At 44.0% G+C, this 57,671-nt stretch carries 51 protein-coding genes and 3 tRNA genes (1 of these 54 running past the window's edge); 27 read left to right on the top strand and 27 right to left on the bottom strand.

Annotated features, from left to right (window positions below; translation table 11 throughout):
• The 8 genes from tal to L4D09_RS04605 form a co-directional block, all read right to left on the bottom strand.
• Positions 1–786, bottom strand: partial view of a transaldolase gene (tal, locus tag L4D09_RS04640; RefSeq protein ID WP_428456325.1) — the 5' portion only. The gene continues 165 nt to the left of window position 1, outside the view; 786 of the gene's 951 nt are visible here — the first part of the coding sequence; it begins with the start codon at positions 784–786; its stop codon lies off the left edge, out of view.
• Between the two features lie 412 nt (positions 787–1,198).
• The gene (locus L4D09_RS04635; protein ID WP_428456324.1) at positions 1,199–1,699 is read right to left on the bottom strand and encodes a DUF3016 domain-containing protein; all 501 of its coding nucleotides are present in this window, start codon (positions 1,697–1,699) and stop codon (positions 1,199–1,201) included.
• Positions 1,700–1,822: 123 nt separating this feature from the next.
• Complete coding sequence (locus L4D09_RS04630) at positions 1,823–2,920, bottom strand: NAD(P)/FAD-dependent oxidoreductase (protein ID WP_428456323.1); 1,098 nt, start codon at positions 2,918–2,920, stop codon at positions 1,823–1,825.
• Positions 2,921–2,925: 5 nt separating this feature from the next.
• A complete protein-coding gene (locus L4D09_RS04625) occupies positions 2,926–4,944 on the bottom strand; it encodes a LodA/GoxA family CTQ-dependent oxidase (protein ID WP_428456322.1) in 2,019 nt (672 codons plus the stop codon).
• Positions 4,945–5,269: 325 nt separating this feature from the next.
• Positions 5,270–8,161, bottom strand: coding sequence for an ATP-binding protein (locus L4D09_RS04620; RefSeq protein ID WP_428456321.1), 2,892 nt, complete (start codon positions 8,159–8,161; stop codon positions 5,270–5,272).
• A gap of 244 nt (positions 8,162–8,405) precedes the next feature.
• The gene (locus L4D09_RS04615; RefSeq protein WP_428456320.1) at positions 8,406–9,896 is read right to left on the bottom strand and encodes a transposase; all 1,491 of its coding nucleotides are present in this window, start codon (positions 9,894–9,896) and stop codon (positions 8,406–8,408) included.
• A gap of 378 nt (positions 9,897–10,274) precedes the next feature.
• The gene (gene deoD / locus L4D09_RS04610) at positions 10,275–10,985 is read right to left on the bottom strand and encodes a purine-nucleoside phosphorylase (protein ID WP_428456319.1); all 711 of its coding nucleotides are present in this window, start codon (positions 10,983–10,985) and stop codon (positions 10,275–10,277) included.
• Between the two features lie 418 nt (positions 10,986–11,403).
• Positions 11,404–12,699, bottom strand: a complete 1,296-nt coding sequence (locus L4D09_RS04605) for an amidohydrolase (protein ID WP_428456318.1) — start codon at positions 12,697–12,699, stop codon at positions 11,404–11,406.
• A gap of 205 nt (positions 12,700–12,904) precedes the next feature.
• Here L4D09_RS04605 and L4D09_RS04600 point away from each other — a divergent pair, with 205 nt between their 5' ends.
• Positions 12,905–13,417: a porin family protein gene (locus tag L4D09_RS04600; RefSeq protein ID WP_428456317.1), complete on the top strand. Its 513-nt coding sequence runs from the start codon at positions 12,905–12,907 to the stop codon at positions 13,415–13,417.
• A 90-nt stretch (positions 13,418–13,507) separates the two neighbouring features.
• Here L4D09_RS04600 and L4D09_RS04595 read toward each other — a convergent pair whose 3' ends face one another.
• Positions 13,508–13,966 (bottom strand): GNAT family N-acetyltransferase, encoded by a 459-nt coding sequence (locus L4D09_RS04595; RefSeq protein ID WP_428456316.1) that lies wholly within the window; start codon positions 13,964–13,966, stop codon positions 13,508–13,510.
• Between the two features lie 186 nt (positions 13,967–14,152).
• Between L4D09_RS04595 and L4D09_RS04590 the strand changes: the two genes are divergently transcribed.
• The 8 genes from L4D09_RS04590 to L4D09_RS04555 all read left to right on the top strand — a co-directional run bounded on the left by L4D09_RS04590 (position 14,153) and on the right by L4D09_RS04555 (position 20,028).
• Positions 14,153–14,938, top strand: a complete 786-nt coding sequence (locus tag L4D09_RS04590; RefSeq protein ID WP_428456315.1) for a hypothetical protein — start codon at positions 14,153–14,155, stop codon at positions 14,936–14,938.
• Between the two features lie 176 nt (positions 14,939–15,114).
• Positions 15,115–15,321 (top strand): DUF3283 family protein, encoded by a 207-nt coding sequence (locus L4D09_RS04585; RefSeq protein ID WP_428456314.1) that lies wholly within the window; start codon positions 15,115–15,117, stop codon positions 15,319–15,321.
• Positions 15,322–15,462: 141 nt separating this feature from the next.
• Positions 15,463–16,188 carry a response regulator gene (locus L4D09_RS04580; protein ID WP_428456313.1) on the top strand — a complete coding sequence of 242 codons (726 nt, stop codon included), beginning with the start codon at positions 15,463–15,465 and terminating at the stop codon, positions 16,186–16,188.
• A 128-nt stretch (positions 16,189–16,316) separates the two neighbouring features.
• Positions 16,317–17,762: an ATP-binding protein gene (locus tag L4D09_RS04575; RefSeq protein ID WP_428456312.1), complete on the top strand. Its 1,446-nt coding sequence runs from the start codon at positions 16,317–16,319 to the stop codon at positions 17,760–17,762.
• Positions 17,763–17,773: 11 nt separating this feature from the next.
• A complete protein-coding gene (locus tag L4D09_RS04570; protein ID WP_428456311.1) occupies positions 17,774–19,030 on the top strand; it encodes an ABC transporter substrate-binding protein in 1,257 nt (418 codons plus the stop codon).
• A gap of 177 nt (positions 19,031–19,207) precedes the next feature.
• Complete coding sequence (locus L4D09_RS04565) at positions 19,208–19,696, top strand: SixA phosphatase family protein (protein ID WP_428456310.1); 489 nt, start codon at positions 19,208–19,210, stop codon at positions 19,694–19,696.
• A gap of 125 nt (positions 19,697–19,821) precedes the next feature.
• Positions 19,822–19,909 (top strand) — tRNA-Ser (locus tag L4D09_RS04560).
• 42 nt (positions 19,910–19,951) lie between these two features.
• Positions 19,952–20,028, top strand: a tRNA-Asp gene (locus L4D09_RS04555).
• Between the two features lie 221 nt (positions 20,029–20,249).
• On the opposite strand, the gene L4D09_RS04550 is transcribed toward L4D09_RS04555, so the two are convergent.
• The gene (locus L4D09_RS04550; protein ID WP_428456309.1) at positions 20,250–21,143 is read right to left on the bottom strand and encodes a LysR family transcriptional regulator; all 894 of its coding nucleotides are present in this window, start codon (positions 21,141–21,143) and stop codon (positions 20,250–20,252) included.
• Positions 21,144–21,257: 114 nt separating this feature from the next.
• Between L4D09_RS04550 and L4D09_RS04545 the strand changes: the two genes are divergently transcribed.
• Together L4D09_RS04545 and L4D09_RS04540 are read left to right on the top strand one after the other, a co-directional pair.
• On the top strand, positions 21,258–21,662 hold the full coding sequence (locus L4D09_RS04545; protein ID WP_428456308.1) for a nuclear transport factor 2 family protein: 405 nt from the start codon (positions 21,258–21,260) through the stop codon (positions 21,660–21,662).
• Between the two features lie 29 nt (positions 21,663–21,691).
• The gene (locus L4D09_RS04540) at positions 21,692–22,429 is read left to right on the top strand and encodes an SDR family NAD(P)-dependent oxidoreductase (RefSeq protein ID WP_428456307.1); all 738 of its coding nucleotides are present in this window, start codon (positions 21,692–21,694) and stop codon (positions 22,427–22,429) included.
• A gap of 353 nt (positions 22,430–22,782) precedes the next feature.
• Here the strand turns inward: L4D09_RS04540 and pobA are convergent, their stop codons facing one another.
• A complete protein-coding gene (pobA, locus tag L4D09_RS04535) occupies positions 22,783–23,994 on the bottom strand; it encodes a 4-hydroxybenzoate 3-monooxygenase (protein ID WP_428456306.1) in 1,212 nt (403 codons plus the stop codon).
• Positions 23,995–24,116: 122 nt separating this feature from the next.
• Here pobA and L4D09_RS04530 point away from each other — a divergent pair, with 122 nt between their 5' ends.
• Entirely contained in the window at positions 24,117–25,016 is a 900-nt protein-coding gene (locus L4D09_RS04530; RefSeq protein WP_428456305.1) for a helix-turn-helix domain-containing protein, read from the top strand.
• Here L4D09_RS04530 and L4D09_RS04525 read toward each other — a convergent pair.
• From L4D09_RS04525 to L4D09_RS04490, 8 genes are all read right to left on the bottom strand, one after another.
• Positions 25,013–25,930, bottom strand: coding sequence for an MBL fold metallo-hydrolase (locus L4D09_RS04525; RefSeq protein WP_428456304.1), 918 nt, complete (start codon positions 25,928–25,930; stop codon positions 25,013–25,015). The two genes, L4D09_RS04530 and L4D09_RS04525, sit on opposite strands and share 4 nt — an antisense overlap.
• Positions 25,931–26,005: 75 nt before the next feature.
• Positions 26,006–27,292 carry a TRAP transporter large permease gene (locus L4D09_RS04520; RefSeq protein ID WP_428456303.1) on the bottom strand — a complete coding sequence of 429 codons (1,287 nt, stop codon included), beginning with the start codon at positions 27,290–27,292 and terminating at the stop codon, positions 26,006–26,008.
• Positions 27,292–27,885, bottom strand: coding sequence for a TRAP transporter small permease (locus L4D09_RS04515; protein ID WP_428456302.1), 594 nt, complete (start codon positions 27,883–27,885; stop codon positions 27,292–27,294). Before L4D09_RS04515 ends, L4D09_RS04520 begins: the two co-directional genes overlap by 1 nt.
• Before the next feature lie 34 nt (positions 27,886–27,919).
• The gene (locus L4D09_RS04510) at positions 27,920–28,942 is read right to left on the bottom strand and encodes a TRAP transporter substrate-binding protein (RefSeq protein WP_428456301.1); all 1,023 of its coding nucleotides are present in this window, start codon (positions 28,940–28,942) and stop codon (positions 27,920–27,922) included.
• A 27-nt stretch (positions 28,943–28,969) separates the two neighbouring features.
• On the bottom strand, positions 28,970–29,977 hold the full coding sequence (locus tag L4D09_RS04505) for an aldo/keto reductase (RefSeq protein WP_428456300.1): 1,008 nt from the start codon (positions 29,975–29,977) through the stop codon (positions 28,970–28,972).
• An 8-nt stretch (positions 29,978–29,985) separates the two neighbouring features.
• A complete protein-coding gene (locus L4D09_RS04500; RefSeq protein WP_428456299.1) occupies positions 29,986–30,939 on the bottom strand; it encodes a Gfo/Idh/MocA family oxidoreductase in 954 nt (317 codons plus the stop codon).
• A 30-nt stretch (positions 30,940–30,969) separates the two neighbouring features.
• Positions 30,970–31,866: an NAD(P)-dependent oxidoreductase gene (locus L4D09_RS04495; protein WP_428456298.1), complete on the bottom strand. Its 897-nt coding sequence runs from the start codon at positions 31,864–31,866 to the stop codon at positions 30,970–30,972.
• Between the two features lie 136 nt (positions 31,867–32,002).
• Positions 32,003–33,226: a LysR family transcriptional regulator gene (locus L4D09_RS04490; RefSeq protein ID WP_428456297.1), complete on the bottom strand. Its 1,224-nt coding sequence runs from the start codon at positions 33,224–33,226 to the stop codon at positions 32,003–32,005.
• 594 nt (positions 33,227–33,820) lie between these two features.
• Here L4D09_RS04490 and L4D09_RS04485 point away from each other — a divergent pair.
• The 7 genes from L4D09_RS04485 to L4D09_RS04455 all read left to right on the top strand — a co-directional run bounded on the left by L4D09_RS04485 (position 33,821) and on the right by L4D09_RS04455 (position 41,944).
• Positions 33,821–34,831, top strand: a complete 1,011-nt coding sequence (locus L4D09_RS04485; protein WP_428456296.1) for a DctP family TRAP transporter solute-binding subunit — start codon at positions 33,821–33,823, stop codon at positions 34,829–34,831.
• 98 nt (positions 34,832–34,929) lie between these two features.
• A complete protein-coding gene (locus tag L4D09_RS04480) occupies positions 34,930–35,412 on the top strand; it encodes a TRAP transporter small permease (RefSeq protein WP_428456295.1) in 483 nt (160 codons plus the stop codon).
• Between the two features lie 20 nt (positions 35,413–35,432).
• Positions 35,433–36,710 carry a TRAP transporter large permease gene (locus L4D09_RS04475; protein WP_428456294.1) on the top strand — a complete coding sequence of 426 codons (1,278 nt, stop codon included), beginning with the start codon at positions 35,433–35,435 and terminating at the stop codon, positions 36,708–36,710.
• 71 nt (positions 36,711–36,781) lie between these two features.
• Positions 36,782–37,732 (top strand): AEC family transporter, encoded by a 951-nt coding sequence (locus L4D09_RS04470; protein WP_428456293.1) that lies wholly within the window; start codon positions 36,782–36,784, stop codon positions 37,730–37,732.
• A 78-nt stretch (positions 37,733–37,810) separates the two neighbouring features.
• The gene (locus tag L4D09_RS04465) at positions 37,811–38,863 is read left to right on the top strand and encodes a Gfo/Idh/MocA family protein (protein ID WP_428456292.1); all 1,053 of its coding nucleotides are present in this window, start codon (positions 37,811–37,813) and stop codon (positions 38,861–38,863) included.
• A 48-nt stretch (positions 38,864–38,911) separates the two neighbouring features.
• On the top strand, positions 38,912–40,750 hold the full coding sequence (locus tag L4D09_RS04460) for a bifunctional sugar phosphate isomerase/epimerase/4-hydroxyphenylpyruvate dioxygenase family protein (protein WP_428456291.1): 1,839 nt from the start codon (positions 38,912–38,914) through the stop codon (positions 40,748–40,750).
• A 411-nt stretch (positions 40,751–41,161) separates the two neighbouring features.
• Positions 41,162–41,944, top strand: coding sequence for a carbon-nitrogen hydrolase family protein (locus L4D09_RS04455; RefSeq protein WP_428456290.1), 783 nt, complete (start codon positions 41,162–41,164; stop codon positions 41,942–41,944).
• 61 nt (positions 41,945–42,005) lie between these two features.
• Here L4D09_RS04455 and aroQ read toward each other — a convergent pair whose 3' ends face one another.
• From aroQ to L4D09_RS04440, 3 genes are read right to left on the bottom strand one after another with little or no spacing between them, the layout of a single operon-like run.
• On the bottom strand, positions 42,006–42,449 hold the full coding sequence (gene aroQ / locus L4D09_RS04450) for a type II 3-dehydroquinate dehydratase (protein ID WP_428456289.1): 444 nt from the start codon (positions 42,447–42,449) through the stop codon (positions 42,006–42,008).
• Positions 42,450–42,462: 13 nt separating this feature from the next.
• Positions 42,463–43,314 carry a shikimate dehydrogenase family protein gene (locus tag L4D09_RS04445; protein ID WP_428456288.1) on the bottom strand — a complete coding sequence of 284 codons (852 nt, stop codon included), beginning with the start codon at positions 43,312–43,314 and terminating at the stop codon, positions 42,463–42,465.
• Positions 43,315–43,346: 32 nt separating this feature from the next.
• Positions 43,347–44,294, bottom strand: coding sequence for a Gfo/Idh/MocA family oxidoreductase (locus L4D09_RS04440; RefSeq protein ID WP_428456287.1), 948 nt, complete (start codon positions 44,292–44,294; stop codon positions 43,347–43,349).
• A 431-nt stretch (positions 44,295–44,725) separates the two neighbouring features.
• On the opposite strand from L4D09_RS04440, the gene L4D09_RS04435 reads away from it, so the two are divergent.
• The 7 genes from L4D09_RS04435 (at position 44,726) to L4D09_RS04405 (ending at position 49,846) form a co-directional block, all read left to right on the top strand.
• On the top strand, positions 44,726–45,739 hold the full coding sequence (locus L4D09_RS04435; protein ID WP_428456286.1) for an amidohydrolase family protein: 1,014 nt from the start codon (positions 44,726–44,728) through the stop codon (positions 45,737–45,739).
• A 29-nt stretch (positions 45,740–45,768) separates the two neighbouring features.
• The gene (locus tag L4D09_RS04430) at positions 45,769–46,446 is read left to right on the top strand and encodes a 4-carboxy-4-hydroxy-2-oxoadipate aldolase/oxaloacetate decarboxylase (RefSeq protein ID WP_428456285.1); all 678 of its coding nucleotides are present in this window, start codon (positions 45,769–45,771) and stop codon (positions 46,444–46,446) included.
• The gene (locus L4D09_RS04425; RefSeq protein ID WP_428456284.1) at positions 46,439–47,509 is read left to right on the top strand and encodes a 4-oxalomesaconate tautomerase; all 1,071 of its coding nucleotides are present in this window, start codon (positions 46,439–46,441) and stop codon (positions 47,507–47,509) included. Before L4D09_RS04430 ends, L4D09_RS04425 begins: the two co-directional genes overlap by 8 nt.
• Before the next feature lie 26 nt (positions 47,510–47,535).
• Positions 47,536–48,408, top strand: a complete 873-nt coding sequence (locus L4D09_RS04420) for an amidohydrolase family protein (RefSeq protein WP_428456283.1) — start codon at positions 47,536–47,538, stop codon at positions 48,406–48,408.
• A 10-nt stretch (positions 48,409–48,418) separates the two neighbouring features.
• The gene (locus L4D09_RS04415) at positions 48,419–48,772 is read left to right on the top strand and encodes a protocatechuate 4,5-dioxygenase subunit alpha (protein ID WP_428456282.1); all 354 of its coding nucleotides are present in this window, start codon (positions 48,419–48,421) and stop codon (positions 48,770–48,772) included.
• Positions 48,773–48,776: 4 nt separating this feature from the next.
• Entirely contained in the window at positions 48,777–49,619 is an 843-nt protein-coding gene (locus tag L4D09_RS04410; RefSeq protein WP_428456281.1) for a class III extradiol dioxygenase family protein, read from the top strand.
• Positions 49,620–49,758: 139 nt separating this feature from the next.
• A tRNA-Ser gene (locus L4D09_RS04405) sits at positions 49,759–49,846 on the top strand.
• 228 nt (positions 49,847–50,074) lie between these two features.
• On the opposite strand, the gene L4D09_RS04400 is transcribed toward L4D09_RS04405, so the two are convergent.
• Positions 50,075–51,004 (bottom strand): lipoprotein, encoded by a 930-nt coding sequence (locus tag L4D09_RS04400; RefSeq protein ID WP_428456280.1) that lies wholly within the window; start codon positions 51,002–51,004, stop codon positions 50,075–50,077.
• A gap of 239 nt (positions 51,005–51,243) precedes the next feature.
• The gene (locus L4D09_RS04395; RefSeq protein ID WP_428456279.1) at positions 51,244–52,140 is read right to left on the bottom strand and encodes a LysR family transcriptional regulator; all 897 of its coding nucleotides are present in this window, start codon (positions 52,138–52,140) and stop codon (positions 51,244–51,246) included.
• Positions 52,141–52,327: 187 nt separating this feature from the next.
• On the opposite strand from L4D09_RS04395, the gene L4D09_RS04390 reads away from it, so the two are divergent.
• Positions 52,328–53,584, top strand: coding sequence for an adenylosuccinate synthase (locus L4D09_RS04390; protein ID WP_428456278.1), 1,257 nt, complete (start codon positions 52,328–52,330; stop codon positions 53,582–53,584).
• Positions 53,585–53,662: 78 nt separating this feature from the next.
• Here the strand turns inward: L4D09_RS04390 and L4D09_RS04385 are convergent, their stop codons facing one another.
• From L4D09_RS04385 to L4D09_RS04375, 3 genes are all read right to left on the bottom strand, one after another.
• Positions 53,663–54,505: a universal stress protein gene (locus L4D09_RS04385; protein ID WP_428456277.1), complete on the bottom strand. Its 843-nt coding sequence runs from the start codon at positions 54,503–54,505 to the stop codon at positions 53,663–53,665.
• 10 nt (positions 54,506–54,515) lie between these two features.
• Entirely contained in the window at positions 54,516–56,009 is a 1,494-nt protein-coding gene (locus L4D09_RS04380; protein WP_428456276.1) for a SulP family inorganic anion transporter, read from the bottom strand.
• Positions 56,010–56,365: 356 nt separating this feature from the next.
• Complete coding sequence (locus tag L4D09_RS04375; RefSeq protein ID WP_428456275.1) at positions 56,366–57,490, bottom strand: M14 family metallopeptidase; 1,125 nt, start codon at positions 57,488–57,490, stop codon at positions 56,366–56,368.
• Positions 57,491–57,671 lie beyond the last annotated feature (181 nt).

The raw sequence follows: 57,671 nt of genomic DNA, 5'->3' as shown, positions 1-57,671 counted from the left end.
TAGCTTTTCTACGACTTCGCCTTCTGCTGCTTCAAGTTCAGCTAGAAGTTGAGGTGCGATAGTTAGGCGGTCACAACCAGCAAGTTCAAGGATCTCACCGATGTTACGGAAGCTTGCGCCCATAACAACAGTCTTGTAACCGTACTCTTTGTAGTAGTTGTAGATGCTTGCTACAGAGATAACGCCTGGGTCTTCAGATGCTTCGAAGTCGCGGCCTTCTTTCGCTTTGTACCAGTCCATGATGCGACCAACAAAAGGAGAGATAAGGAAGACACCTGCTTCAGCACAAGCACGCGCTTGAGCGAATGAGAATAGAAGCGTTAGGTTACAGTTGATACCTTCTTTTTCTAGGATTTCAGCTGCGCGGATACCTTCCCAAGTAGACGCTAGTTTGATCAGAATGCGGTCGTTAGTAATGCCAGCGTCGTTGTACATTTTGATTAGTTGACGAGCTTTAGCAACACTGCCTTCCATGTCGTAAGAAAGACGAGCATCAACTTCCGTTGAGATACGACCAGGAACGACTTTAAGGATTTCTTTACCGATGCTGACGTTAAGCATGTCGCAAGTATCTTGTACTTGTTGTGCTTTGTCATTGCTCTGTGCTTTAGCGTATGCAATAGACTGATCGATAAGTGGAGCATACTCAGCAATTTGTGCTGCTTTTAGAATTAGCGATGGGTTAGTTGTCGCATCTTCAGGCTTGTATTTGCTGATTGCTTCAATGTCACCCGTGTCAGCAACAACAGTTGTTAGCGCGCGCAATTGTTCCAGTTTTGTGCTCATATCTATCGACCTTTTTACATGTTGGGCATTGTTTCAATGCTAGCCTAATGTGAAGCTAGTAAAGTCATTATTACTTGCTCTTAACTAATACGCTGCAAACCAAAAACATCATTATTGAGCAATTGGGATGCTTAAGAACAATTGATGATTCGATAATTAGCGTTTTTGGGGATTTTGTCAATTAGAAATGGAATCAAAACGTGTATTGATCCCACTTTTTATCTGGTTATTAGCTGTTTAGAGTTGGAGCACTAAATGCTGGCGGTTTTTGTTGTGATTTACAAAGGGTTTTAGTGTGAACATATGATCAGGCTTGTGATCTTATGTTCGCGTTTGAGGGGGGCTGGTGATGTGTGCTCGTGCTAAATTATTGTCAGTGAAATGCATTTTTCTGGCCCAAGCTTTAAGAGCGCTACAGTGCGTGCTTCGCCCATTTATCAATAAGCGCTTTTTCATAAGCCAGAGGTTTTTCTTTTGCGCGTCCGATAACGCTGGCCTGATAGTTAAGATCTCTAAGTTGCTCGGTACCTTCTTTTACTATTTCATCCCCTTGCTTAACTTGATAGTTGAAACTCAGCTTAGGTGGTGTTGCGCTATCCAATATACGGATTTCTTGTGACAGTTCTGCTCTATATCTCACCATGCCTGCTAAGTCGAGATCTGTCACAGTGATAATAAGTGTTTGGTCTTTTGTTAGGTATTTATTTGCTTCTTTTCCAAACTGTTTTGACAGTTGCGAAAATACGTTCTGTTCATAACGTGACTGGCTGCCAGAAGTACTTTTTACATCTTTGTATTGGTCACTGTTGAGCCAAGTAACGCTGGCTGGCGGGTTGTTGAAAACGTTGTCGGCGAAACAGGCGTTGCTAAAGCCGAGAAGCAGTAATGGGACGATCAGTGGCTTAGTACGCATGTGGACTCCGGATACTCTTGAGGCAAAGTGCCTATACCTAAGTATATAGACCGGATAAGCGTAAAGTTGTTCGAAATGGTTTACTCATGCTCATTATTTGGTTTTGTAAACTAAACCAAGCTGTCAGCTCATCATGTTATAAAACAATTCTTTATGTGCTAAATACTGTTGCCAAACGCTGTCCATCTGCTGTTGATAGAGGTGTTGGTTTTCCATATGGTGTAGGCCGTTTGTTATTAACAGTTCACTTAATTGCATAGCACTCGCCATTGCATTAAACATGCCTTGTGATGAAATCGGATCAAAACTCATCGCAGCATCACCAATAGCAAACCATTGTTGACCACTACAGGTGCTTAGCTTTGACGAGTTTGCGGCAACAATTCCTTGAAGTTTGACTGATGAAAGGTCTATTTGCTCAATCAAGGGCTTAAAGCCTGGGGCTTTGCAGGCTGCTGTTAAAAAAGCTTGCGGTGATTTAGACAACGTTTTGTCAATAATGGCTGATTCTGCCTGCCATGAGAAAACACGTGCTTGTGCAGAGCTGCTCTTACTTTCTGGCGCGTGATTTGTTGGCAAGGTTGGAATTGGTGCGCTATACCACCAGCTTTTATCTGTACTGCTGATCAGCCCAAATTTTTTATTCACATGTACATTAGCCGTTAGCCATACAGACGTTAGCTTATCAAATTGCTGTCTTGCCACGCCCAGCTGGCGAGTGAAAACACAATGCCGGCCTGTTGCATCTATAACAACATCCGCATTTAGTGATCTAATCTCGCTGCCTTGCTGTAGTTTTAATTCCCAATGTTTAGCCATCTTAGTATTGGTAATTAAATGGCTTGGCCAAAGGCAGGTTACTCCTCGTTCTTGCGCTGCTTGGCGTAGTTGTTGCTCAAATAGAGGTCTATCGATGTGCCAACCAAAGCCATCAGGGTTACTCAAGTTGTCAACGATAGTTGGCTGTTCACTGCCCCAATAAGACAGCATTCCTTGGCTTTTCAGGTGATGCTGTTCATTAAGTAGGTGCTCTAGCTTGAGTGCTCTTAATATTCGTAAGGTAGCGGGTGGCAGGCATTCTCCAACTCTTGGAGGCAAAGCTACCTGCTTATCAATGAGTGTGACTGAATAGTGCGGCGCTAGCGCAAGGGCTGCAATACAGCCGCCAACGCCAGCGCCAATAATCGCAATATTCGTGTCAGCGGTTGGCTTAACACTCATACGGCCTAGCCTTTTGTTACAAAGCGGTTGGCTTTGTCTGTCAGACTTAAATTAGGGCGGCACTTGAGGGTATTCTTCGATTTAACTTCCATGAATGTTTCAGAATCAAAAAGTACCGTACTTTCAGGTTCGATATGCGTTAAGCCAACCTGCATGGTTTTTGGAAAACCAGTAATGCCCGCCTTAGACTGAGGTAATACGATGGCTAATTTGTCAAAATTTGTCACCATGCTATTAATTTGTGCTTGATATATATCAGCGGGCTCTAGGCCTTGGCTGATCGGAAGATCATCTAACCAAAATTCACGCTCATTAAATGCCTGTTGCCTATCTTCCATCGAGTGGCGTTCATCAATCACTTTTCGGTAATTTTCACGATTTAGCATGTTATTTGGCACACGAGCAGGCCAGAATGTAGGTAAATATGGGTCATAAGCTTCGTTGTAGCCATCTCGACAACTGGCGGTGTCAGTTTGCCACGGGATAGCCATCCAGCGGGTAAGCCCGCCAGCGATTTGACCACTTAATAGTGGGCCATTTGGTTGTTGGGTAATTTGTGGCGTCATCACAGGGCCATAATTAATGTTATGAGTTGGAGAGGTATTATCAGCATGCTGTAAACGGAATGCCTCTGAATACATGCCCGGCGTGCGCATTGGCCATGTCAGTTCACAACCAGGGTGGAAAGCATCAGCAAGGCAAAACTCCATTGCCGCTTTGGTTAACATTTCGGGTTGTTCAGCTAAAGGAACATCTTCAATACTTGTCACTGCGGGGGAGCAAGGGATGTAATCATCTTTGAAATCTCCCTCTACCCACCGTGATAAGGCGCTTAATTGGATTCGCGTTAAACTGGCAAATTGGCGTGGGGAGTCTGTTGCATGTTTATCCATTGCATCACCATATATCCACGGCCATTGTTGTGGTGATAGCGCACTATATTCAGGATTCCAGCTAGATACAGAACTTGGATTGTCAGTTGTCAGCTTAAAATCTGTGTCTAAGCGACGAAAATTATTATAGAGCGTACGACGGAGTTCTTGCCATGTATCGGACTCATTTGTTGGGTCAAAGCGTTTACTGAGGCGAGATAGCCACTTTTCAGATGTAAAATCAAAGGGACTATCCCAGCCAAATCCTGCGGCAAACCCTGCATTGACCCATTGTAAGTCTGTCATTCGTTGAAAAATGGGCAATATGTCATGAGTGAAAGAAGGCTCCTTAGGCTCGGGAAGCATTCGGGCAGAGACGGCCACATCACGCATTAAGTCCCACATAGTTCTGACAGACTTTTGCATCGGTGCATAATCTGGTGGCGCACAAATAACCCAAGCAGGTTTAACATAGATTGGTTTGCCATCGACTGTTACTTCGGCTGTTATTGGCCCATCAGAGGTGTCATCATACCAACCCTCATTGTTACCAAAGGACACGGCTGGATCGTCGTTGAGGTTTTCAGATTTACCGTGCCCACCTAGCATAACTAAGCGACCTTTTTCATCTGTGCGCATCTCACCTAAATAGACAGATGTCTGTTTTAACTCTCCTGACTTATTAACTAAGCCAAAGCTTCCAATGAACTGGCTCGATTGACCATCGATGTTACATCCGCTTACTTGCTGCTGGCCGCCATCAATAAGCAGCTTGCTGCGGTCGGGTTCACTTTTATTACGCAGCGTTGATGGTGTTGCGTCCACTGCCTCGGGAATATCTAAGGCTAATTCAAATTTATACCAAGAGGCTTTTTGGTTCGCGAGTTGAGCTGTCCAGTTAATTACTGCGTTATCCGTTGTTAGTTCTTTAACAATGTTTCCATGTGCATTTAACCCATAGATCCGAAACCGTGCTGCTTGACGTTTTAGTGCCCCACTAGAATCCCGATAATAATTGGCGTCTTGGGCCTGCGGCTGATTAACCTCTGGCCCGATGAAAAATTCATTAACGCTATTGCCGACACGCGTTACTCCAATCGGTGGGTAAATTGCTGCAGAAACGATCGTGGATTCACTTACGTTGGTGGTCATGGTTAGTATCCCTTCATGTATGAAAAGCTTAGCCAGTACGTACTACGCGCGTTGATGTATAGCGTGAAAAGAACACTCACAACATCAGTTTCGACAACCCATGATATCGACTAAGAATATGCTGTTGAGTGTATATTAAAGGCCAAGGTTAGTTATTACACAATATTACATGGTGTTGTTTATCGTAGGCGAAGGAGCCATTGTGCAGGTGCTAGCACAGATATGAGCGAGAGCGCTGAGTGGAGTTAGTTATTACGGACGGCATAAATTACGGCACCCTCAGATGAAGGTGCATTCATATGAGGGTGCCTTTACAACCTGCGGGTTAAGACAGCTTTTCTTTAATTTGGCTACAAGCAGCAATGAGGCTTGCTTCAAGGTGGTTGATATCTTGTTCTGATGGGAGCTGTTGTTGCTTTACTTGCTGCTCAACAACGATTGCGGCTTGGTGAACTTTATATGCACAAACACTGCTAGAGACTCCTTTTAATGAATGGCTGATCAATACTGCATTATCAAAATCTCTTTGCTCTAATGTGCGCTTTAAGCGCGACACATCGCCTCCGTGTTCATCGCAGAACATATGAAGGAATTGAACAGAAATATCGTGGTCGTTATCCATCACTTCTAATAATGTATTAATGTCTATTTCTGTAAAAGCATCAGGATCGAGTGTAAAGCCAGAGGGTGCATCATCCACGTCAAAGTCATCAAAGTCTTCGTTAACCATATCACTCATGCTTTCTATATGGCTTTCTTCGTTAATGGTTCGATTTGATGTGGCAGCTGAATGATGTTCAGTGATGATGGTGTGAGGAGCCTCTTGATCGTCATCCTCAGAGAAAGCGAGCGTTAGTTCTTGAACGTTTTCATCGATGGTATTGAGTGAACGGTGTGAAGCCATCGCAGTAATTTTGCTTTTAAAACGTTGTAGGGCATCAATAAGCTTCCGTTCATCAAGCGGTTTGGTGATCACACACTCGACGCCAGCATTAAGCATGTTTTGCTGAGTTTCTGCAAAAACATCGGCGGTACAGGCGAAAATTGGCGTTTGGCTGGCAATAGTGGGTAGGGCGCGAATACGGCTGGTTGCTTCGATCCCATCCATAATGGGCATATGGTTGTCCATCAAAATAAGATCGAAGATATTATTTTCTAGCATCGCCAGGGCTTCAGCCCCGTTTTCTGCTACATCTGTTTTGAAACCTCTGTGCTTTAGAAAGGTATCAATGATCATGACGTTCAAGTGATTGTCTTCGACAATAAGGACTTTTAAGTTAGAGAAAGCACTTTGGTCAAAAGCGACATCATGCTTTTCTTCTTCAATGTATTGCCCTTTTTCGACGGTTAAATTTACGGTAAAGGTGGACCCTTGCCCTGTTTGGCTTTCAACCTTGATGTCGCCTTTCATCAGCGTTGCAAGCTGGCTAACAATGCTTAATCCTAACCCTGTACCACCGAAACGCCGGCTGGTCGAAGCTTCTGCTTGGGCGAATGGGTTAAAGATTTGGTTGATGCGATCGGCTGGAATACCAATGCCCGTATCTTTGGTAATAATGGTTAAAACTTGGTGATTTTTTTCACGGCTATCACAAAGGCGAAGCGTAATATCCACATGGCCTTTTTCGGTGAACTTGACGGCATTACTGCTTAAGTTAAACAAAATCTGGCGGATTCTCGCTTTATCTGCATAAAACCAACCTGTTTGGTCAAACTCGCAGTGGATATTAAATCCGATACCTTTTTCTTTGGCTAGTGAGTAATAGGTACTTTCAATGGTGCCAATGAGATCGGTAAAGCAAAAATGAGTGGGATCGAGCTTGAGTTGACCTTGCTCTATTTTAGAAAAATCGAGGATGTCATTAAGCAGTGACATCATGTGTTTACCTGAATCAAGCAAGGTATATAAGTGTTGCTCTTGCGCTTTATTCAAATCCGTTTTGAGCAGTAGCTGTGCAAGGCCGAGCATGCCGTTCATCGGGGTACGTATCTCGTGCGAGAGGTTCGCTAAAAAGGCCGATTTAGCACTATCTGCAGATTCCGCTTTATGTAACGCTTGATTTAACCGTCCGGTATCGTAGGCAATTTTATCAGCCCCTTGGTTTAAGGCATCGTGTAATACTTTAAATTCATGTGGACCATGAAAATTTTCATTGCGAGTATAATTACCCAGTCTAAATTGTGCCGCAAACCGAGACAGTTTGGCTATCGGCACTGTGATTCGTCGTGACAGCATCAACGATAAAGTTAATACGACGCCAGCTGTTGCGAGTAGCGCCAGCATAAAATAATGATGAAGGTACTCAATAGTCGCAGTAACACTGTGTTTAGGGGTGATGGAAACGAGTGACCAGTGTGGTACGCCAGCTAAGCGGAACGTTAATGGCGACAGGGTCGCAACCATGGTTTCGCCAAGCTGATTGTTGTAGGTTATGAGCTCATTAGCCGCTGTTGGTTGCTGATCCAGTGACTGTTGGAAAAAACGTTTAAAATCGATAAAGGCCGCTGTTGTTTTATCTTGGTCACGGCCTGTTAGTACTGCATTACCTTGCGGATCAATCAGCATAATGTAGTCACTATTGCTAATACGTTCGCCCAAATAAGTCAGTTGGCGATTTAGTTCTTCAAGCTTATATTTGATGATTAAAAAACGCTCTTTAGCGTCAGTAGGCTGGTGTGAGTGACGCACTGTCGAGACGATATAAATATATGGGTTACTGTTTTGGTTTTGTGTTGATGAGAAAAATATCGGTGACGGAGTGCTAGGCAAGGTTTCAATGCGTACAGATTGTAAATTAATACCAGCTTGCTTGAGCGCCGAATCTAACTCTGGCAGTGATTGTTCGGCAGAGCCAGCCAATAGTGAAAGTTGCTGTTGTTGATTTTCAAGCAGATATATCTCGCCAAAGCCAGCATCCACAGTCACGAGTTCTTTCAGGTAGCTGGTTATAAAATCATCGGTGATAATGCTGTTATTTGAGGCTAAATCGAAAACGGGAGAACTCGCCAGTTTCTGAATACTGAGTACCCGTTGAGCGAGAATATCATCGAGGTTGTGAGCCGCTAGTTCGTTACGGCTACTAAGCCCTTTGGCTATTTGGCCGATAGCAACCGTTGATAATTTATCGCTACTAAACCAGCTATAAAAAAAAGCTGGAACGATGCCAATAAAAAGCATACTGCCGAGCAAAATTGGTTTTATTCGATTTGAAAACATATATAGCAAACTACACCTCGAAATCCATTTCGATATTACATTCTTGTTTTATCAATACGCCAGTGGGATTCATTAACAGCGTTTTTTTATTGGTATTCACATGAGTGTCGTATAGAAGGGAGGTAGGAATCAATCTATTGTCTAGATTGAGAGGAAGAAATACGATCCCATCGATCATATTAGCGCTCACAATATTAGCGTTGTTGCGTATTGTGAGCGACAAAATAAAGTATAAATATGCGCGCTAGCTTAGCAGTTGCTCTAGCGTTAACGGACTTGTAATTAGACCAACTTTTTGTGCTGGTGTTTGCCCATTACGATCTTGGTGGCATAGATTATTCCAGGCTCGGTAAATATCGAGCAGTGGTAGTAATCCACCCGGACGAAGCTTTCTACGTGGCTCATTAACTAACTGGCTAAATTGGTCGTGAAAGCGCTGTTGGTATTCGGTAATGGCATCATGCGATGCATGTTCAAGCCAATAGCCTTCATTGTCTTTTTCTCCGCCAAGGTGGCAAATACCTTTACTTATACTGTTGTGGCGGGTAAAGGCCCACCGATCTCGCCACCAACCCATTAAGACAATGTCGATACGCCCTACAGGTTGGTTATGTTGCCAGTGAGGATCGTATTCAACATAAATAGGGTGGATGGTTTTGTCTTTTATATGGTCGACAAAAATTGAGATACAGGCTGAACGCAACAAGGTTTCTTGCTGCATGTAAATTGACAATGAGCGATTATTTTCGAGCATGCCACGCAGGTGAAGGTAGTGGGCATATACGGTGTATTGTGGCCGGATCAAACAACCTTTGGCTGGGTAGTTAATCCTTGGCATACTAGTTAATGGGTCTTCAAGGTTGGGTCTTGACATCATATCACGGTATTTCGTGTCAATTTGTGCCAATAAGCCTTGCAGGGGAGCGGTGTTTGTTTCAACCTGCTTTTCGATGGGAACAGACATAAACCGTGTCCCATTCACGTATGGGTCATGTTGTTCTGTGCCTTGTGTTTCTGCTGTTTGTTGGTAATTAATATCTTGTGCAACAACATAGCCCGTTTGGGCTTCACAGCTGGCCATCCACAGTACACCATTATCACTTTTTGGCTGTAGTGGGCGAATGTTTGACGCTAACTCGAGTGATTCTGCTTGTTTGAATAAGCGGGCATCAAAGATGGTTAATTGGCGTCGGCAGCGACTCGCGATATGGGACAAGTGATCATAAAACGATTTTGGGTTCATGTTCAAACGTCGGCAAATATCGCGCACGGAATAGCCCGTAAATAACATAGCCAGTAGCTTCTGTTGTAATTGGTTTTTATTATTAAACCCAGACCAGCGATCGACGAAAGTTGCCTGACAACATTTGCATCGATAGCGTTGACGATCACCACTATAACCAAAGGCATGATACAAATGACGGTGAGTGAGAACGGGCAGTCCAAGGTTTTCACATTCGGCATTATTACAAGCGGGTAGACCACAGCGCTGCTGCTGTTGAAGTCGTGTGACTTCAGCACCGACATCATGGTTATTCACCAATGGTGGGAAAGCGCCACACTCACGGCACACAAGAATAGGTTTTTTCGGATTGCTTCTTTGTAGAACATAATGGCTGGTATCGGTTGACCCAAAATGTTTGCAACTTACGGTTTTACAGTGATTAAGCTGGGTACCGTGACTTGCTTCTGGAAGCAAAAGGGTGTGATTATCGCTGTCGGGTGTTTTCATCATGCCAGCCTAACGTTATACCATGGGCTTGAGTAATAGTTGCGTTATCCGTTTCGCTTGTCTTTATAAATAATGAAGAGGGAAGGGAAGTACAGGGTCGGTAATTCTTAACCCTGCACATAATTAGTACCTGCAATTTGTTGTCGCCATTATCTACCGCTTGAATTGAGACCTGAAGGGCTTCATTCGTCAAATTGTGTAAGACGCCACATTTTACAAAATATTGAGCAGCGGTTCAGCAGGCTAAAGCATTTTGTTGACACTAACATCCCTATTTTCGGCAATACCTATAACATCTAGCGATGATGGTAGAGGTATTGCTTGAAAATAATACAGAGAAAAAGTGGCCAGTACATCGGGGCGTACTGACCACGAAAGTGGTTACAGTTTAATGGCTGTTTCTAGTGCGACATTCATCATTTGAGCAAACGATTTTTGGCGGTCTTCTGCGCTAAGGTTTTCACCACGCTTGATGTGATCCGAAACCGTCAAGATAGTCAGTGCTTTTGCACCAAGCTCTGCAGCGACACCGTAAATGCCCGCAGCTTCCATATCTACCCCTAAAATGCCAAGTTTTTCCATCTTATCGAATAGATCTGCTTCTGGGCTGTAGAATAGATCGGCTGAGAATACGTTACCAACGCGAACCGGTACATTTTGAGCGCGAGCTTCGTTAACTGCGGTCTCTAGCATGCCGTAATCCGCGATAGCTGCGAAATCATGATCGTTAAAGCGAATACGGTTAACTTTAGAGTCAGTAGAAGCACCTAAGCCAATGATAACGTCCATTAGTTTTACGTCGTCATGTACAGCACCACAGCTACCGATACGGATGATGTTCTTCACACCGAAGTCTTTGATCAATTCGTGTACATAGATTGAGCATGAAGGAATACCCATACCATGACCCATCACTGAAACAGATTGGCCTTTGTATGTGCCGGTGTAACCAAACATGTTACGTACATCACATACAAGTTTTACGTCATCTAGATAGTTTTCAGCGATGAACTTGGCACGAAGTGGGTCTCCTGGCATCAGTACGGTTTCAGCGAAATCACCACGTTCTGCGTTAATGTGTGGGGTAGCCATAGATAACTCCTAGAATGACGAATAATTATGAGAAAGCGTTCACAGTGGCTTCTACCGAAGAGGCCGGATTGTTGCTTTACTTGATGGAGAAAGTGTAAGTAAGTGCAACGCAGAATCTCGCGATCCGGATCACACTTCGGTTCTCTACCATTCTAAAATAGCACCTTGATTACCAAATGTGTTGAAAGAGCGAGGGATATCGTTTGCGTGAATGTCGCTATTCACTCTGATTACATGGTGATAAATTTGTTTTAACTTATTAAATATCAATTGTTTGTGGTTGTTTTTATTGTTGTATTAGTTGTAGGTGAATCCATGTAATAACGAGGGTATAGCAGTGATCTTGTAATGGATTTCATTGGGCTACTGATGACGAAAGGGGAGAAATGATGAGAAAAAAGGGTGCGATGTTCATTATTTAATCGGTATTGGCTTGGCTAAAAAGTGTTTTTCCTTCTTTTATGGTTTCGATAATTTGGACATCACGCAGTAAGCCTGGCGCGAGCTTTACGGGGTTCTGCGACAAGATCACTAAGTCAGCCAGTTTTCCGGGTTCAAGGGAGCCCTTATTGTCCTCTTCGAAAAACTGATAGGCGGCATAGATGGTAATGGCTTTGAGTGCATCGAGTATGTCGACCCGCTCATCTGCACCAGCAATGCTGCCTTCTTTTGTGAGTCGGCTTACGGCACTCCAAATACTGTTCAAGCCATGTATTCCATGTGCTGCACTGCTGGTGTGGTTGGTAAATCGAATATCTAAATTATTTGCTGAAAGTGCGGGGCTTTGAAAGTAAGCCCGCTGCTTACCCAGTATTAATGCATCGTTATCACCATAGAAATAAATATGCCCCGTAGCGAAGCTTGGGATAAAACCCAATTTTACGTAATGAGTTAGTTGGTTGACCCGCATAAAGCGTGACTTGATGACAACGTGGCGCTTATCTTGCGAGGCATTAATTTTTAAATCATATGCAGCTTGAATAAGAGCATCGATAGCAGCGTCGCCAACAGCATGGACAAAAACTTGTAAATCTTGGTTTATGGCAGCGCTGTATCGCTGTTTGAATTGGCTAAAGGGCTTCTTGGGTTCACCTCGCCATCCGGGATCTTGTGCCTGAGTCGTGAGGTAAGGCATAGCAAACCATGCCGTTTCTTTTTCGACTGTGCCATCTAAAATGAGTTTTATACCGCCGAATTTCAAACGGTTATGATACTGACCAAATATTTCGGGTGAGCTCGATAGTAGCAATGTTGCAGCGTTATAGAGCGGAAGGGCGATAATATCTTGGGTGAGCAATTCATCTTTAGCTGCTTGTTGCAAAACGGCAACGGTCTCTTTTGTGGCTGAACCCTCAGAGAGGGTAGTAAAGCCTTGCTTTGCAAATGCTAATTGCGCTTCCTGTATCGAGCCTAATTGTTCGATATTTGCCATCAGGGCACCGTGTGGGTCAATAAAACCGGGAAGCATCGTTTTACCATCCAAATCGACAATTTCTGTCCTGTCTCCTTTATGCCGCATTACCCCAATTTGTGTGCCTATCGCTTGTATCCGCCCATCTTTTATCGCGAGGGCACTGACTATCTCGGGCTTGGCCATGGTAACAATATCACCGTTGATATAGATGACATCGGCCGTAGGAGACGTTTCTTTTTCACAGGCACTCAGTAAAAGTACTAACACAGAGAGCAGTAATAACCGATTTAGTCGGATCATTGTTGAAGCCACCTCCGCTGTCATAATTTTATAAGCATATACCATTGCCGTTAGAGTGCGTTAAATGCTTATTTTAGAAATGGAATCCAGACAGTGACTTGATGCACGGAAAAGGTGAATGCCATTGGTAATTTTTAGGCTCATCAACTACTCGTTAAAGATTAAAACTAAAATTTTACGGCAATTAATTCGAGGGATAGAGCAAATGAAAAAGTTAGGAGTGGCTGCCATCGTATTCGCATTATCAGCACCAGTACACGCTGATATTTTAGGGTTATCTGTTGGAGCACATGCAGGGAGTGCGAAAGTAGAATACGACGGTAATAGTGAGTATGGTTTTGAATATGGTATTAATGGGTCGTATCAAATCAACGATATATTTTCACTCAATGCCGGAGTGGTGCAAGGCAGTGCAGATGTTGATTCGAACCTCGGCGCCTCGAATGACATCGACTATACCGCTTTCCCTTTAACGGTACGGGGCGATATCCCATTATTAATTGGTAGTGTGTATGCGAAAATTGGTACCAATTACTATGACTACGATATCGAGCGACCAGGCAGCAAAATAGAAGACGACGGTTGGGGCTTTACTGGTGGGGCTGGTGTTGTTTTTTCGATGCTACCATTTATTGACCTTTCTTTGGGTTATGAGTATCGCGATATGGGCGATGTAACCAACAATGCAATCATGTTTGGCATTGGCGCTAGCCTTTAAATCGTAGGCCAATATTTTAAGTCAACGCCTTGAACAAATCATTGAATTAGCCGCCATCGGTTCGCTACGAATAACCCTTTGGCGGCTACTTTATTGAAGGCTTAACGTTAGTCTCAGCATATCTTTATGCTGAATACCATTCTCAAAAATAGGCGCATCATAATGGTTTAAGAAAAAATCTTTATCGATGCTTGTTACGCGAAAACCGACACGCTGATAAAAAGATAACTGGTAACCAAATGTACCAGTACCAAGCGTTAATGTTTTGATACCTAGCTGCTTTGTTTGCTTTATGGCATGTAGTAGCAGCTGGCTTCCAATTCCCTTTGACTGGTGTGTTGGACAAACTGCAATATTCATTAACTCTGCACTGCGCAATGGCATTGCTTTAACGACACAAACCCCCACCGCTTCACTATTCAACATGGCAACATAAATGAGGGACTCTTCGAGGTATTTCTGTATTTGCACTTCACTTGGATCGGCTTCAAGCAATAAAGACATGGGTGCGTTTTCGGGAAGCGTCGTAATGATTGTTAATTTAGGCATGATTGTGAGTCATCGCTGAGTGATATGCATTGTTTTGGTGACGAGATTATAAATTTTTTGGTGGTGTGATTGTAGTAATAAAGGCGAATAAAACATCGTTTGAAAATAAGATTCCGATCAAGTTAGTGCTGTTACTATTTTAGTATAATGGTCGTAATCCATAGGTAATATCTCCGGAGGAAAGCCATGACCAACTATCAACATTACCAGTCCACAGTTGAACAGGTTTATCGGTCTATTTTACAGGAGGTATCAAGACCGTGGCGTATTGAATACAAAGTGGCATCACGTTTACCACCGTCGGATGCTCTGCAATCGGTGATGCTGGTGGCCCCAAGCGGTACGGTTTGCCAGCGTTTAACGTTACCTTCATCGACTGCGGAAAACATATGGCCAGATAACACTTCCGTTAGCCAGTTGGTGACCGAATATGTTGTACGCGGTGCTGCTCGGCTAGCACCATTGCGTCAAACGGCTTTTCGTAATAACTTTCCGCATTGGCTCGAGCGTTGTTTACAGCAACTTCATTACCTTAATGACTCTAAAGATAAACTACTTTCCGTCATGAAAGAGCAGCAATTCCCATTTCCAAGTAACGTCAAAGTTGAAGGTACTTATCTACCTTGTTGGGTGTGGTCTCAGTGTGATGAAAAAATGGTGGTGTCGGTAATTGACCGCCGTACTGGCCATTTTAGTGAGCCAAGAACCGTGACTCAAAACCAATTAGTCGATCACGAAAAGTGGTTAGGTGCTCAGGTTATTGACTCCGTTGATGAGTCGGTTGAAACCATCAAATATTATGTCAATGAGTTGATTCAGGGCCAGAAACAAATCGATTTTGATGAGCCTACACTTTCTGACGCTATTCATAACCCTTGTGTTTCTACACTAAGCCCGATATTGAGCGTGGCATTAACTGTCGCAGTGGTCGCTGGATTTTTCATTACCTTCAAATTGTTATTAGGCTTTTAGCCGATACCCTCATACGCACCAAAGCGCCTATTAAGCCCACCATTTATGGTGGGCTTAATGGTTATGGGTATAGATGGGTGAAGGAAATGGGTGATAGACAACGAGTTATTGGTATCGGGCTAGGATATTCGTTAAAATTAGCCGCAGTATTCATAGATTGATGTTGGAAAATAGCAATGCATAACTTAGCCCAGTTGTCAGATGCAGAAAAAAACCGTGTAGAACTGGATAAGCAGGCCGCTTACTCGGTGTGGCAAGTAAAAAATGCCAAAAAAGGCTATGAAGTATTTGCAGAAATTGCAAACAACATCAGCGATGATGATGAGCGTGACTTTTTTGAACGTGCCGTCACTAAGTATAAAATGCAAATGGGTGTCGCATAAATATCGTTGGTTACTGCCTAAGCGATATCACCAGATGATGTAACCCGTTTTCCTATGCAGATCATGATTCTTAGGCGCAGTACGCGCCTTTTTTGATTGGGTTTGTTATGTTTGTCTGCTTGGGTGGAAAAGGAAGAAAGAATGAACACGAGCAAGAAGGTTCTTGTTGTCGATGATGATCAGGAAATCCGCGAGCTGTTAGAAGAGTTTTTAACCAAAGCGGGATTTACTGTTACCACCGCAGCTGAAGGCGAAGAAATGAAGCGCCGTCTCGCAATGGGCTACCCTGATTTAATCTTATTGGATGTTATGATGCCGGGTGATGATGGTTTTACATTATGCCAATACATTCGTAAAACATCTGACGTACCGATTATTATGCTAACAGCAGTATCGGATGAAATGGATCAGATCATAGGTCTTGAGCTCGGCGCTGATGATTATATTGCTAAGCCCTTTAGTCCGCGACAGCTCATGGCCCGAATTAAAGCTCTTTTACGTCGTGTAAAGCCAACAGAAGCTCAGCAAATGCCTGCCGCACCCAAATCAATCCGGTTTGCTCATTGGCGGTTAGATACGGCGGCACAGCGTTTATATGATCTTGATAAAAATAAAGATTACGATATGAGCGGCAGTGACTTTGCGTTATTGATGCTGTTTTTAACCCGCCCGAACGAAGTGCTTGATCGCGATACCATTTCATTCGCAACGCGTGGCCGCGAGGCAACACCGTCGGCGAGAAGTATTGATGTTCAATTAAGTCGCCTACGCCAACGCTTGGGTGATAAAGGCACACAGCAACGTTTAATCAAGACCATTCGAGGTAATGGCTATTCGTTTAATGCTGAAGTGACTTACGAAGACTAACACGTACCGCCAGCTTTCCAGCAGGCAAGGCAACAAGCCATCAATACTTCCCTGGATCATGCTGGCGGTTGGACTTAACGAGCAATACGTTAGGTATAACGACGCAGCCAAAGGCTGATCTGGACAATATGAATATTCAAAAATGGGTGCCAAAATCATTATTAGCGCGCACCTTATGGTTTACGTTATTAGCCGTTTTTCTCGCACAAATGATTGCGACCAGTATTTGGTACGGACAATCAAAACAGCGGGATTTGGAAGGGTTAGAATCGGCGTCATCGAGCATGGCGAATATGTTTGCCTCGACAGTGACATTCTTTCAATCTTTGCCCTTAGAATACCGCCATATCGTATTGGACCAACTGAGAAATATGGGGGGAACACGTTTCTTTGTTTCTTTTAATGAAGAAGAGATTTTGATTGACCCTATTCCCTCTTCGCAAATGAGAAATACCGCAGTAAGAACGTTCAAGGATGTACTAACAGAAAAGCTACCTCGTCTTGATGTCATTCGTGTTGAGTTTTCGCGCCCTGAAACGCTGCATGTTTTAAAGAATGATATTTTATTAGCAGATCTACCTCGCTCGTGGGCGCACTATACCCTTAGCCTTGAGCCGCTTAACCCGCCTATCTTAGTTGTACAGTTAGAGTTAGCGGAAAACGAATGGTTGTACATTGCCGGACTGTTGCCAGCCCCTTATGTAACGTTAGAAGATGAAATTATTACCAGCCAGCAAGTGATTTTTATGGGGTTCATGACGACCCTGTTGTTGGTGTTTACCTATTTTATGATCCGACGTCAGACCAAACCTCTGAAACGTCTTGCTAATGCGGCCAATGCATTAAGTTTTGATATTTATCAGCAGCCACTCAAAGAGGAAGGGGCCAGTGAGTTGGTAACAGCAACACGTGCCTTTAATCGAATGCAGCTGCGTGTCCGGCGTTATATTGATGATCGTGAACACCTTTTCTCGGCAATATCGCACGATCTAAAAACCCCGATTACTCGGTTGCGGCTCCGAGCTGAGTTGATTGATGACGAAAGCAAAATAGAAAAGTTTAATAATGATCTCGATGAGCTGGAAATGATGGTTAAAGGGGCGCTACAGACCGTTAAAGACACCGATTTACATGAAAATCTAGCGCAGGTCGATATTTCAGAGTTATTACGTAGCATTGCTGAGCAATACAATCATGGTCAGATCAAAGTCCATATACCTGAAACCTCAATCGAGCCATTAACTGGTAAACCGCTCGCGTTAAAACGGTGCTTCACCAACTTGATTGATAACGGCGTGAAGTATGGCGAAGAGGTGCGATTCATTATTGTTGATGAAAAAGGCTCACTCATTCTGATTATTAAAGATAATGGCCCAGGCATTCCTGAAGAGTCACTTGAAGCGGTGTTTGAACCCTATGTTCGTGTTGCCAAGGATGATGAAGGCCATGGGTTGGGAATGGGGATCGCCCGTAACATTATTCATGCTCATGGTGGCGACATGGCCATTCATAATGCAACTGACGGTGGGCTTGAAGTGAAAGTCTTCATTCCTCGTTTGATTAAAGAAAGATAAAGGTCGAAATGATGAAACATACCCTATTGTCTATTGCCTGCGGTGTTGCTTTTGTGGCTTCATCGCTAACGGCTTATGCGGGTGAAATAGAGGTTTTGCATTGGTGGACCTCGGGCGGTGAGGCGAAATCTGTACAGCTCTTGAAAGAGAGTCTCGAAGCGCAAGGTAACGAATGGAAAGATTTTGCCATCGCTGGTGGAGGTGGTGAAAGTGCAATGACCGTTTTAAAAACGCGAGCAGTCTCTGGCAATCCGCCTTCTGCGGCACAAATAAAAGGGCATGACATTGAAGAGTGGGGGCGATTAGGTTTTTTAGCGGATTTAAATGCCGTTGCGAAAGCGGATCACTGGCAACAATTTCTGCCTAAGGTCGCGCAAGACATCATTTTATACCAAGACGATTATGTTGCCGTGCCGGTCAATATTCACCGAGTAAATTGGCTATGGGCGAACCCAGAAGTGTTTGCCGACGTTGGGGTTGAAATCCCAGTGACCCTCGACGATTTTTTTTCGGCAGCCGAGAAAATCAAACAAGCTGGGTATATTCCTCTTTCCCATGGTGGGGGGCAGCCATGGCAAAACGTAACCTTGTTTGAAGCCGTTGCTTTGGCTGTATTAGGGCCTTCTGACTACCAGAAAGCATTTGTGTCTTTAGACATGGCGGTATTAAACAGCCCGAAGATGGTTGAGGTCTTTACCCAGTTTCGCCGAATGAAAGATTACGTTGACCCCAAATACCGAGGCAACGACTGGAATACTGCGACAAGCATGGTGAGCAATGGTAAAGCGGCCATGCAGATTATGGGTGATTGGGCGAAAGGTGAATTTGCCGCAGACGGTAAAGCACCAGGAAAAGATTATATCTGTGTCGCGGCACCGGGTACTCAGGGGCTGTTTACTTACAATATTGATAGCTTCGCTTTCTTTAAATTAAATGATGAAGGAAATAGAAAAGCACAGGAAGATCTCGCTCGTGCGATTTTAGATGAAGAGTTCCAGACCGTCTTTAACCTCAATAAAGGCTCGATTCCCGTAAGAATGGACATGTCTTTAGACAATTTTGATCAGTGCGCAAAGGATTCGATGGCAGCGTTTAAAACGACCGCAGTCAACGGAGGATTAGTACCAAGCGTGTCACAGGGCTTGGCGACAACCAGTTATGTACAGGCGGCCATTTTTGATGTCGTGAGTAATTTCTTTAATGCTAAAGAAGCAGACCCTAAACAAGCAGCACATCGGTTGGCTCGAGCTGTGAAAGCTGCCATGTAAATACCTTGAATTCAAACGAGTCACGATTTCAAACAGGTTCCTACTAGGAACCTGTTTTGTATTCGACACAGCATAACCTGCTCGATTTTATATACTTTGTGTAATACACCAAGTAGTGAAGTGATCTTTATGGCAGTAGAAATACGTAATATGCCAGGTGAATATTGAGGGGGAATGATGAAGCTATTGTTTTTGGTTCGGCATGCAAAGTCATCATGGGATGATCCAATGCTAGATGATCATGAGCGTCCACTGAATCATCGAGGGCTTAAAAATGCCCCGAAAATGGCACATCAATTGAATGCTTGGCAGATGGCGCCTCAACTAATTATCACCAGTTCAGCCTTAAGAGCATCAGAGACGGCTTATTTGTTTGCCCAAGGTTTAGAAAGTCAGCCAAAGTTGGAATCGCGTACTGAGCTATATTCTGAGTCGCCTTTTGAGTTATTGGATATTATCCGTGAATGTAGGGATGTTGTTGACCGACTGATGATTGTCGGGCACAACCCTGCCGTAACGGATTTAGCGAACATGTTAGGGTTTCAAATCGAGAATATGCCGACCTGCAGCGTCGTTGTCATTGGGTTTGAAGTGGATTGTTGGCAAGCTGTCGCAGAAGATGAGTCAAACGTACTCTATTATGATTACCCGAAACGGCTAAAATAACCGATGTTTTAGCGCTAATTTGGCTTATAGATTAACATGTTGGTGGAATTTTGTGCGAACGATTCGTTTTGAATAAAAACAGTATTTACAAGACCGACGAGCCTATGTATTATTCGCCGCACAACGGAGAGATGGCTGAGTGGCCGAAAGCACCTGACTTGAAATCAGGCGAGGGGCGACCCTCCTAGGGTTCAAATCCCTATCTCTCCGCCACATTCTACAAGTTGGGTTAGTTACCGAGCTTGGCAAAGAATTGGAGCGGTAGTTCAGTTGGTTAGAATACCGGCCTGTCACGCCGGGGGTCGCGGGTTCGAGTCCCGTCCGCTCCGCCACTACAACGAAGCCTCAGCAGAAATGCTGGGGCTTTTTTGTATGTGCTGATTTTGATTTCGCCCTTCGGTCGAATGAGTCCCGCTGGAATGCCAGCCCAAACTAGGCGTCCCCACTGTTTCGCCACTACAACGAAGTCTCAGCAGAAATGCTGGGGCTGCTTGAAACTGACTTACATGTAAATACAGTCATGTCTCCTTCCTCGTTAAAGTACACCTATAGATTATGGATACCTGTTCCGTAACTTTTCTTGGATAAAATCTACGAAGCAGCGAACCTTCAAAGGTATGTGTCGGCTATATGGGTAGATAGCGTTAATTGGAACTGTATCGTTTGAAAAGTTTTCTAGTACTTGGACTAGATCACCCATTTCTAGATAGTTATCTGTCATCCAAATAGGCAATTGAGTGACGCCTAATCCTGCGAGCGCCATTGCTAGGTTGGTTTCTCCGCTATTACTGCGAAAGGCACCTTGAACTGGAATAGAAATCTCTTTGTCGTCGTTCTTAAAATGCCAGTTGTTTAGCGAGCGGTTAAAAGTATAGACAATACAGTTGTGAGCTTTTAGTTCGTTAGGTTGGATTGGTGTACCATGTTTTTCTAGGTAACTAGGTGATGCGACCAACAATAATGGATTGTTAAACAGAGGCCTTGCAATCAACGATGAATCTTCCAACTTCTTCGCTCGAATTGCGACATCAATCCCTTCAGCAACGAGATCGATATGGCGTTCTTCAATCACCATATCAACTTCTATTTCTGAGTACTCGAACAGAAACTCTGCGATAAGCGGCGCTAGCAAAATGCGCGCAAGTGGTGCTGGGGCGGCAATACGCAATGTTCCTTTCGGCGAAGAGACTTGCGAGCGGACACTCGCTTCAACCTCATCGATCTCCTGCAAAATATTACCACAATGGTTGTAGTACTCTTGGCCCGCTTGAGTCAGTGATAACTCTCTGCTGGTGCGTGTTATCAGCTTTACGCCTAGCTTATCTTCTAGAGCAGAGATCTTCTTGCTGATAGTTGCTTGAGAAGTGCTTTGTTCTCTTGCTGCCGCCGAGAAGCTTCCTGTTTGTATCACGCGTAGAAAAACACGCATTGCTCCGAGCTGATCCATAGATGTATTCGATTTTGGAATAGATGGTTTTCATTTTACCCTACTTCTATAGCAAACCTACTATGGATAATATTCTCTCCGTCAACAAGACATTGATTAGAAGAGAGATACGAAATGAAACCGACTCATACCAAACAAGCTATTCGTGAAGCAATGGATCACCTTATTGATCGCGCTACAAACTTCGATATTGAGGCTCTAGAAACTATTTATCATGATGACTTCCACACAACGCTAATCCTGCCAGACAGCACAGTGCAAACATTCAATAAAGCTGAATTCAAGGACCACTTTGCTAAGCAAGCAGAAGCACAAAACACTCCTCAACTAAACACTTGGGCTGAGTGGCACGATTTCCACATTCTTGACGACTCAGCAGTATGTGTATTAACACGTAAGCATAGTGGTATGAATGGAGAAGAGATGAGGTTGCTATGTAACATCGAGTTACGCTTTGAAGATGGTCGCTGGCAAGTTCTTCGTGAGCAAATTTACCTACGTCCACTTAACGAAGCTTAATTCAGTATCAGCAATGTGAGACAACCATTATGAAAAATAAAGTGGTCATTATTACAGGCGGAAGTAACGGCATAGGTAAAGCAAGTGCGTTGGAATTTGCTAACTTAGGAGCAAATGTGCTTATTACAGGCCGGCGTGAAGTGCATCTTAAAGAAGTAGCAGCACTTCATAGCAACATTGAAACTATTGTTGCTGATAGCCGTGAAGCGTCAAGTGCGCAGTTGATCGTAGAAGCTGCGATTGAAAAATGGGGGCGCATCGATGTTCTCGTCAACAACGCTGGTGCAGGAAGAAATGCTAACCTAGATGAAATGGATGAAGCGCAGATAACTGACATTTTTGCTCTTAATGTGGTCGCTACTAGCTTACTAGCAAAAGCGAGTCTACCGTATTTAAAAGAGAGCAAAGGAAATATAGTTAATATTTCTAGCACTATCGGTCATATGCCTGCACCTAGTTTGTCTCATTACGGGGCAAGTAAAGCGGCTGTTGAATATCTCACCAAATCATGGGCGTTAGAACTAGCACCTGACATCCGTGTAAATGCTGTAGCACCTGGGCCTACATACTCAGGGGCATTAACTGGAATGATGGGGCTCTCTCCAGAGCAAGCAGAAAAAGTAGAGAAGCAAGAAGAATCAATGATTCCGCTTGGACGACGTGGCGTTCCTGAAGATATCAGTCGATGGATAGTAAAACTTGCAGAGCCTGAGAGTTCATGGATGACAGGTCAAGTTATTGGCCCCGATGGAGGCTTGGGCCTGTAATAAGCACCTTCGAACTTTACTCGTTTATGAAGCAGGGGCTGTTTTATCAAGGCTTGAAACAATAGGTAAAGCCTTTGGAGAGTGGCCCTTCAATTTAAGGGCCACCAAATCATTTTATATTGTGGTGGCCACACTCGCCAGATTAGGAACTTGATATAAAAAACAGCAATTAATGCTTTGGTTTTTTTGAGGATAAGCTGGCGCAGATCTCATCATGGAGCGGGAGCAAGAGCTTCCCTAAGAAGAGTCCGAATATATTAGCGCAAACCAACCCCCGTCATCGCAAATTACCCTTGCAGTAACGAGGCGGACCATACATTTTTGTATGCGTTGGTTTTGACGTACAGCTCTCGTTACTTAAGTTGCTCATATGGCAAGCCGACATATTGCTCGGCAATCGTGATCTTTCCTGCAGGCGTATTGAGGAAGTAGTCTAGCTCTGACGTCATTAAGCGGCTGAAGATGGCTGAGTCATTATCATCCACTTTGAGTTGTTCGAAGTCATGCAGCATGTTGGTCATCCACCAAGAGAAACGCTCACCATGCCAGACTCTGCGTAGGCAAATATCAGAGTATTGCTCGATGCATGCCATGTCATCATTCTTATAGACTTGGGTTAATACTTGATAGAGCGTTGCCACATCTGAAGCGGCGAGGTTTAGCCCTTTTGCTCCTGTTGGTGGAACAATATGGGCAGCATCACCAACCAAGAATAAACGGCCATATTGCATTGGTTCACATACAAATGAGCGCAATGGTGCAATGCTCTTTTCAATGCTTGGGCCGGTTTGCAAACGTTGGGCAGCATCTTCTGGTAAGCGTTTTTTTAATTCATCCCAAAAACGGTCATCACTCCACTCTTCCACTTTATCTGTGAGGGGGACTTGCAGGTAATAGCGCGAGCGGGTTGCAGAGCGTTGGCTAGCAAGTGCGAAGCCTCTTGAGTGTTTACAGTAAATAAGCTCATCATCGACAGGTGGCGTATCACTGAGTAGCCCTAGCCACCCAAATGGATAAACGCGTTCATACTCTTTACGAACAGTATTCGGGATGGTTGGGCGTGAAACGCCATGGAAACCATCACAACCAGCAATAAAGTCACAGTTCACTTGATATTGTTGGCCGTTATGTTCAAAGCATACCGCAGGAGTTGATGAATCAGCGTTGGCAATCTCAGATACAGGGGCATTGTAGAAGGTTAGCAGTCCAGCCTTATTTCGTGCATCCATTAAGTCGCGAGTAATTTCTGTTTGACCATAACACGTAACTACTTTCCCGCCAGTGAGTTGTTTTAAGTCAATTCGAGTACCCTCACCATTCACACTGATCTGGAAGCCATCATGAGTATGGCCTTCATTATTCATTCGTTCGGCACAGCCTGCTTCATGGATCAAGTCAACAAAGCCTTGTTCGAGAATACCTGCTCTGATCCTAGAAAGAACATGTTCAGAAGACGAACGTTCAATCACGATATTATCGATGCCTTGCTTTGCTAATAACTGGCCTAGCAGTAGTCCAGAAGGGCCTGAACCAATAATCGCAACCTGGGTAGTAATGACTTCCATATCTATGCTCCTAGCATGCTTTTGATGTAACCATTTTGTTAAATAACTGTGATCTTGACCATTCACATAATTGGCAAATTCTTGTACTTTTTATTCAATGTTGAATCTTGATGGGTATATCAATGCAGAGTGAGGCGGTAATTCCCCAGTTCTTCCTATATGGTGAAGAGAGTGATAGTGATGATTCTGAATTCGTGCATATAGAATCCATCGCTGCTAGAAGTGAAAATCGAGGGTGGAAGATAAAACCGCACCGTCATGGCAGGTTATTTCAGCTCTTGATTATACATGCCGGAAAAGCTGAAGTTGTTATAGATAACAATGAATTAGTGGTTGTTGGTGAAGGGGCGGTAGTGATCCCTGCGGATGTGGTACATGGCTTTGTTTTTACGCCAGAAACGCAAGGTTACGTGCTAACGATTGCTGAACCACTGATCAATCAGTCAACGGCATCAAGAGCGATAGCTTATTTCAACTCTGTTACCCAAACACCACGTGTAATACAACTTTCTACGGCGTCTGTTTTTTCAGCGCAGCTACAGACTTATTGCAATTTATTGTCACTAGAGTCTAATGCTGGTCATTCAGGAAAACGGCATATGGTTGAGTGGCTTGCCAAGATGGTATTAATAAGCTTGTATCGTGAGATTGAGCATTATCACAATGAGCAAATAACATCGGCGCGACTGAATTCAGGCTATTACTCTTTTCAACAACTAGTAGAGAAACACTTTCGCCAGCAGTGGAGTGTGAGCCAGTATGCCCAGTCGTTGAAGATCTCGGTTTCAACATTGAACCGTCTTTGCCAGAAAGAAAAAAGCGTCGGTGCAAAGCAAATTATTTCAGAGCGGTTATTTGTCGAGGCAAAGCGAAGTCTTCTTTATACCCAAATAAATATTGATCAGGTGGCTTATAACCTGGGGTTTGATGATCCTGCCTACTTTTCACGTTTCTTTAAGAAACAATCAGGATTAAGCCCGAAAGCGTTCCGCGAGCTTAATCCATTTGAGACGCAGTTTTAGAAGATATCGAGATCATTACCAACTACAACATTCCCATTGTAATTAGCTTGTACTTCTTCTAACACCGAGTCGACTGAAGCGCTGTAATGCAGAATATGACTAAGGACAAGTAGCTTAGGTTTGGCAACATTGGCTATCTTGGCCAACTCGCCAGTTTTAGTGTGGCTAGTAGAATGATATTTTTGCCAAAATGGCGACAGTTTTGATAGCCCCTGCTCGCTGATCACTTCATGCACTAAAATATCAGCCCCCTTGGCTATTTTCTTCATATCTTTGGAATATGCAGTATCACCGCTGATCACTACGACTTTATCGGGTGTTGTCACTTTATAGCCAAAGGCGGGTCGGATATCACCATGAGGTACTCGGAAGGCCTCAATAGTGACGCCGTCTTTGTTATAGACCAGATTACTTTCTGAATACTCAGTAACGTTCACCTGATAAAGTGTTGGATTTTTGACTGGTTGTTTACCACTGGTACGTAAGCCAATATCAACAGACAACATATCATAGTAACCCGTGACAAATTTCTCGGTTCCAATCGGACCGTAAACGGAAAGCTTTTCGTCACGTCGCCACCAGTAAGTCGCCGCAAGCTCAGAAAGGTCGAGAATATGATCGCTGTGTAGATGGGTCAGAAAAACATGCTGAATATTGGTTGGGTACAATGCTGTAATGCCCTTTATTTGAGCGGCTTCAATTGCACGTTGTACCATGCCTCCCCCAGCATCAAACACAAAAGCGGTATCGTTATAAACAACCGCAGTTGATGGGCCAGAACGAGCAGCGTCTGGCACTGGGGTGCCAGTACCAAGTAAGATAACGTCTGTTTTTGCAGCAGCAGTAAATGACAGTAATAAACTCACGATCAGGGTCATTGCACGCACGAGTGTACGCGAAGTAAAACATTTCATAGTTTTCTCCGTTAGGGGATAGAAACGAATTTTACGAGGAAGCCCCACCACCAGAATAGGCAGCGGGGCTGAGGGTTATAGCAGCCCGAGCGCCAGTGACGGGAAGCCAATAATCAGTAAGAGGCGCGCCACATCAGATAACACAAAGGGGAATACACCTTTGAACATATCTTTAATGGAGACACCGGGAGCAAGCGACTTGATCACAAACACATTCATGCCGACAGGCGGAGTGATAAGGCCAAGCTCAACCGTAATTACCGCGACAATACCGAACCAAATTGGGTCAAATCCAGCAGCTTCAATCAGCGGGTAAACAACAGGAACGGTGAGTAGTAGCATGGCGATACTGTCCATCACACAACCTAGCAGCACAAAGAGTAGCAGTACGGCAAACAGCACCATGTATGGGGAAAGCTGTAAGCTATCGACAAAATCGACAAGCGAGTAAGAAATACGTGATACCGAGAGGAAATAACCGAATATTTCAGCACCAATGATCATAAAGAAAATCATCGATGAAATGGCCAGTGTTTCTTCAATTGACTCGAGAAACTGTTTCCAAGTCATACCACGGAAAAGCGCGATGAAGAATGTGCCTGCTGCACCCACGGCAGCCGCTTCTGTAGGGGTAAATAAACCGAAGTAAATTCCACAAATAATGAAAGCAAAAATCCCAGTAAAAGGAACTAAGCCTTTTAGCCCTTTTATCTTTTCAATGAATGTGGTTTTCTGACCCGGCGCGGCAAGATCTGGGTATAACCAAACTGTAATCGCAATGGTCGCGCAGTATAGGAATAATCCGAGTAAACCTGGGATAACACCTGCGATAAACATATCACCAACAGATTGCTCTGTGATCAGTGCATAAAGTAGCAGGGCAATTGAAGGGGGGATCATGATCCCCAATGTACCACCAGCCGCAAGTGTGCCCGTAGCCAACGACATGGCATAACCGTTCTTTTCCATTTCAGGTAACGCGACGCGAGACATACTGGCCGCCGTTGCGAGTGAAGAACCTGATATGGCAGAGAAGACCCCGCACGATGTTACTGCCGCTAAGGCCATACCGCCACGCCAGCGTCCGAACAGGGTTCTCGCCCCGTTAAAAAGCTCTTGTGACATTTGTGCTTTTGAAGCAAATACCCCCATTAAAATAAACATAGGAATAGGGCTATAGCTGTAGTTAGAAAGGGTTTCGAATGGGCCACTGTCGAGAATAGCCACGGCGGATGGAAAGGCGACAATTGATCCAAAGCCGACAAATCCGGTAATAGCCATAGAAAGAGCAATCGGTGCCCGAAAGGCTATCATGACCAACATCAAACCAATACAGATTAAGCCAATAGTTGAAGAATCCATTATGCCAGTTCTCCTTTTTGCGGTTCGCTCGGCGGGTTGCTGATGTCAGCTGTTGACGATGCTTGCTCAGCACTGCTTGTTGATTCCACAGTGTTGTTTTCGTGCATGATTAATTCGATTGCAATGATCAGAGATCGCAGAGCAAGCAATGTGGTTGCGATCAATACAATGGAATACAGGTAATGCATTGGGATCAGGAGATCTTGTGTTGTTTCTCCGGTCATCTTGGCAGAGCCGATAGCTTCATAGAAACGTACTGACATACCTGCGCCAAGGAGTGAAAACCCGAGGGTATAAAAAGCCTCAAGATATACCTTCAATCGCTGGTTCATTTTTTCTGTAAACAGGTCGACAATGACCTGAGATTTACTTACCGAGTGAGGCAAGGTGAAGAGTATGGAAAATAATAAGCCATACTTAATTAGCTCCACCCCTCCGACAAAAGTGAAATCAACACTGCCGTTTGAAAAGTTAAAAATGGCACGAGCGACCACATCACCCAGCGTGATAAACATCATTGAAACGAGAATGGCACCACTGATGAGGTGCAATCCATAAGCACTGCGATTAATTAGGCTGATGATTCCATTCATAATCTATCTTCCTTATATTTGAGGCTCGAGTTCATTAACTACATGTCGAAGATAATTCCATCGCACGCTTATAGACACTGCGGCCAGGTAGTCCTTTAGACTCAAGCTCAGATAGGTAATTCTCGGTCACTTGCTCGAAAATAGGTTGCCAAGTTGCTTGGTTGCTTGAGGCATTGACTTTATAGATGTTGTGGTTCGCTGCTTTCGCATCTGCTAGCCCTTCACGATCCAAGCGGTCAAAGACAGTTGCAGCAATATTTGACCATTTCTCACCAGAGTTTTTATCGATCACGGCTTTGAGTTCATCATCAAGCTTGTTGTAGACGCTAGTGTTCATGGTGACCAAGAAGGCCAGCGAGTAAAGCCCGCCGACTTCAGTGTGATTGTCGGCTAATTCGTTAAGTTTGAAGCCTTTTGCGCCTTCCCACGGCAGTGCAACACCATCGATTACGCCACGCTGAAGAGATTGGTAAGACTGTGGGGCAGGCATGCCGACAGGCAACGCGCCGAGCTCTTCAAGTAGGCTACCAACGACAGCTGTTGGGCGACGAATTCGAAGACCTTCTAAGTCGGAAGGCTCTTCAATCGTTTTGCCTTTAACATGAAGGACACCAGGGCCGTGGGTAAACATGAACAGTGGCTTGGAATCTTTATATTCGTTACCGAATGCGTTTTCGTCATAGAGTTTTTGAATAACACATGAGCCTTGGGTTGCATTTTGTACCACCCCTGGTAGCTCGACAACTTGAGTAAGTGGAAAGCGATTTGCGGAATAGCCTTGAACTGTCGCGGTAACATCCAAAATACGGTGTTTCACGGCGTCATACTGCGCTGGTGGCTTGGCTAGCATAGAAGCGGGATAAAGCTCAACTCTGATACGGCCATTTGAGTCGGCTTCAATTTCGTCAGCCCAAGCCTGATAAATCTCTTTGTGGATATCAGACACCGCAGGCCAGAAGTGACCGAAGCGCAAGGTAACATCAGCCGCTAAAGCATTTGAACTTAGAAGTAGGGTAGTAAGAGCGGCGGTAGCTGATTTTTTTAATATTGATTTCATATATAAACGTCCAGTTGTTTATGTGGATTAAAACTCTTCTGTGTCTATCTCTTGTTGTGTTGTTTCGTTGTAGCGTGGACCAAAAACGGTGCGTTGATTCATGACGCGGTTCAGCGCATCAAGGGTAGTACTGTCCAGTTGTAGGTTACCGGCTTGGAAATTTTCAATCAGGTGTGAGGTACTTGTTGTTCCCGGTAGTGCAATGACGTTCTCGCCTTGGGCTATCACCCAAGCAAGTGTCAGCTGCGCCAGTGAAACGGGCGTAGAACCGGGCTGTACAGAGGCCGCAGAAACTTCATAAAGCTGATCAATTAAGGTTAGGTTGTTGGCGTAGTTTTCTTTGGTAAAGCGCGGCATAGCACGGCGGATATCGTTAGCGGCAAAGTTCTCTGTCGTACGAATCTTACCGGTCAGAGCACCTCGTCCTAATGGACTGAATGCCACCATAGCGGTACCGAGTTGCTGACATTTTTCCAGTAGGGCAATTTCAGGATTGCGTGTCCATAACGAATACTCTGATTGTACCGCTGCTATAGAGTGAACCTTGTGCGCCTTTTCCAGCGTAGTAGCAGAGACTTCTGATAAACCTATTTCACGTATTTTACCTTCATCGACTAAGCGAGAAAGCGCACCAATGCTGTCCTCTATTGGAACCGATTTATCCCAGCGGTGAAGATAGTAAAGGTCAATGACATCAGTATTTAATCGACGCAGGCTGTCTTCACAGGTTTGGCGGATTGATTCAGGGCGGCCATCAATGGCTTTTTTGCCATCAGATCCTTTGAACATACCGCATTTGCTTGCAAGTAAGTATTCATTACGGCGATGACCAACCGCTTTTGCTAATAGGGATTCGTTTGAGCCAAACCCATACAATGCGGCGGTATCAAGCATTGCATAACCTTGATCAAGCGCTTGATTCAATAAGGCTACCGATTGCTTTTCCGGCGGAGGATTACCGTAAGCATGCGATACATTCATACACCCGAAGGCGACAGGTGGGGTGGTGAATTGTCCAATACGTCGCTTATTCATGGTGGTTCCTACTCTTGCTCTAGTTGTTGTTCGATACGATGTAACGTTTCCATTGCGGGTAAGCATTGCGCGACACTTGAGTTAGGCTCTTTACCTGCTTTAATCGCCTCGAAGAACTCGCGATCAATCAGTTCAATGCCATTGTTAGAAATAGCGACACCACTTAAATCGATAGGTTTTTCGTTACCATCAAACAAATCGTCATAACGGGCAATGAAAGTGCCTTCGTCACAGATATAGCGGAAGAAGGTGCCGAATGGGCCGTCATTATTAAATGACAGTGAGAGTGTACAGAGCGCACCTGATGGCACTTTCATACCGATACTCATGTCCATGGCAATACCTAACTCTGGGTGGATAGGCCCTTGCATGGCCTGAACCTGTGAAGCTGTTTCGCCTGTCTGGTACTGGAATAAATCGACAGTATGGCAAGCGTGGTGCCAAAGTAGGTGATCGGTCCAGGTACGAGGCTCGCCTTTGGCATTAGTGTTAGTGCGGCGAAAGAAATAGGTTTGAACATCCATTTGCTGGATGTTTAACTCACCAGCCTGAATTTTATTGTGGATCCACTGATGGCTAGGGTTAAAGCGTCGGGTATGTCCGGCCATGGCAACCAACCCTGTTGATTGCTGAATATCGACAAATCTGCGGGCATCATCAATATTGTCAGCCATTGGGATTTCAACTAAAACGTGTTTGCCAGCCTCAAGACATTGTATAGCTTGGCTCGCATGCATTTGAGTTGGAGTGGCAAGGATCACCGCATCGACGTTTTCGAGCGCCAATGCTTGTTGCAGTTCGTTGGTCAGCAAAGGCGGGGTGCTGTACTGCTCAGCGATATGCTGCAGACGGTCTAGATTTGGGTCAACCAATGCGGCAACACTGACACCTTCAATGCTGTTTATAGCATCCAAGTGCTTAGTACCAAATGCCCCTGAGGCACCAACGACACATACATTCATAACATTATCCTTAAGTTATCAATTTAATAACTAGCGAGTTAATCGCTGTGATTCCAATTCGTTTAGCAGCGTGTCAGCAAGGCCCGCAAAATCTTCATTACCAGGGGTTAAAGAGCAATCACCGATCAGTTGTTGCCAATCTGTTGTGGCTTTTGCCATACCGTTATTGAGTCCTAGTTGTTCGACCGTTAGGGCAACTTCACGCATTTCTGCGGCTCGGCGTACGCCATGTAGCATCATTCTTTCTAGGTTATAGCCTGCTTTTTCATACCAGCTAAATTCTGGATAACTATTATCTAGTGAGGCCAATATTCGGGTATCAATATTGGCTTTTCTGGCGGCTAGCAGGCATTCTGCCGTTAACGCTTCAAGCCCCTTGACCATAATGCTGCGGATCATCTTTACCGACGAAGCGACGCCTATATCACCTTCGATGGTTTGAGCATTCATTCCCAAAGCGTCAAAAAGAGGTAAAGCTTGCTCTGCAAACTGGCCGCAAATCAATAATGGCGTGCGATGAAGCTTCGGGTGTACTGGCGACATGATGGCAACATCGACATACATTCCCCCTGCCGCGTTGATGAGAGCTGCATTGCTTTTTTTAGTCTCTGGCGCACAGGAATTACAGTCAAAATAGAATTGCCCCGGTTGAATTATTTTTGCCGCTGCAGAAGCGGCGTGACTCGCCTGATCGGCGGTAACCAAAGAGAAAATAACCTGTGCACTGTCAATGGCTTCATGAAGGCTGAAGCAACCTTGAACATCATGTTGGATGTAGTTTTGTAACTTTTCTTTGCGAAGACTTAGGTGATTTGTCTTTTGATCATAGGCTGTTATCACAGGCGGCGTTAAATCAGACCACCCTGTCAGAAATGCTTTTGCTGCCTCACCAAAGCCGATAAATGCAAGCCGAGAAACTTTTGCCATAACGCGTCCTTTGCGGAGTACTTAACATCAAATGTTAAAACGATGTAAATTTAGATTCTGAATTTAGCACTGCGCAAAACAAAGCGTAAATTGAAAAAAAACAGGGGCTATTCATTTTTTGAATAGCACTGCCTTTTTATTGCACCCCAGAAAGCTCCAATCCTTTATCTCTTAAAAGATGAATAAAGTGCTCTTGGATTGTGGTTGCCTGCCAATTTTTCCGAAGGGTAATACCGATAGGTCGCTCTTGGTTTGCGAGGGGGAAAGGGATGACTGCAAGCTTATCTTCCTCAAGCTCTCGGTAAGCTTGGTGCTTCGAGAGCATGGCAAGTTTGTCGCTGCCTAATAGCAGCTCTCGAATAAGTGCTTGGGAGCTTGCTTCTATAATTTGATTTGGTTTATCGCAATTATTCTCTGTAAAAATGTTATCGAACATCTGTCGAGCTGGTGTGCTTTGTCTTGGCACTATCCAGCTTTGTGCCGCCAGCTCTTGAAGAGAAAGATTGTCTTTAGTGATGAGCGGGTGTTCTTTTCTAACTAAGATACTGTTGGGTGACGCAAATAAGGTTTCTTGCTTAATATCACAAACTGGGGTCGGAAAGCGTAACGCGCCGATTAATACATCAATCTCGCCATTACGTAGGTGGTAGAGCAAGTCATGATAGGGACCATCAATGATGTGGATCGTGCAATCAGGGTATCGCGCGGTAAACTCATTAATTGCGTCTGGTAGAATACACGTTCTCGCTAATGGCATACTACCAATAACGATACTGCCAGAGCTGACGTTGTTGTTTATTTGTATTTCATCAAGTCCTTGCTTGATCTCGCTGAAAGCCAGTTTGGTTGCACGAACCAATGATTGCCCAGCTTTGCTTATACAGATACCGATACTGGTTTTTTCAAATAGAACAAGATCAAGACAGCCTTCTAATTCACGCGAGGCACGGTAGAGTGATGATTGAGATACGCCAATACGACGGCCAGCTTCGGTGTAATTTTGTGCCTCGGAAACGGCGAGTAACGCACGCAGCTGGGTTGTGGTTACAGCAATCGCTCGGCTATTGGTAAGCAGTTTTTTACCACCTTTACCAATTCTTACTGCATCTTTGATCCCTGTATGAATTTGTTCAAGAGCACGTTTTACCCGGAATGAAAAATCTTCCCCTGCTTTGGTGAGGTACATTCCGTCAGAGCGTCTTTCAAATAGCGTTGTCTTAATATTTTTCTCTAATTTTGAAATTGCTTGAGTGATCGCGGGTTGAGATAAATAAATACGTTCAGAGGCTTTGCTTATACTCTGGGTATTAGCAACTTCAATAAAAGCATTTAAATGCCGTAGGTTTGGTATATCAATCATCAAGTTCTCCTTAACTATCAAATTAACTCGACTATACCAAAAACGAATACGGTAAATTGAAAATGAAATGTTAAATTTTCAATACTGTGATAACTATCAAAAAGGTATTTATTAACTTTCTGGTCACACCAGCAATTTATTTACGCTATTGATGCGTGCAGGTTCATATGAGTATTTTTATGAGCTGGTATTAATGAAAAGACATTATTATTGGGCTGAGAGTGATTTCGATTTTGGGGTGAAARCCATTTTAAATTACTGTGTTTTCACCTATATCAATAGCTTAGATAATAATTTGAATTGTGTGTTGTTACCGTTTGATGATGAGTTAAACCAATGATAGCAAGCAGGGTAATATAATGGCATTCACAGAGGTTGGGTTTCTTATACGGGCGTACCTTGAGTTAAAAATCTTACTATTATCTGTCAAATGAATGACTTGGTTAACCCTGATGGAGGTTCTTCCTTTCACGATAAAAATACCCATCAAGAGCCTCTCTATATCAATAATGAATACTCCTTGCACTATATCAATTACAGCCAGCAAACAATCAATGCTAATGTTTTGACAATGTTAATAGGAGGTAACACGCTGTGAATATTATTAAAACATTAGTACTGGCTTTGTCGTTGGGAACGGTAACGAGTACTTACGCAAAAGATATTTCCATTACAATTGGTCATGTAGACTCACAAGATTGGACAATTTCCAAAAAAGGTGCGGCAACTCAAGTGTTTAAGAACCTTGTAGAAGCTGAATCAGGCGGTCGAATTAAAGTAAATGTTTACCCTGCGGGCCAACTTGGAGGAGAAACTGAACTGGTTCAATCTGCCCAAGAAGGCATGTTAACCATGGCAATGGTGTCGGGGCCTTTCGCTAAGGTATGTAAAGAAGCTGCCGTTTTAGAGATCCCATACCTTTTCCCTTCAGCACCTGTCGCATGGGATGTACTTGATGGTGAATTTGGCAAGAAACTCAGTGAGCACTGCCTGAAAACAACGGGCTTACGTACACTCGCATACGGTGAAACAGGTTTCCGTCACTTCACGAACTCCAAGCGTACCATTACCTCACCTGAGAACTTAAATGGCTTAAAAATCCGCGTAATGACACTGCCATTGTACATTGAAATGATGAAATCAATGGGGGCCGAGCCAACGCCAATTGCTTTCCCTGAAGTACCAACAGCACTGACTACCGGTGTGATTGATGGGCAAGAAAACCCGATCAGTGTTATTACGGCAAATAAGTTTTATGAATTTCAAAAGTACATTACGCTAGACGGCCACGTATATAGTACTGATTTTTTATTAATGAATGACCACTTTTATACTTCGCTGTCAGCTGATGATAAAGCCATTATTGATCGTGCTGCAAAAGTTGCGGGAACAGTAGGGCGTGCAATTCAACAAGTTAATTCAGCTCAAGGCCTAGAAGTACTATCAAAGAATGGTATGGAAATTACGACGCTTAATAATGAGCAGCTAGAGAAGTTTAGGAATGCTTCGCAGCCAACCATTATCGAGTGGCTGAATAAGTCTATTGATTCTAAATGGGTTGTAGACGCACAAGCCGCAGTTTCTAAATCAGCGGCAAAAATTTAAGTGAAATAATTAGGTACCTTTTTATAACATGAATATCTATAACATAAATATATATGACATAAACAGGTACCTAAAACCTTGCCGTTATCGGGGTGGTTATGATCGAAAATTATAGGAAAGTACTTCTGGCATTAACGGGGTTATCGTTGTTCAACCTGTTTGTGATTATGCTAACTGCGAGTATAAGTCGTTATTTTTTCAATTATTCAATAATGTGGAGTGAAGAGCTGGCGAAATATTCGATGATCTACGGTGTTATGTTCGGGATGATTGTTTGTTATCTGGATGGCTCTCATATTAAGTTCTCTGTGCTTAATGGAAGAATTAGCCAGAGTCTACAAAGAAAGCTCGATATTATCACTGATATTTCAGTACTCGCTTGTGGTGTTATTTTAACATGGTCAGGGTATTTGTTTACTGAACGAAGAGGGGGAATTATGTCACCCGGTACAGGTGTCGAAATGTATTTCTTCCAGTCTGCGATTGTTATTGGTGGGGCTGGGTTAGTCATTGCGGCCATACTTCGTCTTTTTCATTACCGACATAAAGCCGTAGTTCATACGACGTATTTACAAGAATAAAATTATTAAAGGGATTTAGTATGTTTTCTTTGGCTATTTTATCTTTCTTTTTGATCCTCGGCATTCCGCTTGTTTTTGCAATTATTATGTCGATGTCACTTTATATTACAGAAACACCTATTTCGATAAGCTTGATTGGACAACGAATTTTTGGCGGTCTTGATTCATTCTCTATCTTGGCGATCCCCTTATTTGTTCTAGCCGGCGAGCTAATGAATAAGAGTGGAATCACGAACAGAATTATTACTTTTGCTAACTCGCTGGTGGGGGCGTTTCGAGGTGGGTTAGCCCAAGTTAACATTTGGTCATCTGTAATGTTTGCTGGCCTGTCAGGATCCGCTGTGGCAGATACCTCAGCCTTGGGGCGAGTGTTTATCCCTGAAATGGAAAAAGAAGGGTATTCACGTGAGTTTTCTTCGGCTCTAACTGCTGCTTCATCGGTTATTGGCCCGATGATCCCACCCAGTATTCCGGTCATTATCTATGCGCTGATAGCCAGCGGAGTATCTGTTCCTGCGTTGTTCTTGGCAGGTATTGTCCCTGGTGTATTGTCTGCGGTTTGCCTGTCGGTTTATGTGTACTTCTATGCAACTCGAAATAAAAATATTAAGTGCACCACGGTAAAACCAAGTTTAAAAGAAAGGCTTAGCGCATTCATTAGTGCAATCGTGCCGCTTACTATGCCTGTTTTTATTATTGGCGCTATCTTGATGGGGATAGTCACACCGACTGAAGCAGCGGCGTTTGCGGCATTTTATGCGCTGATCATAGGAATGTTTATCTTCAGAACCTTGAAGATTAAAGATTTGCCTTCAGTGTTTATTACTTCAATGCGTGACTCCTCGATTGTATTGATCTTGATTGCTGTTGTATCGGTTGCTAACTGGCTGCTGACATTTTCGCAAGTTCCTCAAATGATCAGTCAGCAGGTACTGGATAATATAACCAATCCAATTGTCTTTTTGTTGTTGGTTAACCTTATCTTGCTGTGTGTGGGTTTGTTCTTAGAAGGCATTGCCGCAATGCTTATCTTGATCCCGATCCTTCACCCAATAGCGATGAGTTTTGGAATTGATCCAGTTCATTTTGGGGTAATTGTTATCTTCAACTTGATGATTGGCTTGATCACACCACCAATGGGTATGTGTTTGTTCGTGGCCAATACGATTTCTAAAGTTGGAATTGCATCCATTTCACGGCAGGTTATACCGTTATTTGCACTTGAAGTTGTCGTACTGATGTTTATTACGTTTGTTCCTAGTTCAGTATTGATGCTGCCGAGATTATTTGGCTATTAACGGTCTTAAAAATACTGGTTAATATTTGGCTTAATATTGTGAAAGACAATTAAATAGAAAGGGAAAATTGAGTGTCTATTATAAGCATACTGCTTCCAATTATTATCTTAATTGCTATTGGTTACTACACAGTTCATGTTGGTTTCTTTAGCAAGACATTTATTAATGAATGCAGTGTGTTTGTGCTATACATTTCAATGCCATCGATAATTATTGTTAATATTATTCAAATGGACTTTTTTACGGGGTTAAATGTTAACTACTTGACGGTATACACCCTAACGGGGTTAACCGCTATGTTGATCGGCATGGTAGGTAGCCGGTTGATATTTAACCATAGCTGGGGAAACACTGCGGTTAATAGTTTAGGTTGTGGCATGCCAAATAGTGCTTTTATTGGGCTTCCGATTGCTATGCAAGTGTTTGATAGTAGTGTCGTTGAAGCCTTTTTAATGTGCATCCTAATTGAAAACCTTATTTTGATCCCCTTATCGCTCGTGTTTATCGAGTCGACAAACGTAGAGGAAAAATTGAATGCGAGAAAGACTTTCATTGCAATAACCTCACGAATGCTGAAAAGTCCGATTATTATTGCAATAATTATTGGCGTATCTATTAACCTCTTTACTCTGACGGTACCGAGTTTTCTGGTTGAAACCCTATCAATTCTGTCAAAAACCTCGATGGGATTAGCGTTGTTTGTTATTGGTGGAGCATTAGCTCACTCAAAAATATTGGATGATCTTAACCGAACACTCTTTATATCTTCCGTAAAATTGATTGTTTGTCCTGTATTAGCGATTACATTTACGTTGTTTCTACCGTTAGATGATGATTTAAAACTGGCAATCATTATATTTACAGCAGCACCAATGATGAGCATTTATCCAGTTATTGGCGGGAAATATGGCCAGCAAGTATTTTGTGCCAGCACCTTACTTATTACAACGATTTTATCGAGTGTAACGATTACATCAATTATATATTTTTATAGTTTATATATGGGAGGGTTTTCATCTTAAATATTATTTCTCCTCATACTTTATACGCTTATAAATAACATGAAATTTTTATTGAAAGTCAGTTAATGGAATAAAATAATGACTAAATTAAATATTGCCGTCGCGGGCGCCGGCTTGATTGGTAAAACACACCTGAAGCTTATTCATGAGAGTGAAGAATGTGATATTTCGGCAATTGTGGACCCTTCCCCACAAGCCAGTCAACTTGCTGAGCAATATAATGTTCCTCTCTATTCAAGCTTGAATGAATTATTCGAAACAAATAAACCCGACGGTATTATCCTCGCAACGCCAAATAGCTTACATGCAGAGCAAGCTTTGCAGTGTATTCATGAAAATGTACCAGCTATTGTAGAAAAGCCAGTAACGGAATCAATTGAAGATGGTGAACGGGTCTACCTTGAGTCACAACGCTTCAATAGCAAGATCTTGGTTGGCCACCATCGAGCTTATAGCCCGATTTTAGAGACAGCAAAGCAGGTTATTGATAGTAATGAGCTAGGAAATATTGTTGCCATTATTGGCAGTGCGGTTTTCTATAAACCGGATAACTATTTTGAAATGGGTGAATGGCGCACTAAAAAGGGAGGCGGTCCAATCCTCATCAATATGATCCATGAAATAGGCAATTTACGTTACCTTCTTGGTGATATCAGCGGTGTTCAAGCCATTAGTTCTAATACTACGCGTCAATTTGAAGTAGAAGACACTGCAGCGATAACCTTGAAGTTCGCGAGTGGTGCATTGGGAACCTTCTTGTTGTCAGACGCCGCAAGTAGCCCAAAAAGCTGGGAGCAGACGTCTGAAGAAAATAAATCTTATGCTGCTTACTCAGATGAAGATTGTTATCACATTGCCGGAACACATGGTTCGTTGTCTATTCCAACGATGCGGTTGAAGTCATATTCCAAGGGGCAGGAACAATCTTGGTGGGAGCCGCTTAAGCAGTCGGTAGTGGATATGAAACGTGAAGATCCGCTCAAACTTCAGCTTAGGCATTTTTGCGATTTAATTAAGAACGATGTTGAACCAAGAGTCAGTATAAAAGATGGTCTGCAAAACCTGATTGTCGTTGATGCAATTATCAAAGCTTGTGAGACATCGGAATATATTGAAATAAAACAAGCTTAATACACCTGAAAATTCGCTGGCAGTAATGGATATATAAAAGGTATTACAATGAAGTATTCAATCGCGACTGTTTGCCTTTCTGGCAACCTTGCTGAAAAAATGGAAGCTGCACATAAAGCTGGATTCCATGGTATTGAAATTTTTGAACAGGATTTAACGAAGTTTACTGGCACTCCCTCTGATGTAAGGCGCATGGCAGCTGATTATGGATTAGAGATCCTTGCCCTGCAGCCATTTAGGGATATGGAAGGCATGCCTGCGCCATTACGCCAGCAAAAGTACGACATGTTGCAGAAAAAAATGGCGCTAGCTCATGAGCTTGGTACCAAACGTATGATGATGTGCAGTAACGTTCAACCTTATGCTTCATCAGACTTACACCAATGTGCTGAAGATTTGTATACCGCCGCAGAATTGGCCAAGCAAGAGAATATGATGCTGGGCTACGAAGCATTGGCGTGGGGGCGGCATATTGCTGACTATGATGATGCTTGGGAATTAGTGAAGCTCGTTAATCACGATAACCTAGGTATTGTGCTAGACACTTTCCATATGTTTGCCCGAGGCAATACGCTCGATACATTGAAAAATGATATTCCTCTGGACAAAATTGCCTTGGTTCAGGTTGCCGATGCACCTAAGCTGAATATGGATGTATTGCAATATAGCCGCCATTTCCGCTGCTTCCCTGGTCAAGGGGACTTGCCTGTGGTGGAGTTCTTGCAGGCATTGAAAGCGAAAGGCTTCGACGACTATCTTTCTCATGAGATTTTCAATGATGAGTTTAGGGCGTCATCGCCATATGAAAAAGCGGTTGATGGTATTCGCTCGCTCAAATGGTTGGAAGATCAGGCCAAAGAGAAAAAGCATACCCCGCCGGAAGTGACTGATATTGAGTTTATTGAGTTTTCAGTTGCTGATAAGGCCGAGAATCCGGTTGTGAAAGTGCTGACATCACTGGGCTTTGAAACCACGCATGTGCATAAATCGAAAGATGTTGAGCTAATGAAAAAAGGCAATGTAAACATTGTCTTGAATAAAGAACGAAACAGCAATGCCCATGATTTCTTGAATAAGCACGGTGAGTCGGTGTGCGCCATTGGTCTGTTATCAAAAGATAGCACCAAGAGCATGGCTTTTGCCCAGCGCTACCATTCTGACGTGATTTTAGAGGCCAACGTTGATACCGAGCTGAGTATACCGGCTGCAGTGGGGGCGGGTGATACGCTGGTATATTTCCTTGATGAGAATTCACCACTTAAGTTCTATGAAGCAGATTTCGAGCCGCTAAGTGACTTAGATTATAAAGATGATGATAACTTGATCCGTATTGATCACGTTGGTCAAACGGTATCGAATACCGAAATGCTCTCGACTATATTCTTCTACAAGTCGATGTTCGGGTTTGACACCGAGCAGAGCTACGACTTGCCAGATACCAATGGCTTGATCACTAGCCGGACCGTTACCAGCCCAAACAATAAAGTGAAGATCGCCCTCAACACCACCAATGCATCACAGACGTCATCGCAGCACTTCTTGAAGCAGTCGAATGGGGCGAGCGTAAATCAGATTGCATTTGAATGCCGCGATATTTTTGCTGAGGCCGAGAAGGTCGATAAAGCTTATCTGTTAGATATTCCGGCTAACTACTATCGTGATTTAGAAGCCCGATTCGGCTTGTCGGAAGAACTACTGGAAAAGCTGGCAAGCAACAATATTATGTATGATCAGGACGAAAAGGGGGCCTTTTTCCACTTCTATACCCAAGAGATCAACGGCATCTTCTTTGAAATGGTTCAACGTGTCGGTGACTACTGCCGTTACGGCGAAGAAAATGCCTTTATTCGTTTATCGGCCCAGTCGATGGCAAGGATGGCGAACTAACGTATTTGTTTGCTCGTGTGTATATCGTTTTGGCAGCACTAGTGTGCTGCTTTTTTTTGTTGGCGATATATACCAAGTTCCTTGGTGTTCATATTAGTTCGTTTTGTACCTTAGACTCATGCAGGGCATAAACTAGCTAGAGGCTATTTCTAATATCGCCCTCTAAGGTTCAAAAGTATGCAGAATTGTGATTGCAGGCGTTAATCAATATAAATGCCCATAAGTATAACTAGAAGTTTTAGTTTTTAGCCGGTAGGTTGGATTATTAAATAAATTGGGCTATTGGCTAACTTGGTAAGAGCTGAATTTGGCTGTCAATCTTGATTGCGCATCTTTTATTTAAGATATAAGCTGAGTGGAATTTACCTTTCATAATTATACTAGCGGAAACAAAACCATTAGAGACCGTAAATGAAAATAACTATAGTGCAAGCTGATGTAGTGTATAAAAATAAAAAAGAGAACATATCAAAGCTATCATCTATGTTAGCGAACGCCGAAGAAGTCGGAGACCTAACATTGTTGCCGGAAATGTTTTCTACAGGCTATATATTCTCTAAGCCAAGTGAAATACATAACTTGAGCGAGGACTATTCAAACAGTGAAACAATTGATGCGATACGATTACTTGCGAAAGAATACGATACTACATTCGTAGCAGGTATCGCAGAGCAGCACGATGGAAAATATTACAACAGTGTTGCGGTGATAAGTGAAAGCGGTTTACTTCATCGCTATAGAAAGATCAGTCAAAACCCAATTGATCAGAAGTATTTCTCTCGTGGCGAAAGTACTTTAAGTTTTAAACATAAAGGGTTAGTTTTTGGTATTGCGATATGTTTTGATATTTGGTTCCCTGAAATAATTCGAGCTTATACGAAAGAAAATATAGACGTTCTTCTTCACCCGGCTAACTTTGGTGGGCAACAAAGTTTACATTTTTCTAAGTTAAGGGCGCTTGAAAATAGCTTCTATGTGGTTACATGCAATAGAGTTGGAAAAGATGTAACGAAAGAATTAACGGGTCAGTATTGTGGTTCAAGTTGTGTATTCAATCCTGCGGGTGAATTAGTTGAACAATTTGGTACCGCTTCTTCAGTGCAAACCATTGAAATAACAAATAGCAAGCCAGCGCCTCAATTAATTGGCATTTCATTGAACGATGAGATCGAAACAATTAAAGAGATAATATAGCCCGCCCCATCAAGCATCTTGCATAATGTTTGATGGGGTACGCCGAATTTTATTTCATTTTTTATTTCATCAACAGCGAACGAATAGCCAATTCATAGCCTTTGGTGCCAAAACCAATGAGTGTGCCTGCTGCTACTGGTGAGACATAGGAGTGGTGACGGAAAGGCTCTCTGGCATGAACATTAGAGATATGAACTTCAATTACTGGCACTTCAATGCCTTTAATTGCATCGTGAAGAGCAATAGATGTGTGGGTGTAAGCGCCGGGATTGATCACTACGCCAAGCAGTGTACCTTGCTTGAATTTTTCGTTGGCTTCATGAAGAGAATCAAGAAGAACGCCTTCATGATTCGACTGACGAAAATCAATGGTGTAGTCGTATTGCTGGGCAACGACCTTACAGTTCTCTTCAACATCGTGCAGGGTTTCATTGCCATATTGCTCAGGCTCACGTGTGCCAAGCAGATTAAGGTTAGGGCCGTTCAAGACCATGATTTCAGACATAATTGTTCCTAAATTAGTGTTGGGCCACAAGGCGAGAATAACAGGTTTGGCGATATCCATTAATGGTATCTATATCGAGTTTGGTGTCATTGAAGAGCTCGTAGGCATCAATCGCTTGATAGAAAAATAAGTTAAAGCCAGATAGGGTATTTAATCCCGCTTGTTTAGATAAAGTAAGGAATGTTGTTTCTAGCGGTGTATATACCGCATCGAAAGCCCAATATTGACGACCAAGCCAATCTTTGTCGATTACACAGCCCGGGGTTGAATAATGGCCAATTGGAGTGCAGTTAATGATACCTTCCGCGTTTTTGGCATAATGCTCGAGGGTTGATTGGGACAAAGCCTGCGCATTAAAACCGCTGTGTATTAACTCTTTAGCTAACGATTCTGCTCGCTGCTGGTTAATGTCATACACCGCAATCTCCTCAGCACCGAGTTCACCGAGAGCAAAAGCGATGGCCTTACCGACGCCGCCTGTCCCAAACAGGGTGACCTTGCCAGGTTTTCGGGTGGAGAATTTATTCTTGTAGGCTTTCATGAACCCGGTGTAATCAGTGTTGTAAGCTCGCGTTCCCTCTTCTGAGAAGATCAGAGTATTTGCAGCAAGGGTTTTTTGGACTGATGCATCCAACGTATCTGATACCAGCAGCGCACACTCCTTGTACGGGTAAGTTACATTAACCCCTCGGTGCTTAGAGTTTTTCAGTTTATTGATTTGAGCGATAAAGTCATCTTTGTCGCCTGAGTTTATTGGTGATAAGTCATAGGTTAATTTAATACCTTTGAGTTCAGCCAAGTGATTATAAAAACCTGGGGAACCTGACTTATCAATATTTGCGCCTACAAGAGATAACTTCTTCATTATGTACCCTTCTGATCCACACCAACATTCTATTAATCAAGGATCTGCTCGATTTGGTCTAGTGTCTCCATGGCGGGTAAACACTGAGCAACACTTGAGTTTGGCTCTCGGCCAGTCTTGATAGCATCAAAGAATTCTCGGTCGATGAGCTCAATGCCATTGTTAGAGATTGCAACATCGCTGAGATCGATAGGGTTTTCATTACCGTCAAATAGATCGTCGTAACGGGCGATATAAGTCCCTTCATCACAGATATAGCGGAAAAAGGTACCGAAAGGACCATCATTATTAAATGAGAGCGAGAGGGTGCAAAGTGCACCAGATGGCACCTTCATACCGATGCTCATATCCATGGCGATGCCTAGATCTGGGTGGATAGGACCTTGCATGGCCTGAACCTTAGACGCTTGTTCACCTGTCTGATATTGGAATAGGTCGACCGTATGGCAAGCGTGGTGCCAAAGCAGGTGATCAGTCCACGTACGAGGCTCGCCTTTGGCATTGGTATTCGTGCGGCGGAAGAAATAGGTTTGCACGTCCATCTGCTGAATATTCAGCTCACCAGCCTGAATTTTATTGTGGATCCATTGGTGGCTAGGGTTGAAGCGACGGGTGTGCCCTGCCATGGCAACCAGTCCGGTTGATTGTTGGATATCCACTAAGCGGCGGGCGTCAATAATATTGTCTGCCATTGGGATCTCTACCAGCACATGTTTACCGGCTTCAAGGCACTGGATGGCTTGGCTGGCATGCATTTGTGTCGGGGTCGCGAGGATCACCGCATCAACATTTTCAAGTGCGAGAGCTTGTTCCAGTTCGTTAGTAATATAAGGAGCGGTGTCATACTGCATGGCAATTTGTTGTAGCTTATCCAGCTGTGTATCAACCAAGGCAGCGACCTTAACACCTTGAATATTGCCGATGGCTTCTAAGTGTTTGGTGCCAAATGCGCCTGAGGCTCCGACAATACATACATTCATAATACAGCTCCCTTGCTAGTCATTGAATTATTCCCTATTGCGTCTGGAATAGGTTAAATGCGATTTGTTATTTTTGTGTAACTTTAATGGGCCTAATTTATCAGTTGTATAACGAAAACGATAATTGATTAATTCGAGCGGTCATTCATTTTTTGAATAGACCTTTCTCTGATAACAAATAATGATTTTAATATTTACTTTTTCCAATGGTGCGAGTGTAACTTTATGAAAATTAATTAAATCAATCTGTTTATGGTTAATTGTTTTCCTTGGTGTATCGAGCCTGTAATTCAGTGCTGATGTCTTGCTATATCAAAAATCAATATCATTACTTTAAATTGGAATGGTRAAAATGATGGCAGCTATGAATACTGTGAACTGTAAATTGAAAACAATTTAGTAACATAATTATTTCAAGCAGGATGCCTAGTATGATTATCGACTGTCATGGACATTACACCACAACCCCTCCTCAAGTAGGCGATTACCGAGAGTCGCAAAAAGCTGCGCTAGCACAAAACCCGAACCATATTGGTAGTAAGGGACAAATCCATATTACCGACGATGAAATTCGTGAAAGTATTGATAATAATCAGCTGCGTTTACAAAAAGAGCGCGGCACTGAYTTGACGATTTTCTCGCCTCGAGCAAGCTGGATGGGACACCATATTGGTAATGAACATACCAGTCGTTTTTGGACCGAGCATCAAAATGATTTGATCCGCCGTGTTTGTGATCTATATCCGAACAATTTTGCGCCTGTTGCGCAGCTGCCCCAGTCCCCGGGTGTATCGCCTGAAAAATCAGTTGCAGAGCTAGTTCGTTGCGTGGAAGAAATGGGCTTTATTGGCTGTAACCTGAACCCTGATACGACAGGTGGATTTTGGAAAGATGCTTCACTGGGCGATCGTTCTTTTTATCCACTTTACGAGAAGATGGTTGAACTTGATGTACCCGCGATGATCCATGTCAGTGCCGCGTGTAACGACTGTTTCCATACCACGAGTTCACATTATCTTGGCGCTGATACCACTGCCTTCCAGCAACTGATGATGTCAGATGTATTTAAAGATTTTCCAGAATTGAAAATTATCATTCCTCACGGCGGCGGCGCAGTGCCGTACCACTGGGGACGCTTCCGTGGAATTGCCCAAGATATGGGATTGCCACCACTGGAAGAGCTGGTTTTGAAAAATATCTATTTCGATACCTGCGTTTATCACCAAAAAGGGATTGATCTGCTGCTTGATATCTTGCCGACAGAAAACATTTTGTTCGCCTCTGAAATGATTGGTGCGGTTCGTGGTATCGACCCAGAAACTGGGCACTATTTTGATGATACCAAGCGTTATATCGATGCGAATACCAAATTAACGAGTGAAGAAAAATCATTGATTTTCGAAGGCAATGCTCGTCGTGTCTTTAGCCGCCTAAATATTGCATAAACAAGTATCGGAAGAAACAAGGAGTGATCATGAACAAGAATGTTGTCGTGCAAAATATCGAGCGTGTTAACCCTGAGATCATTCAGGGGTTAGCGGAGTGCGGTGTCGCAACAGTACATGAAGCGCAAGGTCGTCGTGGTCTGCTTGCTGATTACATGCGACCAATTTATTCCGGTGAGTCAGTCGCTGGCTCGGCGCTGACTATTTCAGGTGCTGCAGGCGACAACTGGATGATGCATGTTGCTATTGAGCAAGCTCGCGAAGGTGACATGTTGGTATTCGCACCAACGTCACCGTCTAACTTTGGCTTCTTTGGTGATCTGCTGGCAACGTCGGCTCAGGCTCGTGGAGTGGTGGGATTGATCATTGAAGGTGGGGTGCGTGATACCCGCGATCTTAAAACGATGAATTTCCCGGTGTGGTCAAAACATGTTTTCAGCCAAGGCACAATAAAAGAAACCCTAGGCTCAGTGAACGTACCGATGGTTTGTGCTGATGAGCTGATTAATCCTGGTGACGTGATTGTTGCTGATGATGATGGTGTGTGTGTTGTTCGCCGCGAAGAAGCCGATCAAGTACTTGCTGAGTCTCGTGCCCGCATGGTGCGTGAAGAGGAGAAGCGCGTTCGATTGGCGAACGGAGAGCTCGGGCTTGATATCTATAATATGCGTGGGCGTTTGGCGGAAAAAGGACTGAAATATGTCTAATGAAACGCCTTTATCTGCACCGTGTATGTGGATGCGGGGCGGGACATCTAAAGGGGCTTATTTCTTGAAAGAGGATTTGCCACAAGATCTGCCATCACGTGATGCGTTTCTGCTCAGTGTGATGGGTTCACCCGATCCTCGTCAGATTGACGGCATGGGGGGAGGTGACCCCCTGACATCTAAAGTGGCAGTGATCGAGCCGTCATCACGTCACGATATTGATGTTGATTACCTGTTTTTGCAGGTCTTTGTTGATGAAGCCATTGTGAGTGATGGGCAAAACTGCGGCAACATTCTTGCGGGTGTCGGTGCGTTTGCCATCGAACGTGGCTTGGTTGCTGCCGAGAATGGTGAAACGACAGTCACTGTCTATATGGAAAATACGGGCCAGGTTGCTTCTTGCGTGATCCAAACGCCGAACGGGATTGTGTCATACCGAGGCGAAGCGTCAATTGATGGCGTTGAAGGCACAGCAAGTCCCGTAGCGGTGACATTTAAAGACACCGCGGGCTCGAGCTGTGGTGCCTTACTACCAACGGGCCGGGAGTTTGACAATATCGATGGTGTCCCCGTTACCTTAATTGATAATGGCATGCCTGTTGTTGTACTCAGAGCAGAAGATATGGGGATCTCCGGAACAGAATCTCGTGCTGAACTTGAAGAGAACCCCCTATTGCGTGAAAAGCTTGAAAGTATTCGCTTACAAGCTGGGCCAATGATGAACCTTGGCGATGTTACTGAACGTTCAGTGCCTAAGATGACCATGGTAAGTGCACCGCTCCAGGGAGGCGCGATTGCGACTCGCACGTTCATCCCACATCGTTGCCATGCGTCAATTGGTGTACTCGGCGCTGTTAGCGTCGCAACAGCCTGTATGTTGCCTGAGTCTCCCGCTTTTGGTCTGGCAAGCATCCCAGAGGATCAGGTTAAATCATTAGCTATTGAGCATCCTATCGGTAACCTGACGGTAATACTGACTACAGATCACAATAACAACGTCGAAAACTCAGCGATTTTACGAACGACGCGTAAGTTATACGACGGTGTCGTGTTTGGTCACTAACGGAAGAGAAATAACAAGGAATAAACATGGACGCAGATTATTTACCTTTTCATGGTAACCCTACAAAACCTGATTTTAAGGTGCCTGCTGGTGCCGTTGATGCGCATTGTCATGTGTTTGGCCCTGCTGCATTGTTCCCTTATTCGCCGAAACGAAAATATACGCCGTGTGATGCGTCAAAATCTCAGTTATTTGCTCTGCGTGATCATTTAGGTTTTAGCCGAAATGTGATTGTGCAGGCATCGTGTCATGGTACAGATAACGCAGCGTTGCTTGATGCGCTAGACAGCGCAGGTGAGCTGGCACGTGGTGTTGCTGTGGTATCGGAAGACATTACTGAGGATGAACTGCAAGATATGCATGCACGTGGTGTACGAGCGGTTCGCTTTAATTTTGTAAAGCGCTTAGTTGATACTACGCCGAAAGAAGTCTTTAAGAGTATCGCCAATAAAATTCGCCCGCTCGGTTGGCATGTTGTGGTGTATTTTGAAGCGCCCGATCTAGAAGATATTGCCCCGTTCTTATTAGAGCTGGATATGACCATTGTGGTTGATCATATGGGACGCCCCGATGTTGCAAAAGGGGTTGATCACCCTGACTTCCAGCGCTTTGTTTCGTTGCTAGCAGACAACCCGAATATCTGGACTAAAGTTAGCTGCCCAGAGCGACTGACAAATACCGCACCGGATTACAGTGATGTCGTGCCTTTTGCTAAGTACTTGGTTGAACGTTTCCCTAGCAGAGTGCTGTGGGGGACTGATTGGCCACACCCGAACATGAAATCTCATGTACCGGATGACGGTAAGCTGGTGGATGTAATTCCGCTGATTGCGCCAACGACTGAGAGCCAGCAAGCATTGTTAATCAATAATCCGATGAAATTATATTGGTCAGAATAGGGATCCTGGAATGTCATATTTAAATAACTCGACCCCAATTTCGGGGACAACAATGTTTGACAGCAAGATGGCAATGAAAGGCTATGGCCTGAACAAAATGTGTTATTCGCTAAACGATGAATCAGGGCGTCAGGCATTTACAGAAGATGAAGTGGCATATTGCGATAAGTTTGGCTTAACGGATGAGCAAAAAACCGCAATACGTGATCGTGATGTGCTCAAGCTGCTTGAAGAGGGTGGCAGTATTTATTATCTCGCTAAGTTTGTCGGTATGTTAGGGATGAATATGCAAGATATTGGTGCGCTTCAAACAGGGATGTCTGTTGAAGAGTTCAAACAAAAATTAGTTAAGGCAGGAGAATAAGCGGATGGCGAAGGTTATTGGTGGTATCACAACATCTCATATTCCCTTGATTGGCAAAGCCATTGAGCAAGGCATTCAGCAGACGCCTTATTGGAAAACCTTTTTTGATGCATATCCTCCTATCCATAAATGGTTAGAGGAAGAGAAACCCGATGTCGCGATTGTTTTTTATAACGACCATGGGCTGGAATTTTTCATTGATAAGAAACCCACGTTTGCGATTGGTGCGGCAGCGCAATACCATAATGCTGACGAAGGGTGGGGGATAAAACCGATCCCGCCGATCAATGGCGATCAGGAGCTATCTTGGCATATCTGTAATGAGCTCGTTGATAAAGAGTTCGATATTACAATCTGCCAAGAAATGCGGGTCGATCACGGCTTAACGGTGCCGATGCAGCTGATGTGGCCGGGAAATCAGTACGATCATATGAAGGTGATCCCTGTATGTATCAATGTTGAACAGCACCCAATGCCGTCTCCGAAGCGCTGCTTCGATCTGGGTAAAGTAATTGGCGAGGCGGTTGAATCTTACGATAAAGATCTCAAGGTTGTGGTGTTGGGTACCGGTGGTATGTCACACCAACTTGATGGTGAGCGTGCCGGTTTTATTAATAAAGAATTCGACTTGTACTGCATGGATAAAATCATTAGTGAACCAGAGGCACTTACTGCATTGACCATCCGTGATTTAATCGAAGAAGCGGGGGCGCAAGGACCTGAGTTGATCATGTGGCTAGGCATGCGTGGCGTACTTAGCGGTGAGCTTAATGTTCTACACAGCAATTACCATATCCCTATTTCCAATACCGGAGCGGGTACCATGTTGATAGAAAATAAAGCGTAAGATGTTATCTATCGGCTGAATCAGTGGTGCTAAAAGGTATTGATTAGGCAAAAGGTGCAGATATCGTTTGAACTCTAACCACTTAGCGTTTTAGGGGCTTTACAACTTTTCTGTATCCCCGTATTATTTGCCGCACAACGGAGAGATGGCTGAGTGGCCGAAAGCACCTGACTTGAAATCAGGCGAGGGGCGACCCTCCTAGGGTTCAAATCCCTATCTCTCCGCCACATTAGAAGAAGCCGCTGATTTATCAGCGGCTTTTTTGCATCTAGGGTATATAGAACCCAAGGTTCAGCCGAGCAAAGCGAGACAACGTTACTAGCCGAAGGCGTTTTGAAGTAACGGCCCGTAGGGCGAAGTAAATCCGTAATACCCTCGTAGCACTCCGGCACATTCAGAAAGCCTCGACAGAAATATCGAGGCTTTCGTCGCTGTGGGGCTTTTAGGCACTTAAATTACTTTTCAGGCCATAGGTAAACTTGCACATTTTGTGGGTCGCTTTGAGCTGGGCTTTTGTAAAGTGTGCGAAGCACAGATTTGGCACGATCACCAAAGGTCTCGCCATCATCACCAAACCCTGGCCAGTGTCCATCTCCGCCATCAACGTTTTTCATAAAGCCAAGGTAATGTGCAGTTTCGTGTAATACGATTCCTTTATCAAACCAACATTGGCCAGACTTGTCACCGAGGTTAATCCAATTAAAGCCTTTTTGGCCGTTGAAGTAGTTGTTTTCATCTACAATCAGGTTGGCACCGGTAGACATGTTTGGTCCGCCCGACACCGTACCGCAGGTTTGTTGGTTATCATACACTTTGATAGTTGTGCCTACCGAGAAGATAACGCCACCTTCACCTGCAATAGATGAGTAGTCGATATCGTGTTTCCATGGGTTTTCTACACTGGTATCAATATCGGTATAGCCCATGAATTTAAACGCCCCAGGCGCTTCCATAACCACTTCCAGCTCGGCAATTGCAGATTTGATTAACTGCTGGTTGGCGTCTGTCATTTTATCTGAGTTATTGAAGTAGTAGTGAATTGGGTCTTCTTCTGTGGCGTGAAAGCGCATGGTTAACCCTTCAGTTGATGGGAGGCCATAGTTTTCTGCACAAAGAGAAGACCAAGATGTGTTGTCAGCTAGTTGGCCACCACGACAGTACCAGAGGTTATTCTTATCTATCAGATCTTGATCAACAATGTCGCTGAGTGGGTAGATGTTACCAGCATAGGATTCAACAAAGGTTTCTTCAGCAAGCTTACTCATGATGGTTCGGACTTGATTTTCCGAAGCGGATTTTGAAGATGAGCCTGAGTCACTCCCGCTACCACCTCCACAACCTGTAAGTGCAATGGCGGCTAATGCAGGAAAAATAATTTTTTTCATTATGTTATTGATTTAATAGGTTAAAATTTTACAAATGCTAACACTAAAGTTCAACTAGTTACATATGAAAACAGCTGAAAGTGGAACGATTGTACAAATTGAAGGCTTATTGGTTTTATTATGAGCGACTGGTGAGGGTGTTGCTTGGGTTTTTCTTGTAATCCTTTGTTTTTAAGGTTGTTTTAGTGTCGATTTTGACTCGAATGAATGGTGTCTATCGCTTGATAAGCTCAACACTACTAATTATGCTGCGAGTTTGCAATTTCCTCACTTACCCACTGCAGTAACTGTTTGATAGCCCGAGACAACACCTGATTTTGCCTTACAATATAGCCAAGGCTGGTGGTTGGGAAATCTGGCAGCGGCGTAATCGTGCTCTTTAGATTGAGTTTAGGGTGAAGCGAGAAGGCTGGCACAATAGCGATTCCAAAACCCGCTTCGGCCCAGTCGATTTGTGCATCAACACTACCGACTTCCATTATTCGGTATTTGGGCAGTTTTAGGCTCGGCAGTGCCATGTCGATTAAATCACGGGTTCGGGTATCGTGCCCGAGCAAAATCAATGTGGGCGCTTCACCATTCTCCAGCTCTTTATTCTGCATCGCGTGTTGTTGCCACTGTTCAAGTCCATTGCCTAATGCACACCAACGTACTTGCCTGAGTTCAGTAAAGTGCAGTGGCTGGCTTTCTTTCTGGGCTATCACAAAGCCCAAATCGGCTTTGGCACTTTTAACTAATTCGGCAGCTTGGGTAGAAGTGGTATTAAATAGTGATAGGTCAATACCGGGAAACTCATGCTTAAAAGACTGGAAAGGCTTGATCAATAATAGGCGAGAAATAATATCGCTGGCGGCGATAGATACGGTTCCTTGGCTCATGTCATTGATGGCGTTGAGATCAGCCTGACAAACTTGTAGTTCTTGCAACGAACGTTGTGCACTAAGCAATAAACGCTCCCCTGCATGGGTAAGGCGAAATGGACTTCGCTCGATAAGCTTCACTCGGGTTGTTTGCTCGAGCTGCTTGATATGCAGGCTAACATTCGGTTGGGTCATATGCAGTGCTGCAGCTGTCTTACCAAAATGTTCAAGCCGTGAAAGCGTAACAAAGGTATTGAGCCAATTGAGATCTAGCATACAGAGCCCTCGAAAACAGGAAGTTGATGGTGATAATTGCCGCTACGGCTTAAGTTACTCGGCCTATTTTATCTAATTTTTACCAAATGCCCATATGTAATCCTTATTAAGCTGATAACTATTATTAATTTCTCTTATTTATGGCTGAGGCATAGCATAGAGGCTTCGCTTATAAGGAGAGTTAATTATGTCGTCTATCGTTGTGGTTGGTGCAAACTGGGGTGATGAAGGTAAAGGTCGTATTGTCGATTTTCTGGCTGAGCAGGCATCAGCAAGTATTCGTTTCCAAGGTGGCAATAATGCTGGCCATACCGTGGTCAATGATCTTGGTACATTCAAACTTCACCAGCTACCAAGCGGCGTATTTAACCCAGACTGTATTGCCGTTTTAGGCCCAGGTATGGTGCTCAGCCCAGAGCATCTTTCAACAGAAATTGAAGAAGTGAAAGCTGCAGGCGTTAATGTAAACCTATGCATTTCAGATCGTGCGACTTTATGTCTTCCGCTTCATGCGCTTGAAGATACGCTAGAAGAAGAGCGTTTAGGTGATGGTGCTTATGGCTCAACCCGTCAGGGTATTGCACCGGCTTATGGCGACCGCGTGATGAAAAAAGGTATCTTGGTCGGCTGGTTACAACAACCTGAAGTTTTGCTTGAGCGCATTCAGTTCATGATGGACTGGAAATTACCACAGCTAAAAGCCCTATACCCTTCATTTGAATTCGAGCAAACCGCTGAAGAAATGACTCAGTGGCTGCTAGAGGTTTCTGCGCCTTGGCGTGATTCCATCTGTAATGTCACGCTGCCGCTTAAAGCACTACAAGCCAAAAATGAAAACCTGTTGTTTGAAGCTCAGCTAGGTGCAGGTCGTGACTTGGTTTATGGCGAGTACCCATGGACAACATCATCGAACGTTATTTCTACTTACGCGGGTATTGGTAGTGGCTTGCCAGCGCTACGTCCTGAACGTGTGATCGCGGTTGCTAAAGCATTTAGCTCATCGGTTGGTACAGGCACGCTGGTTACGGCGATGGAAGAGCAAGACGCTTTCCGTGAAGCTTCTAATGAATTTGGTGCAACAACAGGTCGTCCGCGTGACATGGGTTACTTCGATGCGGTTGCAACCCGTAACGGTGTTGAGATCCAAGCGGCGACAGAAATTGCTCTTACTAAGCTAGATTGCTTAAGTGGTATGGCGGATCTGAAAATCTGTGTTGACTATGATGGCGACCACAGCGAAAACCCAATTTGGCCACAAACGGCTTCATTGGCACCGGTTTACGAGCAAATGGACGCGTGGAGTGAAGACATTACAGGTTGTCGTCAGTTTGAAGAGTTACCAAAAGCAGCCCAAGCTTATGTATTGCGCATTGAAGAATTAATGGGTGTTCCCGTGAAAATGGTATCGGTAGGTCCTGGTCGCGAACAGATGATCATGCGATAAAAGCGCATTTGCTTTAAAATGCATTGATGGAATATAAAGCCAGCAGATCCTTCTGCTGGCTTTTTTACGCTTACGGGCTTAACGAATTAACAGCAAGGCCGCTTCACTGTCAGCCATGATTTTCGTGGTGTTACTACCGACGAAAAACTGTCGCCACTGTGAATGACCGTAAGCACCCATCACAATCAGTTCTATCTGTTTTTGCTGTTGGTAATTAAGCAATGCAGAGTGAACCTCGCCTTGCAATACTTGCTCGATAACGTCAATTCCAGCAGCTTGTAGTTTCTGGCTTGCTTGGACAAAACCTTCTGAGGCATGTTTGTCGACTGTTACTAGGTGACAGGTCATGCCTTTTAACAGTGGTGTTCTGATTGCCTTTTCAATTAGCTTTTGGCCAATTGCACTGCCATCATAGGCCAGCAGGTACTCTGCCGGAACGGTAAAGCAATTGGTTGCGACTAAGATATGCGCTTGAACCGAGCGAACAACACTCTCAAGCTGAGACCCAATCGTATGCTGCATGTTCTGGTGTTCGCTGCCAGATTTACCAATCACCAATAAACGCAGCTCGTCTGCTAATTCATCCAAGGTGCTGAGTAAGGAACCATGTAGCAACAATCGTTGCGGATCAAATAAGCCAAGTTGTAACGCTTTTTTCTGTGCATCTTCAAGCAACAGTTTTCCGTGCTTAACGGCCAGTTTATTACGTTGTTCATCAAGTATGACTAACTGGTTCAGCAGTTGCTCTCGGCTACCCAGTCCAATCTGGCCTGATAATTCACTCGAAGTTGCCTGATCTGGTTGATCGATAACATGTAAAAATGCCAGCGGGGCGTTAAGAGATTGCGCGGCCCAGCAAGCGGTATCTTCGACGGCAGATGAAAGGGAAGAGCCATCAAGACATGCAATAATTTTCGTCATCATATTTCCTTTAATGCCCTGTTAGCATTTTTTCTACGGCTTCAGGTTTATCATGGATTGCGAATTTGTCCACGATGGTTGATGTTGCCTGATTCATTCCTATTATTTCGACATCTGTGCCTTCCCTGCGGAACTTGATCACAACTTTGTCCAGCGCAGAAACGGCGGTGATATCCCAGAAGTGGGCTTGAGATAGATCGATAGTTACCTTATCGATCACTTCTTTAAAATCAAATGATTGACTGAATTTATCAGATGAGGCAAAGAAGATTTGGCCGACAACATCATAGCGTCGACAGAGAGTCTTCTCAGAAGGAACGTTGTTTTTGATAATCATGAAACGGCTAATTTTATTGGCAAAGAACAGCGAAGCCAAAAGGACGCCAACAAAAACACCAATGGCCAGATTATGAGTTGTTACAACAACGGCAACAGTGCTTATCATGACGATGTTGGTTGAAGGTGGGTGCTGTTTTAGGTTACGTATTGAATCCCAGGAAAAAGTACCGATTGATACCATGATCATGACTGCCACTAATGCTGCCATTGGGATCAATTTGAGCCATTCACCTAGGAAAACCACCATAACAAGTAGGAATACGCCGGCACATAAACTGGATAACCGACCCCGGCCCCCTGATTTAATGTTGATAATTGACTGACCGATCATGGCACACCCCGCCATTCCACCCATCAGGCCAACACCAATATTGGCAATGCCTTGGCCTTTACACTCTCGGTTTTTATCACTTTCTGTATCAGTAAGATCATCAACAATGGTTGCGGTCATCATAGATTCCAGCAGCCCAACGACAGCCAGTGCAGCGGAATAAGGGAAGATGATCATAAGGGTGTCTAAAGTAAGGGGAACCTCTGGCCACAGAAATATAGGTAGCGTATCGGGTAGCTGCCCCATATCCCCAACGGTTCGCACATCTATACCCAGAGTGATAGCCGCCACCGTAAGCGTGACAATACAGACGAGCGGAGAGGGGATGAGGCTGCCAATTTTGGGTATATATGGGAAGAGGTAAATGATCCCGAGGCCAATAGCGGTCATGGCATAGACGTGCCAGCTAACATTTGTCAGCTCTGGCAATTGAGCCATGAAAATGAGGATGGCCAACGCGTTAACAAAACCTGTAACCACCGATTGGGAAACAAAGCGCATCAAGTTACCAAGGCGAAGGTAGCCCGCGATAATCTGCAGTACGCCCGTTAACAAAGTAGCCGCAAGGAGGTATTCGAGGCCATGCTCTCTGACAAGCGTAACCATTAATAGTGCCATGGCCCCTGTCGCGGCTGAAATCATACCTGGCCTTCCGCCAGTAAACGAAATTATGACGGCCATACAAAATGAAGCATAGAGTCCGATTTTGGGGTCGACACCGGCGATAATTGAGAAAGCGATGGCCTCAGGGATCAAGGCCAATGCGACGACAAGACCAGCTAATACATCCCCACGGACGTTAGCAAGCCACTGCTTTTTAACAGTTTCAATCATTGATAAACTCATTTTTTTGATGCAGAAAACCGACCAGAGACTGGCATGGTTGTTAGCATAGATTAGTGTCCGATTGATTAGATCAATCAGATATATAGGTACGACAGTCTGTTGACTGTTTATTGCGGTATGGTTGAGCGTGCTGCTCGGATGGGGAGCCCTAAGGCGGAGTCAAAGTCACTTGGTTTCTTCGTTAGGAAAAGTTGGTGCAATGCTAACGACTTGAGTAATAAAGTGCAACCAGTTTGGTTTTCTAAAGTTCTTACCTGATAGAAAAGCGAGAGCAAGGCATTGGGACAAAAAAGGCCAGTACCCTACGGTACTGGCCTTTTGCTATAGCGTTTTATGGTGATGGTTTAGATCTCGTCAGCAACAGCCCAAACTGCAGCCAGTACATCTTGACCAAATGCGACGCTACGCTCTGGCGACCAACCGTAGAACTCATCAGGTTGGTTGTTGTGATCCTTAAATGGCATCTCAACAGTGTAAGACAAGCACTTGAACTGCTCGCCCACCCAGCTAGAACCAACGGTTAGGTTCGCTTTGCCCGGTTCACTTTTGTCGTAGCCATGCTCGTCCTGAAACTCAGGGGTAATCGTCAGCAGTGCTTGTTTGAAGGCATTTTCCAGTGACTCAAGACGCTTGTCGTAAGATGGGATCCCTTCGCTACCAGCCACAAAATTGAATGGAATTGCTTCATCGCCATGGATATCAAGGAACATATCGACGCCAGTTGCTAGCATGCGTTCACGAACAAGGAAGACTTCCGGGCTTTTTTCCATCGATGGCGTCTGCCATTCACGGTTAAGGTTTACACCAATCGCATTGGTGCGTAGGTGACCTCGAATACTGCCATCTGGGTTCATGTTTGGCACAATATTGAATACGGCCTTATCAAGCAGCGCACGACCAACGGTATCGGTTTCATCAAGTAAGCGTTGCAGTAAGCCTTCGATGAACCATTCAGCCATGGTTTCACCAGGGTGCTGACGGCCGATGATCCAGATGTTTTTCTTTCCTTCTGCAGGCTCACCAATGGTTAGCAAGCTCATGTCATTGCCATCTAGGGTTTGACCCAGCGTTTCAAGCTGGCAGTTGAAGTGCATCTGAGCTTGGTGAAGCAGATCTTGATGGCGATCGTAGGTATAAGGGGCAAAGTAGGCAAAGTACATCGAGCCATACTCTGGGATAACGTTGAAGGTTAGGGTATCACCGTCAAACTCGGCTGGAATACGGAACCATTCTTCACGATCATACGATGCGACGACATCATAGCCTTGCCAACCTTCTGGGTAAGCGGACTTGGCTAGGTCGTTAATTTGGATTTTATGTTGAACCTGAGGTTGGCTTTCCAAACGGAAATGGAACCACTGGGCGATATCAGATTGATTATCGGCAGGGATCGTTAGCTGGATATCCTCAGGCGTTTCTGCCTTTACTACATGAATGTTGCCGCTTTCGAAGTTGCTGAAAATTTTCATTGTTATCGTTATCTGTTTGTATGAGAAGAAAGAGATTAGCATAACTATAGTTGCTAGCGAAAAAGAGACTGTTACAGAAGGTTTAATATTTGTGATGAATTACCAGTGGCACTCTGATGCGAAAGCTATTTAAAATGTAGCGCTCAGGCTGAAATGAGCCGTAGAGAAAGTTTTGTCGTAT

It is taken from the genome of Photobacterium makurazakiensis (assembly GCF_050336715.1).
In the GTDB taxonomy this organism is placed as follows: domain Bacteria; phylum Pseudomonadota; class Gammaproteobacteria; order Enterobacterales; family Vibrionaceae; genus Photobacterium; species Photobacterium makurazakiensis.
The sequence above is the reverse complement of the archived record's forward strand: the minus strand, read 5'-3'. Positions and strand labels throughout refer to the sequence as shown.

Excerpts from the sequence above, each read along its gene's own strand:
- L4D09_RS04375 (WP_428456275.1), bottom strand. The coding sequence starts at position 57,490 with ATGAAAATTTTCAGCAACTTCGAAAGCGGCAACATTCATGTAGTAAAG.
- L4D09_RS04515 (WP_428456302.1), bottom strand. The coding sequence starts at position 27,885 with ATGAATGGAATCATCAGCCTAATTAATCGCAGTGCTTATGGATTGCAC.
- L4D09_RS04540 (WP_428456307.1), top strand. The coding sequence starts at position 21,692 with ATGAAAAATAAAGTGGTCATTATTACAGGCGGAAGTAACGGCATAGGT.
- aroQ (WP_428456289.1), bottom strand. The coding sequence starts at position 42,449 with ATGTCTGAAATCATGGTCTTGAACGGCCCTAACCTTAATCTGCTTGGC.
- L4D09_RS04620 (WP_428456321.1), bottom strand. The coding sequence starts at position 8,161 with ATGTTTTCAAATCGAATAAAACCAATTTTGCTCGGCAGTATGCTTTTT.
- L4D09_RS04455 (WP_428456290.1), top strand. The coding sequence starts at position 41,162 with ATGAAAATAACTATAGTGCAAGCTGATGTAGTGTATAAAAATAAAAAA.
- L4D09_RS04585 (WP_428456314.1), top strand. The coding sequence starts at position 15,115 with ATGCATAACTTAGCCCAGTTGTCAGATGCAGAAAAAAACCGTGTAGAA.
- L4D09_RS04605 (WP_428456318.1), bottom strand. The coding sequence starts at position 12,699 with ATGATCCGACTAAATCGGTTATTACTGCTCTCTGTGTTAGTACTTTTA.
- L4D09_RS04490 (WP_428456297.1), bottom strand. The coding sequence starts at position 33,226 with ATGATTGATATACCAAACCTACGGCATTTAAATGCTTTTATTGAAGTT.
- L4D09_RS04495 (WP_428456298.1), bottom strand. The coding sequence starts at position 31,866 with ATGGCAAAAGTTTCTCGGCTTGCATTTATCGGCTTTGGTGAGGCAGCA.
- L4D09_RS04390 (WP_428456278.1), top strand. The coding sequence starts at position 52,328 with ATGTCGTCTATCGTTGTGGTTGGTGCAAACTGGGGTGATGAAGGTAAA.
- L4D09_RS04550 (WP_428456309.1), bottom strand. The coding sequence starts at position 21,143 with ATGGATCAGCTCGGAGCAATGCGTGTTTTTCTACGCGTGATACAAACA.
- L4D09_RS04380 (WP_428456276.1), bottom strand. The coding sequence starts at position 56,009 with ATGATTGAAACTGTTAAAAAGCAGTGGCTTGCTAACGTCCGTGGGGAT.
- L4D09_RS04460 (WP_428456291.1), top strand. The coding sequence starts at position 38,912 with ATGAAGTATTCAATCGCGACTGTTTGCCTTTCTGGCAACCTTGCTGAA.
- L4D09_RS04530 (WP_428456305.1), top strand. The coding sequence starts at position 24,117 with ATGCAGAGTGAGGCGGTAATTCCCCAGTTCTTCCTATATGGTGAAGAG.
- L4D09_RS04430 (WP_428456285.1), top strand. The coding sequence starts at position 45,769 with ATGAACAAGAATGTTGTCGTGCAAAATATCGAGCGTGTTAACCCTGAG.
- L4D09_RS04600 (WP_428456317.1), top strand. The coding sequence starts at position 12,905 with ATGAAAAAGTTAGGAGTGGCTGCCATCGTATTCGCATTATCAGCACCA.
- L4D09_RS04500 (WP_428456299.1), bottom strand. The coding sequence starts at position 30,939 with ATGAATGTATGTGTCGTTGGTGCCTCAGGGGCATTTGGTACTAAGCAC.
- L4D09_RS04415 (WP_428456282.1), top strand. The coding sequence starts at position 48,419 with ATGTCATATTTAAATAACTCGACCCCAATTTCGGGGACAACAATGTTT.
- L4D09_RS04630 (WP_428456323.1), bottom strand. The coding sequence starts at position 2,920 with ATGAGTGTTAAGCCAACCGCTGACACGAATATTGCGATTATTGGCGCT.
- L4D09_RS04545 (WP_428456308.1), top strand. The coding sequence starts at position 21,258 with ATGAAACCGACTCATACCAAACAAGCTATTCGTGAAGCAATGGATCAC.
- L4D09_RS04385 (WP_428456277.1), bottom strand. The coding sequence starts at position 54,505 with ATGACGAAAATTATTGCATGTCTTGATGGCTCTTCCCTTTCATCTGCC.
- L4D09_RS04615 (WP_428456320.1), bottom strand. The coding sequence starts at position 9,896 with ATGATGAAAACACCCGACAGCGATAATCACACCCTTTTGCTTCCAGAA.
- L4D09_RS04445 (WP_428456288.1), bottom strand. The coding sequence starts at position 43,314 with ATGAAGAAGTTATCTCTTGTAGGCGCAAATATTGATAAGTCAGGTTCC.
- L4D09_RS04520 (WP_428456303.1), bottom strand. The coding sequence starts at position 27,292 with ATGGATTCTTCAACTATTGGCTTAATCTGTATTGGTTTGATGTTGGTC.
- L4D09_RS04480 (WP_428456295.1), top strand. The coding sequence starts at position 34,930 with ATGATCGAAAATTATAGGAAAGTACTTCTGGCATTAACGGGGTTATCG.
- L4D09_RS04420 (WP_428456283.1), top strand. The coding sequence starts at position 47,536 with ATGGACGCAGATTATTTACCTTTTCATGGTAACCCTACAAAACCTGAT.
- L4D09_RS04625 (WP_428456322.1), bottom strand. The coding sequence starts at position 4,944 with ATGACCACCAACGTAAGTGAATCCACGATCGTTTCTGCAGCAATTTAC.
- deoD (WP_428456319.1), bottom strand. The coding sequence starts at position 10,985 with ATGGCTACCCCACACATTAACGCAGAACGTGGTGATTTCGCTGAAACC.
- L4D09_RS04400 (WP_428456280.1), bottom strand. The coding sequence starts at position 51,004 with ATGAAAAAAATTATTTTTCCTGCATTAGCCGCCATTGCACTTACAGGT.
- L4D09_RS04410 (WP_428456281.1), top strand. The coding sequence starts at position 48,777 with ATGGCGAAGGTTATTGGTGGTATCACAACATCTCATATTCCCTTGATT.
- L4D09_RS04570 (WP_428456311.1), top strand. The coding sequence starts at position 17,774 with ATGAAACATACCCTATTGTCTATTGCCTGCGGTGTTGCTTTTGTGGCT.
- L4D09_RS04575 (WP_428456312.1), top strand. The coding sequence starts at position 16,317 with ATGAATATTCAAAAATGGGTGCCAAAATCATTATTAGCGCGCACCTTA.
- L4D09_RS04440 (WP_428456287.1), bottom strand. The coding sequence starts at position 44,294 with ATGAATGTATGTATTGTCGGAGCCTCAGGCGCATTTGGCACCAAACAC.
- L4D09_RS04475 (WP_428456294.1), top strand. The coding sequence starts at position 35,433 with ATGTTTTCTTTGGCTATTTTATCTTTCTTTTTGATCCTCGGCATTCCG.
- L4D09_RS04565 (WP_428456310.1), top strand. The coding sequence starts at position 19,208 with ATGAAGCTATTGTTTTTGGTTCGGCATGCAAAGTCATCATGGGATGAT.
- pobA (WP_428456306.1), bottom strand. The coding sequence starts at position 23,994 with ATGGAAGTCATTACTACCCAGGTTGCGATTATTGGTTCAGGCCCTTCT.
- L4D09_RS04525 (WP_428456304.1), bottom strand. The coding sequence starts at position 25,930 with ATGAAATGTTTTACTTCGCGTACACTCGTGCGTGCAATGACCCTGATC.
- L4D09_RS04510 (WP_428456301.1), bottom strand. The coding sequence starts at position 28,942 with ATGAAATCAATATTAAAAAAATCAGCTACCGCCGCTCTTACTACCCTA.
- L4D09_RS04580 (WP_428456313.1), top strand. The coding sequence starts at position 15,463 with ATGAACACGAGCAAGAAGGTTCTTGTTGTCGATGATGATCAGGAAATC.
- L4D09_RS04465 (WP_428456292.1), top strand. The coding sequence starts at position 37,811 with ATGACTAAATTAAATATTGCCGTCGCGGGCGCCGGCTTGATTGGTAAA.
- L4D09_RS04505 (WP_428456300.1), bottom strand. The coding sequence starts at position 29,977 with ATGAATAAGCGACGTATTGGACAATTCACCACCCCACCTGTCGCCTTC.
- L4D09_RS04395 (WP_428456279.1), bottom strand. The coding sequence starts at position 52,140 with ATGCTAGATCTCAATTGGCTCAATACCTTTGTTACGCTTTCACGGCTT.
- L4D09_RS04635 (WP_428456324.1), bottom strand. The coding sequence starts at position 1,699 with ATGCGTACTAAGCCACTGATCGTCCCATTACTGCTTCTCGGCTTTAGC.
- L4D09_RS04425 (WP_428456284.1), top strand. The coding sequence starts at position 46,439 with ATGTCTAATGAAACGCCTTTATCTGCACCGTGTATGTGGATGCGGGGC.
- L4D09_RS04595 (WP_428456316.1), bottom strand. The coding sequence starts at position 13,966 with ATGCCTAAATTAACAATCATTACGACGCTTCCCGAAAACGCACCCATG.
- L4D09_RS04590 (WP_428456315.1), top strand. The coding sequence starts at position 14,153 with ATGACCAACTATCAACATTACCAGTCCACAGTTGAACAGGTTTATCGG.